56 protein-coding genes and 3 tRNA genes (2 of these 59 cut by a window edge) are annotated in these 57671 nt (G+C 43.7%); 18 read left to right on the top strand and 41 right to left on the bottom strand.

Going from position 1 to position 57671, the window contains the following annotated elements:
* The 21 genes from ACZ5V1_RS07385 to ACZ5V1_RS07285 form a co-directional block, all read right to left on the bottom strand.
* Positions 1-54: the 5' portion of a hypothetical protein gene (locus ACZ5V1_RS07385; protein ID WP_160711107.1), read on the bottom strand. Its footprint begins 132 nt before the window's first position; the window shows 54 of its 186 coding nt (coding positions 1-54); its start codon is at positions 52-54; its stop codon lies off the left edge, out of view.
* A gap of 429 nt (positions 55-483) precedes the next feature.
* Positions 484-1089 (bottom strand): DUF1641 domain-containing protein, encoded by a 606-nt coding sequence (locus ACZ5V1_RS07380; protein WP_464391307.1) that lies wholly within the window; start codon positions 1087-1089, stop codon positions 484-486.
* Positions 1090-1100: 11 nt separating this feature from the next.
* Positions 1101-2339 (bottom strand): type III sulfide quinone reductase, selenoprotein subtype, encoded by a 1239-nt coding sequence (sqr, locus tag ACZ5V1_RS07375; protein ID WP_464386506.1) that lies wholly within the window; start codon positions 2337-2339, stop codon positions 1101-1103.
* 238 nt (positions 2340-2577) lie between these two features.
* Positions 2578-2988: an RrF2 family transcriptional regulator gene (locus ACZ5V1_RS07370; protein ID WP_464391306.1), complete on the bottom strand. Its 411-nt coding sequence runs from the start codon at positions 2986-2988 to the stop codon at positions 2578-2580.
* A gap of 344 nt (positions 2989-3332) precedes the next feature.
* Entirely contained in the window at positions 3333-3758 is a 426-nt protein-coding gene (locus ACZ5V1_RS07365; RefSeq protein WP_160711115.1) for an RrF2 family transcriptional regulator, read from the bottom strand.
* Between the two features lie 430 nt (positions 3759-4188).
* Positions 4189-4264 (bottom strand) — tRNA-Ile (locus ACZ5V1_RS07360).
* Positions 4265-4456: 192 nt separating this feature from the next.
* Positions 4457-5182, bottom strand: a complete 726-nt coding sequence (locus tag ACZ5V1_RS07355) for a protein phosphatase CheZ (RefSeq protein ID WP_160711211.1) — start codon at positions 5180-5182, stop codon at positions 4457-4459.
* A gap of 263 nt (positions 5183-5445) precedes the next feature.
* The gene (locus tag ACZ5V1_RS07350; RefSeq protein WP_464391305.1) at positions 5446-5955 is read right to left on the bottom strand and encodes a hypothetical protein; all 510 of its coding nucleotides are present in this window, start codon (positions 5953-5955) and stop codon (positions 5446-5448) included.
* 14 nt (positions 5956-5969) lie between these two features.
* The gene (locus tag ACZ5V1_RS07345) at positions 5970-6401 is read right to left on the bottom strand and encodes an NIL domain-containing protein (RefSeq protein WP_160711215.1); all 432 of its coding nucleotides are present in this window, start codon (positions 6399-6401) and stop codon (positions 5970-5972) included.
* A 20-nt stretch (positions 6402-6421) separates the two neighbouring features.
* Positions 6422-7333, bottom strand: coding sequence for a tol-pal system protein YbgF (ybgF, locus tag ACZ5V1_RS07340; RefSeq protein WP_464391304.1), 912 nt, complete (start codon positions 7331-7333; stop codon positions 6422-6424).
* 3 nt (positions 7334-7336) lie between these two features.
* Positions 7337-7609: a PLD nuclease N-terminal domain-containing protein gene (locus tag ACZ5V1_RS07335; protein ID WP_464391303.1), complete on the bottom strand. Its 273-nt coding sequence runs from the start codon at positions 7607-7609 to the stop codon at positions 7337-7339.
* 9 nt (positions 7610-7618) lie between these two features.
* Positions 7619-8089, bottom strand: coding sequence for a signal peptidase II (gene lspA, locus ACZ5V1_RS07330; RefSeq protein WP_464391302.1), 471 nt, complete (start codon positions 8087-8089; stop codon positions 7619-7621).
* Positions 8090-8400: 311 nt separating this feature from the next.
* Positions 8401-11214 carry an isoleucine--tRNA ligase gene (gene ileS / locus ACZ5V1_RS07325; protein WP_464391301.1) on the bottom strand — a complete coding sequence of 938 codons (2814 nt, stop codon included), beginning with the start codon at positions 11212-11214 and terminating at the stop codon, positions 8401-8403.
* 173 nt (positions 11215-11387) lie between these two features.
* Positions 11388-11639 carry a HypC/HybG/HupF family hydrogenase formation chaperone gene (locus tag ACZ5V1_RS07320; RefSeq protein ID WP_160711223.1) on the bottom strand — a complete coding sequence of 84 codons (252 nt, stop codon included), beginning with the start codon at positions 11637-11639 and terminating at the stop codon, positions 11388-11390.
* Between the two features lie 67 nt (positions 11640-11706).
* Positions 11707-12195 (bottom strand): HyaD/HybD family hydrogenase maturation endopeptidase, encoded by a 489-nt coding sequence (locus tag ACZ5V1_RS07315; RefSeq protein ID WP_464391300.1) that lies wholly within the window; start codon positions 12193-12195, stop codon positions 11707-11709.
* Between the two features lie 287 nt (positions 12196-12482).
* Positions 12483-14171, bottom strand: a complete 1689-nt coding sequence (locus ACZ5V1_RS07310) for a nickel-dependent hydrogenase large subunit (RefSeq protein WP_464391299.1) — start codon at positions 14169-14171, stop codon at positions 12483-12485.
* Positions 14172-14208: 37 nt separating this feature from the next.
* Positions 14209-15162: a hydrogenase small subunit gene (locus ACZ5V1_RS07305; RefSeq protein ID WP_160711229.1), complete on the bottom strand. Its 954-nt coding sequence runs from the start codon at positions 15160-15162 to the stop codon at positions 14209-14211.
* 273 nt (positions 15163-15435) lie between these two features.
* A complete protein-coding gene (hysD, locus tag ACZ5V1_RS07300; protein ID WP_464391298.1) occupies positions 15436-15909 on the bottom strand; it encodes a NiFeSe hydrogenase maturation protease in 474 nt (157 codons plus the stop codon).
* Between the two features lie 245 nt (positions 15910-16154).
* The gene (gene hysA, locus ACZ5V1_RS07295) at positions 16155-17633 is read right to left on the bottom strand and encodes a NiFeSe hydrogenase large subunit HysA (protein ID WP_162859816.1); all 1479 of its coding nucleotides are present in this window, start codon (positions 17631-17633) and stop codon (positions 16155-16157) included.
* 40 nt (positions 17634-17673) lie between these two features.
* Positions 17674-18630: a NiFeSe hydrogenase small subunit gene (hysB, locus tag ACZ5V1_RS07290; RefSeq protein ID WP_464391297.1), complete on the bottom strand. Its 957-nt coding sequence runs from the start codon at positions 18628-18630 to the stop codon at positions 17674-17676.
* Between the two features lie 671 nt (positions 18631-19301).
* Entirely contained in the window at positions 19302-19472 is a 171-nt protein-coding gene (locus tag ACZ5V1_RS07285; protein WP_464391296.1) for a hypothetical protein, read from the bottom strand.
* 291 nt (positions 19473-19763) lie between these two features.
* Here ACZ5V1_RS07285 and gluQRS point away from each other — a divergent pair, with 291 nt between their 5' ends.
* Together gluQRS and ACZ5V1_RS07275 are read left to right on the top strand one after the other, a co-directional pair.
* Positions 19764-20810 carry a tRNA glutamyl-Q(34) synthetase GluQRS gene (gluQRS, locus tag ACZ5V1_RS07280; RefSeq protein WP_464391295.1) on the top strand — a complete coding sequence of 349 codons (1047 nt, stop codon included), beginning with the start codon at positions 19764-19766 and terminating at the stop codon, positions 20808-20810.
* A gap of 114 nt (positions 20811-20924) precedes the next feature.
* Positions 20925-21302: a pancreas/duodenum homeobox protein 1 gene (locus ACZ5V1_RS07275; RefSeq protein WP_464391294.1), complete on the top strand. Its 378-nt coding sequence runs from the start codon at positions 20925-20927 to the stop codon at positions 21300-21302.
* A gap of 117 nt (positions 21303-21419) precedes the next feature.
* Here the strand turns inward: ACZ5V1_RS07275 and ACZ5V1_RS07270 are convergent, their stop codons facing one another.
* Together ACZ5V1_RS07270 and ACZ5V1_RS07265 are read right to left on the bottom strand one after the other, a co-directional pair.
* Entirely contained in the window at positions 21420-21998 is a 579-nt protein-coding gene (locus ACZ5V1_RS07270) for a TetR/AcrR family transcriptional regulator (RefSeq protein ID WP_160711243.1), read from the bottom strand.
* A gap of 372 nt (positions 21999-22370) precedes the next feature.
* A complete protein-coding gene (locus tag ACZ5V1_RS07265; protein WP_464391293.1) occupies positions 22371-23153 on the bottom strand; it encodes a lysophospholipid acyltransferase family protein in 783 nt (260 codons plus the stop codon).
* A 311-nt stretch (positions 23154-23464) separates the two neighbouring features.
* On the opposite strand from ACZ5V1_RS07265, the gene ettA reads away from it, so the two are divergent.
* The 4 genes from ettA (at position 23465) to ACZ5V1_RS07245 (ending at position 31533) form a co-directional block, all read left to right on the top strand.
* Positions 23465-25150 (top strand): energy-dependent translational throttle protein EttA, encoded by a 1686-nt coding sequence (gene ettA, locus ACZ5V1_RS07260; protein ID WP_464391292.1) that lies wholly within the window; start codon positions 23465-23467, stop codon positions 25148-25150.
* 205 nt (positions 25151-25355) lie between these two features.
* The gene (locus ACZ5V1_RS07255; protein WP_464391291.1) at positions 25356-28778 is read left to right on the top strand and encodes a metallophosphoesterase; all 3423 of its coding nucleotides are present in this window, start codon (positions 25356-25358) and stop codon (positions 28776-28778) included.
* 55 nt (positions 28779-28833) lie between these two features.
* A complete protein-coding gene (locus tag ACZ5V1_RS07250) occupies positions 28834-29973 on the top strand; it encodes a pentapeptide repeat-containing protein (RefSeq protein ID WP_464391290.1) in 1140 nt (379 codons plus the stop codon).
* Positions 29974-30216: 243 nt separating this feature from the next.
* A complete protein-coding gene (locus tag ACZ5V1_RS07245; protein WP_464391289.1) occupies positions 30217-31533 on the top strand; it encodes a pentapeptide repeat-containing protein in 1317 nt (438 codons plus the stop codon).
* A gap of 116 nt (positions 31534-31649) precedes the next feature.
* On the opposite strand, the gene ACZ5V1_RS07240 is transcribed toward ACZ5V1_RS07245, so the two are convergent.
* The 5 genes from ACZ5V1_RS07240 to ACZ5V1_RS07220 all read right to left on the bottom strand — a co-directional run bounded on the left by ACZ5V1_RS07240 (position 31650) and on the right by ACZ5V1_RS07220 (position 37152).
* The gene (locus ACZ5V1_RS07240; RefSeq protein ID WP_464391288.1) at positions 31650-32198 is read right to left on the bottom strand and encodes a BON domain-containing protein; all 549 of its coding nucleotides are present in this window, start codon (positions 32196-32198) and stop codon (positions 31650-31652) included.
* A gap of 26 nt (positions 32199-32224) precedes the next feature.
* Complete coding sequence (locus ACZ5V1_RS07235) at positions 32225-33439, bottom strand: replication-associated recombination protein A (RefSeq protein ID WP_464391287.1); 1215 nt, start codon at positions 33437-33439, stop codon at positions 32225-32227.
* A 13-nt stretch (positions 33440-33452) separates the two neighbouring features.
* Complete coding sequence (locus tag ACZ5V1_RS07230; RefSeq protein ID WP_464391286.1) at positions 33453-34184, bottom strand: 16S rRNA (uracil(1498)-N(3))-methyltransferase; 732 nt, start codon at positions 34182-34184, stop codon at positions 33453-33455.
* Positions 34185-34277: 93 nt separating this feature from the next.
* On the bottom strand, positions 34278-35366 hold the full coding sequence (gene gcvT / locus ACZ5V1_RS07225) for a glycine cleavage system aminomethyltransferase GcvT (protein ID WP_464391285.1): 1089 nt from the start codon (positions 35364-35366) through the stop codon (positions 34278-34280).
* A 52-nt stretch (positions 35367-35418) separates the two neighbouring features.
* The gene (locus tag ACZ5V1_RS07220; protein WP_464391284.1) at positions 35419-37152 is read right to left on the bottom strand and encodes a hypothetical protein; all 1734 of its coding nucleotides are present in this window, start codon (positions 37150-37152) and stop codon (positions 35419-35421) included.
* A gap of 328 nt (positions 37153-37480) precedes the next feature.
* Between ACZ5V1_RS07220 and ACZ5V1_RS07215 the strand changes: the two genes are divergently transcribed.
* The 3 genes from ACZ5V1_RS07215 to ACZ5V1_RS07205 are packed head-to-tail and all read left to right on the top strand — an operon-like array spanning position 37481 to position 40379.
* Positions 37481-38536 (top strand): GAF domain-containing protein, encoded by a 1056-nt coding sequence (locus tag ACZ5V1_RS07215; RefSeq protein ID WP_464391283.1) that lies wholly within the window; start codon positions 37481-37483, stop codon positions 38534-38536.
* Positions 38537-39559 carry a rod shape-determining protein MreB gene (mreB, locus tag ACZ5V1_RS07210; RefSeq protein ID WP_464386477.1) on the top strand — a complete coding sequence of 341 codons (1023 nt, stop codon included), beginning with the start codon at positions 38537-38539 and terminating at the stop codon, positions 39557-39559. It abuts the gene before it with no gap.
* Positions 39560-39605: 46 nt separating this feature from the next.
* Positions 39606-40379: an inositol monophosphatase family protein gene (locus ACZ5V1_RS07205; protein WP_464391282.1), complete on the top strand. Its 774-nt coding sequence runs from the start codon at positions 39606-39608 to the stop codon at positions 40377-40379.
* Positions 40380-40402: 23 nt separating this feature from the next.
* On the opposite strand, the gene ACZ5V1_RS07200 is transcribed toward ACZ5V1_RS07205, so the two are convergent.
* Complete coding sequence (locus ACZ5V1_RS07200; protein WP_464391281.1) at positions 40403-40960, bottom strand: NUDIX domain-containing protein; 558 nt, start codon at positions 40958-40960, stop codon at positions 40403-40405.
* Between ACZ5V1_RS07200 and rimI the strand changes: the two genes are divergently transcribed.
* The 4 genes from rimI to ACZ5V1_RS07180 all read left to right on the top strand — a co-directional run bounded on the left by rimI (position 40950) and on the right by ACZ5V1_RS07180 (position 42702).
* Complete coding sequence (gene rimI / locus ACZ5V1_RS07195) at positions 40950-41453, top strand: ribosomal protein S18-alanine N-acetyltransferase (protein ID WP_464391280.1); 504 nt, start codon at positions 40950-40952, stop codon at positions 41451-41453. The genes ACZ5V1_RS07200 and rimI overlap by 11 nt on opposite strands.
* Positions 41454-41470: 17 nt before the next feature.
* The gene (gene tpiA, locus ACZ5V1_RS07190) at positions 41471-42220 is read left to right on the top strand and encodes a triose-phosphate isomerase (protein WP_464391279.1); all 750 of its coding nucleotides are present in this window, start codon (positions 41471-41473) and stop codon (positions 42218-42220) included.
* Between the two features lie 40 nt (positions 42221-42260).
* Positions 42261-42563, top strand: a complete 303-nt coding sequence (gene secG / locus ACZ5V1_RS07185; RefSeq protein WP_160711279.1) for a preprotein translocase subunit SecG — start codon at positions 42261-42263, stop codon at positions 42561-42563.
* A 53-nt stretch (positions 42564-42616) separates the two neighbouring features.
* A tRNA-Leu gene (locus ACZ5V1_RS07180) sits at positions 42617-42702 on the top strand.
* Between the two features lie 89 nt (positions 42703-42791).
* Here the strand turns inward: ACZ5V1_RS07180 and ACZ5V1_RS07175 are convergent.
* Positions 42792-44099 (bottom strand): phenylacetate--CoA ligase family protein, encoded by a 1308-nt coding sequence (locus ACZ5V1_RS07175; protein WP_464391278.1) that lies wholly within the window; start codon positions 44097-44099, stop codon positions 42792-42794.
* Positions 44100-44536: 437 nt separating this feature from the next.
* Here ACZ5V1_RS07175 and rsfS point away from each other — a divergent pair, with 437 nt between their 5' ends.
* From rsfS to ACZ5V1_RS07160, 3 genes are read left to right on the top strand one after another with little or no spacing between them, the layout of a single operon-like run.
* Complete coding sequence (gene rsfS, locus ACZ5V1_RS07170; RefSeq protein ID WP_464391277.1) at positions 44537-44920, top strand: ribosome silencing factor; 384 nt, start codon at positions 44537-44539, stop codon at positions 44918-44920.
* A gap of 11 nt (positions 44921-44931) precedes the next feature.
* Positions 44932-46464 carry a 2,3-bisphosphoglycerate-independent phosphoglycerate mutase gene (gene gpmI, locus ACZ5V1_RS07165; RefSeq protein ID WP_464391276.1) on the top strand — a complete coding sequence of 511 codons (1533 nt, stop codon included), beginning with the start codon at positions 44932-44934 and terminating at the stop codon, positions 46462-46464.
* 2 nt (positions 46465-46466) lie between these two features.
* Entirely contained in the window at positions 46467-46709 is a 243-nt protein-coding gene (locus tag ACZ5V1_RS07160; RefSeq protein ID WP_464386469.1) for a hypothetical protein, read from the top strand.
* An 85-nt stretch (positions 46710-46794) separates the two neighbouring features.
* Here ACZ5V1_RS07160 and ACZ5V1_RS07155 read toward each other — a convergent pair whose 3' ends face one another.
* Positions 46795-47220: a hypothetical protein gene (locus ACZ5V1_RS07155; RefSeq protein WP_464391275.1), complete on the bottom strand. Its 426-nt coding sequence runs from the start codon at positions 47218-47220 to the stop codon at positions 46795-46797.
* 508 nt (positions 47221-47728) lie between these two features.
* Between ACZ5V1_RS07155 and ACZ5V1_RS07150 the strand changes: the two genes are divergently transcribed.
* Positions 47729-49213, top strand: coding sequence for a sodium-dependent transporter (locus tag ACZ5V1_RS07150; protein ID WP_464391274.1), 1485 nt, complete (start codon positions 47729-47731; stop codon positions 49211-49213).
* A gap of 22 nt (positions 49214-49235) precedes the next feature.
* Entirely contained in the window at positions 49236-49337 is a 102-nt protein-coding gene (locus ACZ5V1_RS07145) for a MetS family NSS transporter small subunit (protein ID WP_464391273.1), read from the top strand.
* A gap of 488 nt (positions 49338-49825) precedes the next feature.
* Here ACZ5V1_RS07145 and rho read toward each other — a convergent pair whose 3' ends face one another.
* The 10 genes from rho to cysS form a co-directional block, all read right to left on the bottom strand.
* Entirely contained in the window at positions 49826-51034 is a 1209-nt protein-coding gene (gene rho / locus ACZ5V1_RS07140) for a transcription termination factor Rho (RefSeq protein ID WP_464391610.1), read from the bottom strand.
* 441 nt (positions 51035-51475) lie between these two features.
* A complete protein-coding gene (locus tag ACZ5V1_RS07135; protein WP_464391272.1) occupies positions 51476-51985 on the bottom strand; it encodes a CarD family transcriptional regulator in 510 nt (169 codons plus the stop codon).
* 96 nt (positions 51986-52081) lie between these two features.
* Positions 52082-52687 carry an aminoacyl-tRNA hydrolase gene (gene pth / locus ACZ5V1_RS07130; RefSeq protein WP_464391271.1) on the bottom strand — a complete coding sequence of 202 codons (606 nt, stop codon included), beginning with the start codon at positions 52685-52687 and terminating at the stop codon, positions 52082-52084.
* An 81-nt stretch (positions 52688-52768) separates the two neighbouring features.
* The gene (locus ACZ5V1_RS07125) at positions 52769-53359 is read right to left on the bottom strand and encodes a 50S ribosomal protein L25 (protein ID WP_464391270.1); all 591 of its coding nucleotides are present in this window, start codon (positions 53357-53359) and stop codon (positions 52769-52771) included.
* A 57-nt stretch (positions 53360-53416) separates the two neighbouring features.
* The gene (locus ACZ5V1_RS07120) at positions 53417-54364 is read right to left on the bottom strand and encodes a ribose-phosphate diphosphokinase (protein ID WP_160711303.1); all 948 of its coding nucleotides are present in this window, start codon (positions 54362-54364) and stop codon (positions 53417-53419) included.
* A gap of 38 nt (positions 54365-54402) precedes the next feature.
* Positions 54403-54478, bottom strand: a tRNA-Gln gene (locus ACZ5V1_RS07115).
* A 3-nt stretch (positions 54479-54481) separates the two neighbouring features.
* The gene (gene ispE / locus ACZ5V1_RS07110) at positions 54482-55369 is read right to left on the bottom strand and encodes a 4-(cytidine 5'-diphospho)-2-C-methyl-D-erythritol kinase (RefSeq protein ID WP_464391269.1); all 888 of its coding nucleotides are present in this window, start codon (positions 55367-55369) and stop codon (positions 54482-54484) included.
* A gap of 1 nt (position 55370) precedes the next feature.
* Positions 55371-55910, bottom strand: a complete 540-nt coding sequence (hslV, locus tag ACZ5V1_RS07105) for an ATP-dependent protease subunit HslV (protein ID WP_464391268.1) — start codon at positions 55908-55910, stop codon at positions 55371-55373.
* Between the two features lie 97 nt (positions 55911-56007).
* Positions 56008-57471, bottom strand: coding sequence for a beta-barrel assembly-enhancing protease (locus ACZ5V1_RS07100; protein WP_464391267.1), 1464 nt, complete (start codon positions 57469-57471; stop codon positions 56008-56010).
* A gap of 2 nt (positions 57472-57473) precedes the next feature.
* Positions 57474-57671 carry the 3' portion of a cysteine--tRNA ligase gene (gene cysS, locus ACZ5V1_RS07095; RefSeq protein WP_464391266.1) on the bottom strand. The gene runs 1260 nt beyond the window's last position, so the window shows 198 of its 1458 coding nt (coding positions 1261-1458); the start codon falls outside the window, past its right edge; the stop codon is at positions 57474-57476.

Here is a 57671-nt window from a genome sequence, read left to right as displayed (position 1 = left end):
CTCCCAAAGGTCATTCCAATCTTTAGGGGCGTTTGCAGTTTTAGGTTGTACCATTTCCCTTTCCTCCTGGTTGAGCGTGCCCATGAACAGATTTTTGATAATCTGATAAATGAACGTTGTACAAAATGGACAGTCGCCACTGCCTGTATTTGTACAATGAGATTATACCCTAAATCATACTAGCAAGGTATGATTTGAACACAAAAAAATATCAACACGCACATCATTCAGGCTTCTAAATGATGTCAAATGGAACAATATGATAAAATGTATAGTTATCACTGTTCCCAATGTGAGTACCAAAAACTCACTGTATGGAAATAACGCTACAACATAGAAAAGCTTGCTTCAACCTTTTTCCTACTAAATTTGTAGGAATTTAAAAAAAGAGAGTAAGGCGCTCATTGTGTGACAGTGTTTATGCTCAATAAAAAAAGCCCTCTACGTAAAGTAGAGGGCTTTTTAACATTGGGGTATTGTTTGTTATGCTTTTTCTTTACCGAGTGTGGAAAGAAGTTCCATAACGAGGCCAAGTGCCTGCTTGGATTCTTTGGAATGGAGTTTTCCAACCATACCAAGCGGGCTGACAGGCTGTGCATTTTTAAGGTCTGCATCGCCCATTTTTTCAAGAAGTCCGGCAAGTACTACCAGACCATCGCCCATACGGCCGATTTCTTCCGGAGAGTATTGCTCAGTGATTTTGCCCATGGATTCAGTAAGTGCACCAATAGACTTGAATACACCTTTTTCGTCCAGTTCCTGAAATTTTTCGATTCCAGCAAGGAAAGTAGGCTTTATCATAGGCTCAGTAAGCGACCAGATGTCTACGAGATCGTCAAGACGCTCAAGTGCCCATGTGATGTTGCGAACGCTCATTACAAAGCGTTTCAACAGGGCAGTGATGTCATTGAGCTCGCAACGGTGCTGAAGAGAATCAAGCTCTCCGAGCATTACGTTGTGGAGCGTGTCCCGCATAATCGGGGTAACTGTAGCCCCCAAATCGGCCATGGTCTCAGCGCGACTGTGCATCATGCTGATTTTTTCTTCCATGACCTCGAGGCGGGCTAAGATGAGTTCTTCGTTGGTCATTATTAGCTCCGCTATTTTTTGTTACGAACGTCGATTTTGCCAGCCATGTACATGTTTGGCTCAAATGGAAGTTCGTGACCTTTCAGCATGAGGTTGTAGTAAACCCAACGGAACATCTGTTTACCGTAGTAGTTCATACGTGTGTCGCCGAGAAGATCGAATGGTCCAACACCTGGAAGCGGGAACTTACCTGGAAGTGGCTCAGTTTCGTAGTTAAAGTCGATAAGGGAAGCTTTCTCGAGGCTGGTAACAATAAAGCAGTTTGAGTGACCATCAAATTTGTGGTGCGGTGCGTTACCGTTGATTTCAGCAGTGAGGTTTTCGCAGATGATGTCGCATTCGAAGTGGGCAACGGAACCAGCTTTAGAGGTTGGAACGTTGGTTGCGTCACCGATAACGTACATGTTCTCGTGCTCTTCAGCTTTGAGAGTGTGGTTGTCGGTAGGTACGAAGCACATTGCATCACCGATGCCGGAATCTTCGAGAACCTGCTGACCGAAGTTAGGTGGAATAGATACGAGCAAGTCGTAGTTTCTTTCTTCACCCATTACGTCAACAAGAGCTTTGTTTTTAGCGTCAACGCTGTCCAAAACAAAGTTAGGTACGATGTTAATGCCTTTTTCTTTACAGAGGCCGCCAAGAATTCGGTTAGCTACAGACTTGGTGAATGCACCAGTAAGCGGGGTAACGAGTTCGATTTCAATGTTGTCACGAACGCCGCGCTTTTTGAAAAAGTCGTCAGCCATGTAGAGGAATTCAAGTGGAGCAACTGGACATTTGTACGGTGTCTCAGCAATGTTAAGAATAAGCTTACCCTTGGTGAATTCGTGCATTTTAGGCATAAGAGCCGCTGCACCATCAGGGGTGTAGAAATCGTGAATGTCGCCACGCCAGTCATCCATCATGCCTTCAACTTCTTCCGGCACAACGCGACAGCCAGTACCAACTACGATCCAATCGTAATCGTACTTGCTTTCTTTAGTGGTAACAACTTTGTTCTTAGGATCAATATTGGTAATGGTATCCAGTACGAAGTTAACACCTTTAGGGATAAATTCAGCCTTTGGCTTCACGCAATCACCTGGAGTGTACACACCGAAAGGCACGAACAGCCAGCCTGGCTGGTAGTGGTGCATCGGGTCACGGTCGATGATGGTGATATCCCATTCTTTCTCAGCAAGCTGCTTACGCATTTTTGCGGCAATCATTGTGCCGCCACAGCCTGAACCGAGAATAAGTAGTTTCTTCATGCCTGATCTCCTCTTACATATCAGTGAAGTAGTCTTACTTGCGGGGTAATTTCCCACCAGTAAGCGGTTACGTCATTTTTAGACGATTTTTAAAGCAACATTATCTTCACGGAAAAAACGGGGACATGCGGCAACGCAAACGTTTTTTCCTGAATCTATTTACAATGGTGGGTAACATCGGAAGGGGGATGGAGTGTGTCGCATCTCGTGCTCCCTGCATGTCACCAAAAACAAAAAATTATTGGCTGTAGCTTGAGGCGTGACTCTGCATCAGATCAGCAAGAGTAATTTTCTCAAGTGTGTCTTCTAATGCTTGCGCTACACTATCCCATGAACCAACAACCTGAGTCGGAATAACGGCATCATCAGCTTGCAGAGTAGGGGCAATTACTCCGCCTTCGATTACTCGTAAAACCTGTGCAAGGGTCACGTCTTCAGGGCGTCTGCAGAGGATGTGGCCTCCGGCAACGCCGCGTACGCTTCTCACCATTCCGGCAGATTTTAATGAACGAATAATTTTTTCGATGAATTTAACAGAGATGCCTGTTTTATTAGACAAAGTTGCAGCTGGAACTGGTTTATTGCCATCCTGTAGAGCAAGATGTGCTAGCAGTAACGATGCATTATGTGCAGTTGTAGATATACGCATGACTTGCTCCTTGGGGCTGGTGTGTAGTCGCTGTTTAATTCCTACCTTTGTAATCCAGATTAATTTAATCCGGATTAGATAGGTCGGAAATAGCTGAATCAGAGGGGGGTGTCAACAAGGATTCTAAAAAATAGTGGTGCGTATTATAGGGGGTTAGGGAGAAGGAAATATCAAGGAAAGGCAACTATAGGTAAGCAGTGAAGGCGGTTACAGTAATATATAGAAGAAGTGGTGATAATAAAAAACAACAACGCCCTGCTATAAGAAATAGCAGGGCGTTGTTGTTTATGCCGTATCCATAGCATGTTGCAATGCAAAAAATACGAAAGCAAAAGTGTTAAAGACTATTCAATAGGATGAACTTTCCCATCTATAATGTCTTGTAGAGATATTGAGTTAAGCTCGTTCTCTAAAACTTGAGAAGCTTTCATCCAAACGCTACGAGTTGTACAGAACTCTTTGCGTGGACAGTCGTCGGCAAGTTTTTTGTCGCAACAAGCGGTAAGTCCTACATGTCCTTCCATTATGCGAATCACGTCACCTACAGAAATAGTATCAGGCGTTTTAGCAAGCATATGTCCGCCGGCAGCGCCGCGCATGCTTGTAATGAGCCCAGCTTTTTTGAGAGGACGCAGGATTTGTTCAATGAACTGAACGGAAACTCCGGAAGATTCGGATAGAGAAGTGGTTTTCAATGGAGAATCAGTGCCATGCCTTCCCAATTTTACTAAAATTCGGACAGCATAGCGAGTACGCGCAGAAAGCTTCATTAATTATGCCCCTTAAATTACGAAGTCTATTAATTGCGTGTCGATATTTGATGAGAGTACTACGTTAGTAAGTGCTTCTCGTCAAGGCAGGCTGCGGGTTTAACCCGATTCAACCTGTAATGAATATTGCTTAACAGTGTATACAGCTTTTACATCTGAGATCAATATTACACATAAGTTGTAATAGGAATTTTTTAGTATGTAGTGGGTGTGCCGTGTAAATGCAATGTTTGGTGACTTCCGTATGGTATGGCATAAAGATCTTACAGGCGACGTAGGGAAAGCTGTGATTGATCCGCCGTAGAAATAGTCTTTTGAGTTTTTCCGAAGGATCATATGCAGGATTGTTGAGGGGAAGGTTTTGCTTTGAGTTTTTGGTCATAGAATACCAAAAAAACGCTTGCGGAAATTTCCGCAAGCGTTTGAATGCTGGTGGGCCTAGCAGGATTTGAACCTGCGACCTGCCGGTTATGAGCCGGAGGCTCTGCCAACTGAGCTATAGGCCCTCTATGTGCTGAGGAAGAGTAGCTAACACCTTGGTAACTCACTGTCAATTGCAAATCGTCAAAAAGTTACTATAGATGCACGTCTCAGCGCTTTTTCTTGTACAGTCTGTGGCTATTTATAAGCCCTTATGAATTGATGCAGAAGGTAACATACAAGAAATACAGAAAAAAGTAATCCCCATCCTGTAAAATCTAAAGTCCAAGGGAAGCGAGTAAATTATCTACGTCAGATTGTGATGAAACTTCGCTAGGCCCCTTGAGTTCTGAATTTTCAACTTTATCTGTAAGATCAGTCTGCTTAGACTGTGAATCTTTTTCGGCTTTTTTAACTGCAATGAAATCGCTGGTTGAGTAGAGATCAAATACTGTAGTTTTTAGGTTCTGTAATGCACCGATGATGCGAAGGATGCGTTGTCCTGCGAGATCCTGAAAGCTAAGCGCAGTCATAATTTCATTCATATTCTGGCTTAGTTTGTCTTCAAGAGAAGTCAGTGCGGCTAAGTCCTTGTTATCCGGCAGAGCGCGTTGTGCGCTTTGGAGGTGAGCAAGGGCAAGTTCGCGCATTTGAATCTGTTGCTCAACAATGGTCATAATGTCATCGGTGGCATTTTCGAGAGTTTTATATACAGCATCTAACTGTTCAGAAGCTTCTCCGAAAAGCTGTGTAGCTTTTTTTTCTTCAGAGGCATTTTGTTCTTGTTCATCCGGAGCAGTAATTTCTGAGTAAATAGACTGAAGACCCTCGTGCATTTCAACACTGAGTTTTTTGTAGAATTCACCTTCCAGCAATGACTGGGTCAGATGCTCACTTAGGGTATTTTCTACACTGTTGGTAATGGTCTGGGTAATACTGTTCGCGAGCTGATTGGAAACGCGATTGAGAATTTCATCCATTACAGAAGTGTCTGAAGTATTCATAGAAAAAGTCCCCCTGAGGCGTCGTTGATGTGCAAAATAAGGAAATACCCTTAGAAACGGTGTAACTATGAATAATTATTGTCTGAAAAGCAACGGCTTATGCGTTGTTTTCCTGTTGCAGGCGGTGCATGCAGGGGGTTAGGGCATATAGTGATATCGTGGGATGCATACGGAACATAGAAAAAGCCCTCATGTTGAAATCAACACGAGGGCTTATTTATTACGATAACCAGTGCGTCTTTGTGTGGCTGTGTGTACAGCCGTTACGTAAGTCGCTGGGTTCGGATTTGTCTTCGTTCTTCAACAAAAACGTGATGAACGATTTTTTCTCTGTCTTCTGCGCTGATTCTGTCAAATTCAACAATAGCAGTTGCATTGTCTGCCTTGCTGATACGCCCGCAAGCGCCTGCAACACTCAGTGGGAAGTCACTTAAGAAAACAAGCAGCTCAATGTGCGTGCCTTCAGCTAATCCATGTGTGTTCTTGATGGTAAGATCAGCTCCGCTGAGTTCGATAACTTCAATTGGACTTGGAAAGTCTATTTCAAGTTGATCGTGCTTCAGATGAGAGAGAATAGCATCAAGTTTTGTATTCATGTTGAGCAGAAACGAAACCATGGCTTCCGGCGTATGCGAGTTCGTGAGTTCTTCAGCATCCGCTGCGGAATCAGAAAGACCGAAACCGGAAAAACGGGACGGCTCATCTTTATCTTTGAGAAGGCGTAAACGGCCTTTGAGGTACAATGAGATGGATGCAAATTCTCGTTTTTCCATAGACAACTCCGGTGTTAGATCATTCCGTTTTCAGCATCAATATGCATAGCGTTAACAGGGCAGACTTTTACGCACATGCCACAAGCGGTACAGTGATCAATATCAAACACGATAACGCGCTTTTCACGATCAACATAAAGAGAACCATTAGGACAGATTGCCGTGCACATACCACAGTGCATGCAGGAATCTTCATCACGGGAGATTCGCTGAGTAACAGGCGTTACAACAATGCGGTTTTTTTCCAGATACTCGATACCTTTTAGGTAACTTTCTTTGGTTCCGATAATTTCAACGGTCATATGCCCTTCTTTACGAGGGGTGATCTGTGCTTTGAGAATGTTAAAAGATAGATCAAACATTCGGGTAAGGTCACAGATAACAGGTGAACCGGAAATGGTCGGCGGAAATGTCAGGTGAACGTTTTTACGGTACTCTTTTGTCATGATGTTAACCAATATTGCACTTACTGTTTAGCAAGTTCCTGCTTTGCGCGTTTAGCCTCAATTGATTTCGGGAATTTTTCTGTGAGCTGATTGAGGCGGAACTTACCGGCATTCTTTTTGCCTTGTTTAAGAAAACTGAGACCCTGTTTTAATAAGGCCTGTGGATACTTATTGCTTTTAGGATATTTTTTAATAACATCCTCATAAGCCAGAGTTGCGCGCGGGTAGTTTTTCATTTGAAAATATGCTTCACCCTGCCAAAACTTAGCGTTCGCAGCTAGTTTTGATTTTGGGTACGTTTTTTCATATTCACTCCACATGCGCTGTGCGTCTTCATAGCGGCGTTCATTGAATGCCTGTAACGCACTTTTGTATAATGCTTCTGCAAGGTCTTCAGGTGCTACTTTTTTGGGAGGAGTAGCTGGAACAACTGGTGCAGGTACCACTGGTGAGGTGCCCTGAACTACCTGTCCATTCTGAGTCGGAAGCATGGTTCCGGAGCCTGTAGGCTGCTGATTAACTGCCCTTGGCTGTCCAGCTGTTGATGAAACAGGAAGGTGGTTTTCAATACCTAACTGTGAAGACATCATACGTATTGCACCTTCCAGCTGCGCAATACGCTGCTTGATGCTTGCTACATCCGCTTCAAGAGTAGGCACTGTGCCTGTTTCGGTTTGCACATCTTCAAGCTGTCCTTCCATCGTTGCCAAGGACACTTTCATGCCTTTTAATTCAGACCAGATATCAGCCTGTTCTGGACGAACGGTATCAAGCGCCTGTGAAGTTGAACCGAGTGAGTTGTTGAGTGCTAGAATTTGCTGCTCTTGTTGAGACAGCTTTCGTTCTAAGAGATTAACCTGTTCCTGTTTAACGCAAGCGAGTAGGAAGAGGGTACTGATACATACAAGAGTTACACGAATAGCAATTCGCATGGATTATCCTCTCTGTTGAGGTGGTTTCGCCCATGAGGCAAGTCCGGTGGTACGTCGAAAGCCGAATAAAAGGTAGAGTGTTCCACCAAGCACTGGCAGCATTACGCCAGCCAGCATCCAGCCGTATTTTTCCATAGGTGAAGAAAATTCATGTTTATAGGAATGCCAAATAGACCATAAATTGGGCAAAATGGGAAGAGTGAGAGCCAAGGCTAACAGCGCAGGATGCATATCAGACGCTGAAAATACGTTAAATATTGGTAGCAAATCAGTCACGGATCCTCCCTAGGTAATATCCTTAAAGGTCAAAAGCATTAAGCCTGCTCCAACACAGATGCAAATGTCTGCCACATTGAATGCTGGCCAGTGGTAGTTTTTATAGTAAAAATCGAGAAAGTCTATAACCGCACCGATTCTAATACGGTCGATAAGGTTGCCCACAGCCCCGCCGAGAATAAACCCGAGAGCGGTAAAAAGAATTTTGTTGGGCTTTGCTGAACGCGCCATGAGGTGGACAGCAATACAGGCAGCAATTGCCGCACCACTAAAGAGCCATATTTGCCAACTGGTTTCTGTGTTGTTCAAAAATCCGAATGCCGCACCGCGGTTGAGTACGTGCACGAGGTTAAAGAAATCAGGAATAACAGGGAAGCCACTCCAGAGAGGAATGTGTTGAACAGTAAGCCATTTGGTGAACTGGTCTGCAATAATGGAAATAAGACCAATTCCGTAGACGATGAGATATCGAGTGCGCATGGAACCTCCAGGTACGGAAGCATATATAAAAAGAGCCTGCCGACGCAAGTCCGGCAGGCTCTTAAATTTATGACAAAATCAGTTGCCTCCGGTAATTGAGGGAAACTTAATAACTATTCTTGCTCATAACTCTTGTAAATAGAGAAAGAGGAAGGTTGTTGCAGTAAGTTTTCCCCAGACTTTTTCCAACATTTTTTACTTTGTAGAGCAAGAGATGTGTGGAAAATAGTCATCGTAATAACTGCATGCGAGAAATAAATTCTCGCGAGGGCTAAGGCAAAGCCTCAGCCCTCGGAGGCAAATGTATTTGATTACTCAGTTGTCTGAAGTACGTTAGTACAACGTGGACAAATAGTAGGGTGTTCGCTGTTGCTGCCAAGCTCATTGCTGTAGATCCAGCAACGTTCGCATTTTTCGCCTTCTGCTTTTGCAACTGTAATCTTAAGACCTTCAACGACATCAGATACAAAAGCATCTGCCGGAGCGTCTTCAAGAGCAGCTGTAGAAAGCTGAGAAACGATAAAGTTAGAACGCAAGTCAGTTTTCAGCGCTTCAAGTTTTTCAGCAATAGGTGCTGCCATGTACAAAGTAATGTGCGTATCCAGTGGATGGCCGACAATACCTTCTTTACGTACAGGCTCAATTGCTTTGGTCATTTCAGAGCGAACCTGAAGCATGGTTTCCCAGTTTGCACGTTCTTCATCACTGATGGAGAACAGCAGCAGATCTTTGGAAGAAAGAGCAAATACTGTTTCCACTTCCGGCTTGAGACCTTCAGGGATGTATTTGAATACTTCCTCAGCGGTGAAGCTGAGAACTGGAGCCATGTTGCGAACAAGCAAAGTAACAATGTGCAGCATTGCAGTCTGTGCAGAGCGACGCTCTTTGCTGTTTTCAGCAGAAGAGTAAAGGCGATCTTTCAGGATATCTAAGTAGAAAGAAGAAAGATCGGTTGTGCACAGGTTATGCAAGGTATGGTACACCTTGTGGAATTCGTATTCGGTGTATGCTGCCTGAATTCTTTCATGTGCGCGGCATACAAGGTCAACCGCGTAGCGATCGAGTGGTTCCATTTCTTCAAACGGAACAAGCGCATCAGCAGTAAGGTCGCTGATGTTGCCAAGCAGGTAACGGCTTGTGTTACGAATGCGACGGTATGCGTCAACAAGGCGGCTCAGAATTTCTTCTGAGATACGGATGTCTTCGCGATATTCAACAGAAGAAGCCCACATACGGAGAATTTCTGCACCGTATTTTTTGATAACTTCTTCCGGTTCAATACCGTTGCCCACAGATTTGGACATTTTCTTACCGTTACCGTCTACAACATAGCCGTGAGTAAGAACTTCTTTGTACGGAGGACATCCGCGTGTACCCATGGAAGCCAGCAAGGAGCTGTGGAACCAACCACGGTGCTGGTCAGAGCCTTCAAGGTACATATCAGCAGGGAAGCTGAGTTCTGGACGCTGTTCTACAACTGCGGCAAAACTTGTGCCGGAGTCGAACCATACGTCGAGAATGTCTTTGCTGCGTTTCCAATGATGTCCGCCACACTTAGGACAAGCAAGACCTTCTGGTACGAGATCAGCAATATCTGTCTCAAACCAGTAGTCACAACCTGTTTTATGTGCTGCAAATTTCTCTACGATGCTTTTTACCCAGTCGGTATCGTACCATGCTTCGTCACAGCTTTTACAAAGCAGTGCGATGATAGGTACGCCCCACATACGCTGACGGGAGATACACCAGTCAGGGCGGTTTTCAACCATATTGTAGATACGTTCTTCACCCCATGTCGGAATCCATTTCACATCGTTACGGATTGCTTCAAGGGAGCGTTTGCGAAGATCGTTAGCTTCCATAGTGATGAACCACTGAGTGGTAGCACGGAAGATAACTGGTTTTTTACATCTCCAGCAGTGTGGGTAAGAGTGTTTTACCTTGGACTGCTGAAGAAGGTTGCCAACTTCTTCAAGTTTCTCAATTACCTTAGGGTTAGCTTCGGTAATAGTGAGACCTGCGAAGAACTCAACGGAGTCGAGGAAGCGAGCTTCGTCGTCCATTGGGGAGTAAATTTCAAGACCGTACTTCTGACCAACTTCAAAGTCTTCGCGACCATGACCCGGAGCTGTGTGAACACAACCGGTACCGGATTCGGTAGTAACATGATCACCAAGGCAGATTGGAGCTTCGCGGTCATAAATAGGGTGCTTAGCAATAATGCCTTCGAGCTGGTCACCAGTGGTGGTGCCAACTACAGAGTAGCCTTCCCATCCAAAGGTTTTAGCATTTTCTTCAACCAGTGCAGAAGCAAGCAGGTAGAAGTCACCATTTACATCAACAAGGCTGTATTCAAGCTCTGGGTGAAGAGCAATTGCCATGTTGTCCGGAATTGTCCACGGAGTGGTTGTCCAGATGATTGCAAATGTTTTTGCTGGATCAGCTTTAGGGAATACTTCCTTCACTCGTGCGTCGTTCATAGGGAAACGTACGTAGATGGAAGGAGATACGTGATCGTCGTATTCCACTTCTGCTTCTGCAAGAGCAGTTTTACAGGAAGCACACCAGTAAATAGGCTTTTTGCTACGAGCAACAGAACCTTTTTCCATAAAACGACCAAGCTCACGAGCAGTAGCTGCTTCGTAAGATGGGTGCATGGTGAGGTAAGGTTTTTCCCACTCACCGAGTACGCCAAGCCGCTTGAATTCTTTACGCTGGATACCAACGAATTTTTCTGCGTATTCGCGACAAATTTTACGGAAAACATGCTCAGGGATAGTTTTTTTCTTATCGCCGAGCTGCTGTTCTACTTTAAGTTCAATTGGGAGACCATGACAGTCCCAACCCGGAATATACGGGGCTCTTTTGCCCTGCATGTTCTGAGATTTAATAATAATATCTTTAAGAACCTTGTTCAGTGCGTGACCAAGGTGGAGGTGACCGTTAGCATATGGAGGGCCGTCGTGCAGGACGTACTCACCATTCTCGCCGCTTGCGGCGAGCATTGCATCATAGGCTTTTTTGCTTTCCCATTCTTTGAGCATTTCTGGCTCTTTCTGGGAGAGGTTAGCCTTCATTGGAAATTTTGTTTTTGGGAGATGCAGCGTCTTTTTGTAGTCGCTCATGGGAATCTCTTCCTCCGGAAGTAACATTGCTGAAATAAGTCAGCTAGATTGATTTAAATGCCTGCTAAAGTCAAGAACACAGCTGTGATGAAGAAAAATAACTTATTTGTCAAAAGAAAAAAGTCCCCTGCAGTTATTCTGCAGGAGACCTTAGATCGCTATGTATTGATAAACTAAAAAGCGCCAGGTGTGTTTTCATTAATTCCTGCCATTTGTCTGAGCAAACGCAATGTCTCCTGAGCTTCATCAAAGTCCAGCTTTCGAAGAGCGAATCCTGCGTGAACAATCACGAAGTCGCCTATTTCTGCGGGGCTTTCTAAAAGCATGGTAGAGGTCTCAATGTACGTTTCACTTTGACCTACACGACACTTTGCCATGGTATCAGACTGAATTTCTACAACTTCAGCAGGAATTGCAAGACACATAAGCACTCCTAGGAACAGCATAATGCTGATAATTCATCAAAATATACTTTGAATAGATTCCGACTGGCTACTTTACGAAAAACTTGCCGCCGGATTCGGTAATTTCCTGAAGCACAATGTCACACATTGAATCGAGTTTGCAAGCTACTTCTGATGAGAGATTTAGATTCATTGTTGCATAGTCACTAGGTTCCATCCCGATTACAACAGTATCAGGACGATTTCCTATTAATTCACAAAAAATGAGTGTGTCCACTAAGTCAGTTTGATGCATTGAGTTATTAAACCCAAGGCTCTTGCGCAGGTCTTCACCTACAAGACGATATATCGAACCGGCCTCATCTCCACACAATACCGCATCAACAACAATAAGTTTGTCGTACTTAACAATGTGATCCATTAGCTTCATGCCAAGGGTGCCACCATCAAATACAGCAACGTTTTCTGAAAAATTATAGGAAGAAGACAACTGTTCTACAGCGCGAACTCCAAGACCTTCATCAGTATACAGAGTGTTTCCTACGCCTAGAACTAGAATTTCAGGAGGATTATTCATGGGTATTTTCCTTGGCCGTCGGCGACTCTCCGAGGGGCAAGGGCTCTGCCCTGCACCCGCAAGGGGGACGCCCCCTTGACCGCGATTAGGGGTAATTTATTGTAACGGGAGTACTAAGTCTGTTGGACCTATAATTTTCCGTTATCTTTATTAACCTAATAAAAGTTTTAGAAAGGCCTTTGACCGTTAACGAGTCATCGAATTTTACGGACGAAGAGAGTGTAACGGACCTGAGGGAAACCCTTAATCAAAGGGTTTCCCTCAACCGTCGAAGGCAATAGTCTTACTTATCTGATCTTGAACTTATGAACTTGGTTTGTATCGCCGTCGATAACGTGCACGCCACAGGCGATACATGGATCGAAGGAGTGTACAGTTCTGAGTATTTCAACAGGCCGTGAAGCATCTGCCACAGGAGTGCCAACGAGTGCTTCTTCTACTGGTGACAGCAGATCGTTTGCACAGCGAGGACCGAGGTTCCATGTGGAAGGTACAACAAGCTGGAAGTTGTCGATTTTTTTGTCGCCAACTTTGAGCCAGTGTGAAAGGCCGCCACGAGGAGCGTTAACAAAACCAACGCCTTCAGCTTTATCCACCATCTCGATATCTTCGATGATCTGGTTTTTGCCTGCTGCGAGGTTACCTTCAAGCTGATCCAGCATATCTACACAATGCTCGGCAACAACTGCTGTTTCAATACCGCGAGCTGCGATACGGCCGAGTGTTGAGTAGAGGTTCTCAACTTTAATACCAAGTGTATTAATCACGTGGTCAACAAGAGGCTTAACTTTTGGATGACCTTTAGCGTAGGCAACGAGTACCTGTGCGAGAGGGCCTGTTTCCATTGCTTTATCTTCGTAGCGAGGGGCTTTCATCCAGGAGTATCGATCTTCACCGAACATATCGGTGTATTTAGGATCGGTTTCACCTTGATAAGGATGTAATGCTTTATCGCCTTTGTACCAACTGTAGCGTACGTGCTCAGCAATTTTACCCGGGTCGAAGTCTTTAACGTCACTGAACTTACGACCCATAACAATGCCGGCTGGGAAGTAGCGTGTATCCAGCTCCTGACCTTTTGTCGGGAATTCGCCGAAGGTGAGGAAGTTTTGGCAACCGCCGTATTGTGTCCAGTCTTTATACTGTCCTGCAATAGCGATGAGGTCTGGGATGTAGACTTGATCAATGAAGTTCTTTGTCTGCATGAGCAGGTCGCGGAACTGTTTGATTTTTTCTTTTTCCAAAGATTTGTAACAAGTAACGCCGCCAACCTGCATGAACTGTGGATGCGGGTTCTTACCACCGAAGATAGCCATAGCACGGGCAGGAAGGAGCTGCATTTTCAGCGCTTCCAAGTAGTGTGCTGTGCCGATAAGGTTGAGCTCTGGGCTCAGGTAGTACCCTTCGTGACCATTTAAGAAGTAAGCGTTTGTGAATGGGCCAAGCTGACCGCTATCTACAAACTTCTTAAGTGTGGCTTGAACAGCCTTGAGGTCTTCAGCTTTAGTTTTGCGTGGTGAGATTGAGTTGGCGATGGCAGCAGCTTTTTTAGGGTCTGCTTTAAGTGCACCGGCTACGTCGATCCAATCCAATCCGCAGAGATGATAGAAATGCACAAGATGATCGTGCATGTACTGGCAACCCATAACAAGGTTACGAATAAGGGTAGCGTTTTCCGGAATAGTTACTTTGCAGGCATCTTCAGCTGCGCGGGTAGATGCAAGGCCATGTACGTATGTACATACGCCGCATGAGCGCTGGGTAAAGTGCTGTGCATCTTCCGGTTTACGACCTTTAAGGATTATTTCAAGCCCACGGAATAGAGTAGAAGAACTCCATGCGTTGGCAATTTTACCATCTTTTAGTTCTACCTCGATACGAAGATGACCTTCGATACGCGAGACAGGGTCAACAACAACTCTGCCGCTCTTGTTGCCCTGTGGGGTAATAGGGAATCCAGAGGAATTGCTTTTCATGTATCTTGCTCCTTGGGAAGACTATCGGTTCAAGCTGCTAGTTTTCATAGAACGGGGTCATTTCGTCCCAGAAGTCAGGTTCAGAGCAGCCAATGCAAGGATGTCCAGCCTCAACTGGCCAGTTGACCTGATTGAATTTGATAGTAGGACAGTTGTTATAGGTATCTGGTCCCTTACATCCTAATTCGTACAGGCACCAACCCTTGCGAGCTTCCTCGGAATTGAAGGAAGGAGCAAATTCACCGGCATCAAAATGCGGCAAACGTGGGCACTGATCGTGAACGGTTGCCCCGAAGAACGGGACAGGTCTTTGCAGATCATCAAGTTCTGGTGCTTTGTGTTCTGTGAGATAGTATAAAATGGTGTGTACAAAGTTGTACGGGTTAGGAGGACAACCCGGAACATTGATGCCCACGATCTTTTGATCTTTAAGAACTTCGTTAACGCCTTTTGCGCCTGTTGGGTTAGGAGCAGCAGCCTGAATACCACCGTAGCAAGCACATGTGCCGTGGTTGATAAGAGCTTTAGCTTTAGGAGCAATTTTCGTTACAATGTCCAGCATGGTGTGTCCGGCTACTTTGCCGTACACGCCGCCGTCTTTAGTTGGGATACCGCCTTCAACGGCGAGGATGAATCCATTAGGGTTGGCTACAGCCTGGTCGAGTGCTTTTTCGGCAGCTTCGCCCGCAGCGGCCATAATAGTTTCATCATAATCTAGTGAAATTGTGTCAAAGAGAATTTCTTGAATGTACGGTTCATGCGCACGAAGCAGGGCTTCGGTACAGCCTGTGCATTCTGCGCAATGCAAATACACAACGGAAGGACGGAGTTTAGAGGTGAGAGCTTCGGCAATTTGGACACCGAACGCTGGAGCCATTCCAAGGGATACCGCAGCAGCAGTACAGTACTTGATGAACTGACGGCGGGAGACCCCTTTTTTTTCTAGTCGTTCGACGACATCTTCTTTGCCGAGACCTACAGAAATTTTCATACAACCTCCTTATAGGAAGGAAACGGTTTGCACCGTGGTGCTACACCAGACGTATAAACAGTGTTGGCTTCGTCCGTAACATATCAAAAAAATAAAGAAGCCAACTGATATAATAAGCATCACCATAGCATAATTGATTTTTTTTTCATAATAGAAAAAAAGAATATCATTAGGTGATTAGTATAAGATTTTTCGAAAGGTGCAGAAAATTGCGTAGGGTACAAAAAAAGCCCCTGTTCAGGGGCTTTTTCTTACTGGCAGTAAAATTAGATGCTAGTTCATTTCAGCAATAATCTCGTTAATGCGTTTTCGTGCATGAGCTACGAAGTTATCAAATTTAGGCTTGCAAGCATCGGAGAGACCAATGTTCCAAGTTGTGATGTCGTAGGGCTGCATGCCGATAATTTCCATTTTAGGGCGAGAGCCGCAGCGCATTTCGCACATGCGTAATGAATCAAGCATATCAATATCGTGGATTGAAACACGTTGTTTTTCGTTAGAACGAATATCGTCTTCAGTTAGTTCATAAATGGTACCGGGTTCATGTTCTGCATGGATAACATCAAGAACAAGCAGTCGGTCGTAGCCTTCAAAAAAAGCATAAATATCTTGAGTAAAGGTTCCCGCTTCCATAACAGTAACGTTTTCCGGCCATTCTTCTTTCCAAAGAATTTCAGCAGCATGAACGCCAACGCCGTCGTCTGTTAAAAGTGTGTTGCCAATACCTAAAACTAAAAGTTTTTTCATGATCAGTCCTTTAAGCAGCAATGTGAAACTGTAAAAATGAATTACTCTATCAATAAAATAAACAGTGATACATGAGCAAGGCTTTTGTCTTAGCTGTCCGCTGGCTGAGACAACAAAGGGGGAGAAAAAAAGAGGAACCAGAAGGTTCCTCTTTTATTAGGCAATTTCAGGAGCGAGTCTTATTCGAACTCAACTACGGAAACTTTACCGGTCTCTGCGTTCATCACGTGAACGGCACAGCCCAGTCATGGATCAAAGGCACGAATGAGACGCGCCACGTTTACTGGATTGTCAATGTCCGGCACAGGAATGCCGATGAGAGCTTCTTCAACAGGGCCACGTACACCCTTGTCATCGCGAGGGTTACAGTTCCAGAGAGTTGCAGAAACAATCTGGTAGTTGTCGATTTTGCTGTCTTTAACATTGAGGTAATGGAGCAGAGCGCCGCGAGGTGCTTCTGTAAAGCCAGTACCTTCTCCAGTTTCAGGGATTTCGAAGGCTGTGAAGGTTTCTTCGTCAGGTTTAACTTCTTTGAGCCAAGAGTCAATGAAGTCAAGCATGTACCAAGTTTCTTCAGCACGCGCTACGTGACGACCCATAAGGGAGAATGCTGCATCTTCACCGAGGTCACGGAAGCGTTTTGCGTCCATGCCGAATTTTTCTTTCAGCATTTTCTGACCAACAGGTGAAAGTGGAGGGTTCTCAACCCACATACGTGCGAGAGGACCAACTTCACAAGCAACACCGTCGTAACGAGGAGCTTTAATAAAACTGTATGCGCCATCTTTATGAGGAGCAGGAACAGTTTCGCCTTCAGAGTAGTGCAGACCAGTAGTGGAGTCTTCAAACCATGAGTATTTTACATCTTCATGAATTTTGGAAGCATCAAACTTATGATCTTTACCATCATAGTATACGCCGGATTTCATCATGAACTTGGAGTAAGCATTATCAAGCGGGAATACACCGTATGCGATACATGCTTTATGTCCCTGTCCAACTTTGAACATATCAGGGTATACAGAACCAACAGTGTAAACAGTTGGAAGGTATTTGTTGTTAACAAAGTCACGAACTTTCTTGAAACGTACAGCGTATTCAAGAATGCGATCTTTGGTAGGCATTTCAGTTGCGCCACCAGCTACGAGACCTTGAACGTGAGGCATTTTACCGCCCCAGATAGCAACCATTTCGTGACAGACTGCACGTACGTCGAGTGCTTCGATGTACTGATCAACAGCAGCTGCGTTAACAGCTTTGAGATCTTTGTTGCGGTCTTCGAGCAGGTCGGATTTCTGGTAACGAGGTACAAACGGTGCGCTATCAGGACCTTGAACAAAGTCCTGTGCTGCTAAGTGGTAGAAATGCAGAATATGAGACTGCAGATAGTTAGCACCGAGTACGAGGTTACGGGTAACGCGAGCATTGTTTGTGACTTTTACGCCAAATGCTGCGTCCTGAGCCATAATAGAAGCAGTTGCGTGTGCTGTAGGACATACACCACAGATACGCTGAACGATCTGAGAAGAATCGCGAGGGTCGCGACCACGAAGGATCTGTTCAAATCCGCGGTACATACCGCCGGAAAGCTTTGCGTCCACAACTTTGCCGTTTTCAACGGTAACGTCAGCTTTCAAATGGCCTTCGATTCGGGTTACCGGATCGATTGCGATGTGAGCTGTTTTACCGCTGGCTGCTGCTCCATTTCTTTTGCAACCAGACATGTTAATTCCTCCTTAGGAATGTATAAGGGCGCACAAGCCGTTAAGCAGGCTCGTAGAACGGTGACTTTCCGTCAGGGAAGTCTGGTTCAACGCAACCGATACATACAGCGTTCTGTACACACCAGTTGATACCGTTGTTCCACTTACGTTTGTAACAGTCAGAGTTGGTATCTGGACCTTTACAGCCGAGTTCCATGCGACAACCTTTTACGTCAGTAAACTTAGTTGCCATAATGTCTTCATCAAAATCATCAAGGTATGGACAGTTATCGTGAATGTTTTCACCGAAGAATGGAACTGGACGTCCGTCATCATCGAGGATTTTAACTACTTCACCAAGACCATCAGCGAGACCATGCTTTTTGATAGCGTCAAGAGCAACTGTTACTGTTCCAACGATCCAGTCAGGATGCGGAGGACAACCAGGAATGTTCACAACAGGAGTTGCGATTTCTTCAGTTTCGAAGAATTCGCGCACGCCTTTAGCACCGGTCTGGCTACCCGCTGCTGCTGGAATGCCGCCGTATGCAGAACAAGTACCTACTGCAAGCACTGCTGCTGCCTTAGGACCAAGTTCTTTCATTGCATCGACCATGGTAATTTCTCTGTGATCAGCTTCGCCGATAACACAGTACTTACCATCTGCTTCTGTGGGAATGCTTCCTTCGACAACAAGGAAGAATTTACCGTCATACTTGTCTGCAATTTTGTACATGTGTTCCATTGCAGGCTCGCCTTCCCATGCCATCACTGTCGGATGGTATTCGAGGCTGATAACTTTGAGCAGTACATCTTTAATGTGTGGGTTAACAGAGTTCAGCAGAGATACGGAACAGCCCGTACAACCTGCGCCCTGTAACCATAAAACTGGAGGGCGTTCGCCGTTTAGTGAACCGGAAATCGCTTCACATACAGCTGGGTTGAACATCTGGGAAACCCCGAGTCCAGCCACAGTCCCTGTGCACAGTTTAACAAAATCACGCCTATTGAGACTCATCCCTGCCTCCTTGCATTTGGGCGTTTGTAAACCATAAGTATCAAACGAATCTATAACGTTGAAGAACAACAAAAGTCGTACATCCTGCTTGCAAAATGTGTCAATAAAATGCCGATAATTTATCCTATAATTCATAGAAAAAGTTGATAGTACGCAGTATGTGTAATGACTGTTTGTTCAATCGCGATTGTTCGTGTTATAAAATATAAATAGGTGGCACGACTGGTTGAGTAACTAGTTTGGTGGGTAGCAAGATTTAAAAATGGGTATAGAAAAAGCTGCTGCTAAGTATTGAAAAAACGGATGGGTTTTTGGGCAAAAATGAGATTGGATGTAAAAGAGATTGGATATAAAAAAAGCACCAAGACGGATGTCTTGGTGCTTCATATTTGAGTTACGTTGAAAATTGATTAGTTTCCTAATTCAGATGCTGGCGAATTTCTTTGCTTCTCTTCGCCGGTAAGAGGCATGGTGGAGCTTCCAGGTGGACACCTCCCTAAAACTTCGAATTCTATCAGTTAGGTTTCAAGGTGAACTAATAAACTTCAGCTTTAATGCTTATCTTGAGTTAACTATACCCCGAACTAATTTCTAGAGCAACAGTTTTTAATTTTAAATTAAAAACTTTATTTTCAGGGTAGTAATGACGTGTTTTAGGGAGTGGGTTGTTGTTATTTTTTTGAACCGGTGCCGCAAAGTAAAATTTCAAATTGCTTTAGTTCTGCCGGGGTGATTTCTCTGTTTTCCATGACAAAGTAATCAGACTGTGTTGCACCTGAAGAGATGCGATCTGACTCAGGGGTAGTTGTCGTGTTTTTTTGTCTACGATGTTTTTCTGGCATAGCTACTCCTTTTTTGTGGTGACTATACCATAGCTTTCATCTCGGAAGAACATTTTGGAAGGGATGTATACGTTGTATATTGCCATAAATGTTTAATTATCAATAAAAACAAGCAGGTAGGAATGTGCACTTCCTAAAGAAATCATGCACGCCCGGGGTGCCTCTAACCCCTAGGAAGGATTAAAAATGTCTACTTCAGAAGTCTTGTATTTCAATTAAAAAGCAATGATGAAGAAATTTACGCAGGCAATGGTGGTTGACTTATCATGCACAGCATGATTTCAACTGTGCATGAGTTCTACAAGTAACCTTGCGAAAATCGCTGAAGAAATATGCCCAACTGGCTTGGCGGCGCACAGTACTGTTAAGGGGCGCTTTGCTCCATCACCAACAGGATACATGCATCTTGGCAATGCTTGGTCTTTTCTTGTGTGCTGGCTTGCTGCCCGAAAAGAGAACGGCAAGCTTATTCTTCGTATAGAAGATATTGATCCAGATCGATCAAAGCCTGAATTCGTGAATGGCTTAATTGAGGATCTGCATTGGCTAGGCTTGGATTGGGATGAAGGGGCAGATATTGGTGGAGAAAACGCACCATATACACAAAGTGAATCGACGTCATTATATGAGCGCGTTATTGATGCCCTTCAGAAGGACGGGCTTGTCTATCCATGTTTCTGCACACGCAAAGAATTGCGGTCACTAGCGTCTGCACCACATAAGGGTGACTATGGGAGTGCCTATCCCGAGCTTTGCCTGCATCTTTCTGATGATGATCGAAGGGAGCGAGAGGCTACAGGTCGTAAAAGCTCCATGCGCTTGCATTGCGGAAAAGATGAGATACATTTCACAGATGTTTTGCATGGCAATTGCTGTATGAGCTGGTGTGAATGTGGCGGAGACTTTCCACTTAGGCGATCCGACGGTGTTTTTGCTTACCAGCTTGCTGTTGTCGTTGATGACGTCAGGCAGGGCGTTACGCAGGTGGTGCGTGGGGAAGATATTTTACACTGCACACCGCGTCAGGTTTACCTGTATGAACTATTCGGGTGTACGCCTCCAGAGTATATTCATTTGCCACTTGTGGTAGATCATAACGGGGAGCGGTTAGCCAAACGCCACGGACATTTTGAATTACGAAAAATGCGAGAGGTTGGAATTTCTGCAGAAGCAGTGATTGGTTATATCGCGTACCTTGGTGGAATTATTCCGACATGTAGATGCATTTCAGCTCGTGAGCTACTGCAAAGCTTTTCTATAGATATGATTAATAGCAAAGAGCTGAAGCTTGGAGAAGAAGTAATAGCGCGGCTTAAAGAGCTTTCTGATGCTTGCTGAGTTGGTCTAAAATCTATACGGTGCGTATACGAGCAATTTTGAGCATTGTTATGCAATAAATTTGCTGTTGAAAACCAAGTTGGCACAATTCACAGAAAAGGTTGGGAGTTAGTTATGCAGTTGGATACCGTATTTTCTAAAGAAAAGCTGGAAGAATTGTTTCCGGCATCTAAAACTGATGAATTCTTCGATGCGTTATACGGAGAAGCAGAAAGTGGTGCTTACGATATTGAGCTTGCCTTTGTGAAAGCAACAGACTCAATGCTTGAATTCGCTTTTAATTTAAATCAGCGCAATGGTGCGTGTCTTGCCTGTAATTTGACCTATGGTCTTCCTCAGGTATTTATGCGCCACCCTATTATTAATGTTAAGGGGCTAGTGGACAAGATAGCATCTATTGCTGGAAAAAATGAAGTGACTTTTGAGATTGGCAGAACTCAAGAAGAATCTAACGCGCGTCACATTATTCCGTTAGTGATAACCGCTGCATAGTAGATGTAGAAAAAATTTTCTTAGATACAACATAGCACAACGTTGGATCTAAGCTAAAGCGCATAAAAAAAGGAAGAGAAAAATCTCTTCCTTTTTTTTATGGATTAGCAAAAATTGCTAGTCGCCCTGAATACTGCGTGAAATAAATTTGAGAACTTCATCGTAAAGGTTGGCTGGCGCATATGGTGTCAAAAGTCTAGTTCGAATTGCACCAACCAAGTTACAGGTGAGGACTGAAGTGGTTTCGTGAGCAGGTAAGTCTCTGATGGAGCCATCCTCAATGCCTCTTCGTACATGATACTCCAGTTCGCGTGGTACTTGATTAAATTTCTCGTACATAATGTCGCGATCTGTCTGAGTTTTCATGTCTGAGTATGGAGAGCAGCGTACGAGAACAAGGAAGTGCGATTCCGGCATTACAGAGTAATCGAGATAGGTACGACAAAAATTCATAACAGAATCGTAACCGGTATCACCTTGCGCGCATGCTTCTCTCAGCTTGATAATGAAGTCATCCAGAACATCCAGTCCAGCTGCAAGAAACAATTTTTCTTTGTTTCCATAGTGGTGTGTAAGTAGTCCAAGAGCCACTCCGGCACGTTCAGAAATCTTTTTAAACGTAGTCTCGGCGTAACCATACTCACCAAAGAGCTCTTTTGCAGCCAGTAGCAGAGCCTCTTTTTTTGTCATTGTCATAGCTTGACCCAGTAGTTTTAGGGTTAATCCAGTAGGGGGTCGCGGCAACTCGAAACCCTACCTTATAAACTGTTTGAGCACGCAATAACGCTTATCGTACAATTTTTTTTGCGTCAATGCATGAGAAAAAAATTCTGTATTACCATACAAAAATATACGCGTCAGTTGGTTATTAATAAAATGTAAAAAATGTAATATTCTTCGCTAGTTCCCAGAAACATAAGAGTCTTTATCTATTTGGGAAAAGTGAATTGCGGTTATTCGAAAAAATAATGCCTGCTCCAAGTGCATATAAAAAAAGTATACGTAGCTGGAGCAGGCTTTAATTTTCATTTTTAGAAAATCAGGAAAATTGTTTTAGCACTCAATGTCTTATTTCTTCCATTTTTCCAAAGAACTTTCGATAAAGTTACAAACGGATGCGTGTGCTTCTTTGCCATTGCCTTCAGCCATAAGTGGCTTGCCGAATGCAAAGTGAACTTTTTTTGAAATATCAATTGGCCCAAATTCCTTACCTAGCTTGCTGTGCCCCCAGCTATCAGTCTTCAGCGCTAATGGTACAATTGGTACTCCAGCTTTTTTAGCGAGTTTTACACCAATTGAATTGAATTTAGCGTGGTCGAACTCTGTGCTTCGCGTGGACTGAGGAAAGACGATAACCGATTTTCCTTGTGCAAGCTTCTCACACCCTTCGGTAAGCACTTTTTTTAAGTCTTCACGAGGATTCGTCCTATCAACCGCAATAGGGTTTCTAGAAGCCATAAGATCTCCGAAGAACGGGTATTTCAGGAGCGAACTTTTTACAACAAAAGTTACAGGCTTATGCGGTTGAATAATCGCCGGAAGTGCGAACGTTTCGAGTGTGCTCATGTGGTTGCCAATGAAGACACAAGGAGTGTTAAGTTCAGTAAATGCTGAGAGGTTCTCAAAAGAAAGAGATACTCCGACTTTTTCTAGTGCTTTGATAATATATAGACTGGCTTTAACCCATGCCTGATCGGACGATTTCCCTAATTTTGCTTCTCTATTGGCGCAGAACGCTATTTTGGCCATGGAAGGGTAAAAGAAAAGAGAAGGCAGGCGGCTGGAAAGAAAGCCTTTTGTATCGCTCGGGGTAGTGTATGTGTTGCTGTACATTACAGGGTAGTTTTTCATGTAGTCTCCGGACAGTGGAAATATATTGGTCAATTCGTGTTCTAGTTAGCATAGAACCAATTAGTATTACAATGTGTTAGATTGTGTATAAAAACTAATTCTTGGTAGGCTAAAGGAAGTTACGTCATTGGAAAGATGTGATTTCCTTTTCTGGACAATTCGCTGCAAATGCGCAAGAAGAGAAAAAAATATGTATCCATATTATATGAGTCTTGTTCTGTTTACTTCAGAACAGGGACACAAAATGGGGCATAATGGCAATGAAAACGAGTAGCAAACCTACAGTTTACTAATAGATTCAAGGTGGTAATATGAGTCAGAACGAGCCGGATAAGATTATTTATTCAATGGTTCGCGTGACAAAGCGTCACGGCCAGAAAGAGGTTCTTAAGAACATTTCTCTTTCATATTTTTATGGTGCTAAAATTGGTGTGCTGGGTCTTAACGGCTCCGGTAAATCTTCTCTTCTTAAAGTTCTTGCTGGTGTAGATACTACATTTGAAGGTGAAACTCACGTTTCTCCTGGTTATACTGTAGGCTACCTTGAGCAGGAACCTCTTGTAGACGAAACACGTACTGTACGTGAAGTAGTAGAAGAGGGTGTTGGCGACGTTATGACTATTATTAACGAGTTCAACGACATCAACGCTAAGTTTGCAGAACCGATGGAACCTGACGAAATGGACGCTCTCATTGAGAGACAGGCTCAGGTTCAGGAGCAGATGGACGCAAAAGGCGCTTGGGATATCGATTCCCGTTTGCAGATGGCAATGGACGCTTTGCGTTGTCCACCTGCTGATACTCCAGTGAATGTAATCTCCGGTGGTGAAAAACGTCGTGTAGCATTGTGTCGTCTGTTGTTACAGAGCCCTGACATTTTGCTTCTTGACGAACCGACTAACCACCTTGATGCAGAATCTGTTGCATGGCTTGAACGTTTCCTGCAGAACTTCCCTGGCACTGTTATCGCGGTAACGCATGACCGTTACTTCCTCGATAATGTTGCAGGTTGGATTCTTGAACTTGATCGTGGTCGCGGTATCCCTTGGAAGGGTAACTACTCAAGCTGGCTTGACCAGAAGCAGAACCGCCTCGGTCAGGAAGAGAAGAAAGAATCTGAACGCCGTAAAACTCTGCAGCGAGAACTTGAATGGATTCGCATGTCTCCAAAGGGTCGTCATTCCAAATCAAAAGCTCGTATCAGTGCTTATGAATCTCTTGTTTCTCATGAGTCTGAAGCTCATGGTAAAGATCTTGAGATATACATTCCACCGGGACCACGTCTTGGCAAACAGGTTATCGAGATGAAAGACGTTACTAAGTCTCTCGGTGACAAGTTGCTTGTAGATGGAATGAATTGCATTATTCCAGCTGGTGCTATTGTTGGTATTATCGGCCCTAACGGTGCTGGTAAATCAACCACCTTCAAAATGCTTCTTGGTGAAGAAAAACCAGATGCAGGTGAAGTTGTAATCGGTGAAACTGTTCAGTTTGCTCATGTAGATCAGGGTCGTGACTCTCTTGAAGCTGGTAAAACAGTGTATGAAGTCATTTCTGGTGGCTACGAGACTGTAAAGCTTGGGACACAGGATGTTAACGCGAGAGCATACTGCTCTCGTTTTGGCATTACCGGTTCTGATCAGCAGAAGAATGTTGATGTTCTTTCTGGTGGTGAACGAAACCGTGTACACCTTGCACAGATTCTTAAATCTGGTGCAAACGTAATCCTGCTTGATGAACCTACTAACGATCTTGACGTAAACACCATGCGTGCGCTTGAAGAAGCTCTTGAGAACTTCGCTGGCTCCGTATTGGTTATCTCGCACGATCGTTGGTTCCTTGATCGTCTTGCAACTCATATCCTTGCTTTTGAAGGTGACTCTCAGGTTGTCTTCTTTGACGGTAACTACTCTGAATACGAAGCTGACCGTAAGAAACGTCTCGGCAAAGAGGCTGATCAGCCTCATCGTATTAAGTACCGTAAGCTTACTCGATAGTATTAAACGATCTTGTACATGGCGTACAAATAGTTGATTAGAAAAAATGAAGCGGACTCGTAAGAGTCCGCTTTTTTTTATGCTGTTGTTATACAACGACTTGTTTATTTTTGAGTATATCTATATAGCTTTTTCTTTACCACAGAGGTTTTACTGTACTATCTTTTTTTAAAATCGCATAAAACCATTGAAATACGAGTATGTAATGAAAACGTTAAATAAATATTCTGTCGAGGATTGTACAAAGCTTGTTGAGGCTGATCTTTTTCGTATTGAATCTGCAATAGATGATCTGTCTAATGCAGTACTGGTTAACCTTGCACGCAGTGGTGAAAGCGTAACGTCACTGAAGCGATCTTTGCAAGAAGGTGACAACGTTTTATTGAGTGATTTTCCAGAGATTCCTTTTGTAGTAAAAAAAGGCGAGGTGTTGACCCGTAATCCGCAAGCTACATCAGGGAGTGCAGATGGTATTTGGAATAACCTTACATTACGTTTTCCTTGTTTGACTAAAGAAGTCTCTAGAACTGGTAGTACAAATGTTTCAGAGTCAGATACGGAAGAGATTGTTTCTCCCCCTCATAAGCCAGAGCCACCAAAGAAAGACCCAAAGAACGTAAGGCGAAAGATAACTCTCGAAGATGCTCGAAGTAGCTATTTGAAAAATTATTTCAACGTCTACAATAAATTTCCCATGAGTGTAACTTCACCTGATGGAAAAATAAACGATGAATATAAAATTTCATGTCGTAGCTCTACGATACGGGATCTTTGCGAAGATTTTGAATTGTTATGCCACATAAATCCTGATGAGAGAGAAAACTCAGAGATCTCACACCAGCCGTTTGGTACGGAGAATAGCGTTATTTGGCAGGCTTCCAAGGTAAAACTTGATTCAAGTAATACTAAAGCTAGTCCTGACGATAGTTGTGTCTTGGAAATTAGGCTTGCGAAGGAGCATTTTGCAGGCGCAATAATTATTCCCTCATTAACGTGTCCTGTATTGGTGAAGCAGGCTCAAGAAGCTCCCATACGCTTGCTGTTAGCGTTGCCCGAAGACTTTAAGAAGGTACTAGACGTTGACCCTGCTAAAACAGAGGAAGATGGGGTAATTCTTGGAGGGAAGCATACTACAGCAGCTATTCTTCAACATTTGGCAGTGTTCGATATGGTCGAACAAGCCACACCTAATGATACCAAACCATTGTTTGCTTCCTACGTTGACGGATTTGAATATATACAGGTTCGGTTGTTAGCTGAGTTGTCTGGTGATTCGTGGTTTAGCGATCGTCAGTTGGTATATAATGGTGATGGTGAGCCCTGGTGCGTGATTCGGGATTCAAGCTCTAAAGTCTTACAAGAGGCAAAGCTAATTTATCTAGTAGAGGTTTCCATTTCAGCAAAGGGCTTGTCGAAGTCTAATCTTCCTAAGAAGGGGTTATATGATATTGCGTGGCAGAGCCTCACCAAAGAAGGGGAAGATCACTATAAGGATCATGACATTAAGACTCGGAACGTCAGCACACTAGATGTTGACCCGTTTTTTAATGAGCCGCAGGATGCACTTCAGAAGGTTTGGCTTGATGCGATTAAGAACGGGAAAAAAGGGCGATACCAGCTTGATGATATAAAGAATCTTTCCCGCGAGCGTCTTCGTTATCCCGACAAGGAAGGAGCTGGTTTTGCCAGTACGAATGAAAATCCAATAATCCAACGTCATCCCATCTATATTAACTCAAAGAAATACCTTAATCCTGGGCAAGTTTCAGATGTTCATGTGTCTTCGCGTCAGAATGTTTTTTTACGAAGTAAGGCGCAGGTTATTCCGGGCGCAAGTCTAGAGGACTCACCTTACATCGGTGATATGGTGAATAATAACTTTTTGGCATTAAAAGATCTTATGGATCAGATGGGGCGGAATTCTAAGATTGATTTGGTGGTGATTACCGGAGATTTGATTGATCACTGCGTTAACCTCGATCCGGAAAAGTCAAAAGCAAAAAACACTGGTGGTATTTGGAAGGACATTCATTCGGATAATTTTAAAAACCCTGAATTGTATCCCAAATATATTGATGACACTGCTGTTTACGGCTTATTTGAATATTTTATGATTGAGTACAAGAAACCGATCATACTTGTATCCGGTAATCATGAGGCTTACGGGGTGCCATATGGCATTTCTCCAAGAAAACCAGTCATTGGAAAGGTTAATGCTGGCATTCCCGCAGACCATAATCTTACTATTTATGAGGCGTGCCTCATGTATGGTGAAGATTATGGCGTTGTGGTGAAAAATTTTAATTTTGATGATGATAATTTTTCATGGTTTTATCAGGTCTTTTCTCCTGTAAGCGACATGCTCATTCCGTATGATAAACAACAATTTTTGGGACTGGAATGGGGCGACGCTGAGGCATTTGTTGAACCCACGCTTAATGATGGAGGCTCTCTTCCTCGCTCTACAGAGTCATGTAATGACGAACAGTTAAAGTTAATTCGTCAGGGTGCAGAAAATAAAGACGGAATTAATATTTTACTTAGTCATTTTACCTTTGTGAACTACGCAACTGATGTCCCTGTGAAAAAACCAATGGTTCTGGATATTGATGATGTGAGACGTAACGACCCTATTCCAATTGGTGGCGATGAAAGGGAAGCTCTCAAAAGAAAAAAACAAAGAGAGCGACCAGATCAAAATCATTCTGATGAAGGCTCCTTCTATAGAAATCGTCAAGAAGTGTATTCCAAGCATATTTTAACTGGTGATTATAAATATTGCTTGGCAGGACACTCACATAGAGCTGGGTTCTATTACATTAAAAACGCCAGCAAGAGAGATAAATGGGATGTTGTTGGCGTAGTGCCGGGCGATGTGCAACCACAGAAACTTGCACAACAGGATTCAGGGTTTGATCCAAACGGGGCACGTCTTGTTGTGTCAGGCAGTAGTGGCCCTGTCTCTAAACAAAACTTTGATGGCGAATTGGCAGGACAAGGCATGTCTCCACCACAAGGTATTTGGGTCGATGTTGTTAATGATAAAATCCATCTCGTTAAATGCTCGTTAAAAGAAAGCAAGCCACGACTAGCAGTGGCTGCGGAATATATGAAGCGTATAAAAAAGAAAGAAATTTTTAGAAATTTTTTTGTTGTAAAGGGAAATCCTCCAACGAACATTATACGTGAAGGTGCTGAAATTGTTGTGCTGCATAAGAAATCGTCTGTTGTCTTTGGAAAGGAATTCCCTAAGGAAGCCGTAAAAGAGATAAAGCTGCATAAAGTGCACAAGAAGACGTTAAAATATCTTGGAAGTTGTTCAGTCAAGATAGCGGATGGGGCTGTAGCGTCTAGTGATTCAGCAGGTAAGTTTTTAGCTAAAGCAAAGCGTGAAATTTATAAGGAAGAAATAATATTTTATGCGTCATTGCACTTTACTGATAATGCCTTGGATAATAAAATATATAATGATTATGCTTTTAATGTTCCATTGTGCCTTCCTATAAAAATGGTACAACGTCTATTAAAGGGGTATGCAATGTGGGAATTTACTATTGGGGATGAGAATCCCGATAGTAAAAAGTTTCGTGAGTATAAAAAAGGTTGTCCAAATGAATATATTGACTAAATATTTGATAAGGATGGTTCTTATTGTGACGTTGCTGTGTAGTTTACAGGGTTGTATGAGTGAAGAGTTAAAGACAGCTTTGAGTAATGAAGATGCACAAGTGGTATCACAATTAGTACAGATGAATCCTAACGATCTTTCTGGTGCTTCATTAAAAGACTATAAGTTGCATGGATTAAAATTGCATGATCTCACGATAAAAAATGTGAATATGTATAATCTCGATTTACAAAGTGCAAAGTTGTCTAATGTTATATTTGAAGATTGTACATTGACTGGAGTTGATTTTAGTAACAGTGAGTTTCACAATGTCCGGTTTATGGATACTACGCTCCAACCAATTGGCACCACTCCTTATGATGAAAAGGTAACAACTTTTAAATCGGCTCTGTTCGATAAAGTTGGCTTTGGTGAAGGAAGTAAACTACTTGATGTTGAAATGCACTCATTGAAAAAAGGGTCCAGTATCGCAATTGTCGATTGCACTATAGATGATGTGGTTAAGGGAAACTCCTTCGTTTTTGATGAATCTAATCTAGAGAATTTACTTATAGATAGAACACATGTTGGGGAAGGCGTGACATTGTCTTTTGCAATATTTGGCGGAGAGAATGTCGTTATCAAGAATAGTTCATTAACAAACGTCGATTTCTATGGGGTTGAAGCTAAAAATTTACTTATCAAGAACAATCAAGATACTCTTTTGCGTGTTGGTGGTGAGTTCGAAAATGTGAAAGTCGTTGGAAATAGCGATTCATTGATAGTGGTTGATGGTGCAATAACAACAGCATATGCAAGTGATAATGGAGGAAAAAATAGTGATGTGTCTTTTGGGGGGGATATTAGCGAAGTGTTAGTGAAAGATGGTGATGGGCTTAGCGTATGCCTTTCTCAAGGCAAGATTAAATCAGCAGTGGTGTCTAACTGTAATAATATGATTTACTTAGAATTGAAGTCTGTGGTTATTGATGAATTGAAGTTGATCTCACTTGATGCAGAAGAAATAAATTCCACTGAAACATTAATAAAAAAATTATCTATAGAAAATGTTGTACTGAAAGAGCGAAGCTGGGTGGAAGATACTACAATTGAAGATTTGTCCGTCAAGAACTTATCTATTTCTCCAGCTGTGCGTTATGATGAATTGTTTGAAGAAACAGAAGGCTTTTGGAATGACTTAATTTCAAAGCAGTAACTTTTTCTGTTTTCGTATGCCCGTGCTAATTTTCCAATATTTTTTGGTTGAATTTTATAGGCTGTATAAGGAGATAGAAATAAAAAAGGCAAACTCAGTTGAGTCTGCCTTTTTTATTATTGAACCTGAATATACGTAGTGATCGATCAAACGTTAGGAACTGCGCTCGCGTGTTGCATATTTTTTTGTTTCTACTAAAAAAATGCTGGTGACTAAACATTCGATGGGCTTCTGTGTTTTCCAGTGAATATTGGAAAGTACTTTGTAGAAGAATCTGTAGTGTGGAAATTTGCTATTGGCGATGATTGCCTCGATAGTATGTCGTTTCTTGCGCTTAAAAAGGTATTCCAAATGAATCTGCGGTATAGGTTTTTAATAGGGTTGGTTGTAATATTGGCGCTGGTTGGCATGGACGGCTGCATGAGCCAAGAGCTAAAGACAGCTTTGAGCACTGAAGATGCACAGGTAGTCTCACAGTTAGTACAGAATAATCCTAATGATATTTCTGGTGCTTCATTAAAAGATTATAAGTTGCGTGGATTAGAACTGTACGATCTAACAATAAAAAATGTGGATATGTACAATCTTGACTTACAAGGTGCAAAGTTAACCAATATAACATTTGAAGATTGTACATTGACTGGTGTTGATTTCAGCAACAGTGAGTTTCATAATGTCAGGTTTATGGATACTACGCTCGAACCGATTGGCACCACAAGATATGATGTGAAAGAAACGATATTTAAAAATTCGTTGCTAGATAAGGTTGGATTTGGAGACGGAAGTAAATTGCTGGATGTGTTACTGCATTCATTGGCTAAAGGGTCTAGTCTTGCAATTATTGATTGTACAATAGAGGTTGTGGTTGAGGGGCATTCCTATGTTTTTTATGACTCTTATCTAGAGAATTTACTGATAGACAGAACTGATGTGGAAGAAGGCGTTGCACTGTCTTTAGCAATATTTGGTGGAGAGAATGTCGTAATCAAGAATAGTTCATTAACAGACGTTGATTTCTATGGAGTTGAGGCTAAAAATTTAATTATCGAGAATAATAGAGATTCACTTTTGCGTGTTGGTGGCGAATTTGAGAATGTGAAAGTCGTGGGGAACAGCGATTCTTTGATAGTGGTTGATGGTGCAATAACAACAGCATATGCAAGCGATAATGGAGGGAGAAATAGTGATGTGTCTTTTGGAGGGGATATTGGCGAAGTGCTAGTGAAAGATGGTGATGGACTTAGTGTATGCCTTTCTCGAGGCAAGATTAAATCAGCAGTAGTGTCTAACTGCAATAATATGGTTTACTTAGAATTGAAATCTGTGATCATTGATGAATTGAAGTTGAGTACACTTGATGCAGAAGAAATAAATTCGGCTGAAACATTAATAAAAGAATTATCCATAGAAGATGTTGTCTTGAAAGAAAGAAGCTGGGTGAGAGATACCACGGTTGTGGATGTGTCTGTCGAAAATTTAACTATTTCTCCAGATGTGCGTTACGATGAGTCATATAAAGAGACAGAAGGTTTTTGGAATGGCTTGCTTTCAAAGCAGTAAGTTTTTTATTTTCGGATGCCTATGCTAATTTTTCAACAGTTTTTGAGTCAAAGATTATAAGCTGTATCAGAAGATAGAAATAAAAAAGGCAGACTCAGTTGAGTCTGCCTTTTTTATTATTGAACCTGAATATACGAAGTGACTGATCGAACTTTAGGGACTGCGTTTGCGTGTTGAATAATTTTTTCTTTCTCTTTGTCAGAGGCGACAATACCTGTGAGAACAATGTTGCATTGTACAACATCAACAGAAACGTTGGTGGACCAAATTTCTTTGTCACCAATTAAGGTTTTTGTGAGTCCTGCGCTCATAGACATGTTGTCTGTAGTCCCGCAGAAGTCTTGCTGGTTTTTGAGAAGCAGATACGGCACAACACTATTGACACCTTTTACTTCGCGTGCCGTAGATATAACAAGGTTACGCTGTGCAAGGGAATCTACTTCACCGATAAGATATGCTTTCCCATTGTAGGTGTTGACGGAGATATCAAGGGAATTGATCCCTTTGCTTTCAACCATTTTGGAAAGGATAGTGGCCGTGATGACCGTGTCTGAATATTGTTTGCTTATGTTTCGCTCGTCTACTGCAGCATTGTACACGGCACACCCTGACAGGGCGTAGCAAAGTGTAAGTATTACGGTAATACAAAATAGCTTCTTTAGCATGTGTGTGTCTCCTAATGCTATGGGAATTAACGGAAGCTTTTTCTGGCACGAGCAAGCCACGCAGTTAGACGTGGTTCTACTCCTTGCTCTCGCTGCTGATAAAATCTGCGACCTGCGAGATCGTCAGGAAGGTATTGCTGGGGAACATACCCTTCTGGATAGTTGTGCGGATAAAGGTATCCCTTACCGTACCCCCACTCCTTTTGGAGTTTGGTGGAAGGGTTTCGCAAGTGCAGTGGAACAGGTTTGCTTCCATGTGCCCGTATCTCTTTTGCAGCGGCCAAGTAAGCTGCATAGGTCGAATTACTCTTAGGTGCAAGCGCCAAATACGTTACAGTTTCGGCCAGTGGAATGAAGCCTTCTGGCATTCCAACAAACTCGGTAGCTTGCTGACATGCCACTGCTAGAGGTAGTGCATTAGGATCTGCAAGACCAACATCTTCCGAAGCGGAGAGTATTAATCTTCGGCATATGAATCTTGGATCTTCTCCACCTTCAAGCAGGCATGCTAAGTAATAGAGGGCTGCATCTACGTCACTACCACGGATCGATTTGATCATCGCGGAGGCAAGTTCGTAATGGCTGTCTCCATTTTTGTCATGACGTGCGAGTACATCAGGAAGAACGGCTTTAAGTTGATCCGGTTCCCGTGATTCAGGTGGAAGTTGTGCAATATATTCTACAAGGTTCAGCATGGTGCGGGCATCGCCATGAGCAATTCCTGCAACCATTTCGTAAACAGTGTCGTCCAATTCAACACCACACGCTTCAGCACCTTTTTGTGCGAGTACTTGAAGTGAGGTGTTGGGCAGTGGTTTTAATTTGAGCGTGTGGAGTCGGGATAACAGCTGACGTGTGACACTGAAAGATGGATTCTCAGTAGTTGTTGCAATGAGCGTAATTTCGCCTGATTCTAAGATAGGAAGAAAAAAGTCCTGCTGAGCTTTGGAGAATCGATGCAATTCATCTAGCACGAGCACTTCAATATCTTTTAGGGACTTACGAAGCTGTGTAAGTCCAGCTTCCGGCGCACTTACTCGGAGCCATTTTAAGCCTGTGTGTTTGGCAAGTAAGAGTGCAAGAGTCGATTTGCCGCATCCCGGAGGGCCGAACATAAGCAAGCTAGGAAGCCGGTTTGCCTTTGTCAGCGCAGTGATGCGTGCAGAAAGATGCTCCTGTCCTGAGAATTCCTCAAAAGAATTAGGGCGAATTTTGTCTGCAAGAGGTTGTTTTGCCTCCATAGACATCTCCTTGCTAACGCGCAGCATTGTTTACTTCACCTTTCCACCAAGCAAGTCCGAGACACAGCAGGGCTGCTGTTTCCCAGCGTAAAATTCTTTTCCCAAGACTTACTGGCTTGGCGTCTTGATTTTTGAAATATTCAGCTTCAGCGTCGGAAAATCCGCCTTCTGGGCCGATAATGAAGAGTGTTTTTCCTGAAAGGTCAAGCTGCTCGAAAGATAGTATGTCAGATGGTGACTGGCCTTCCCAGAGCATGAAAATATTATCAAACTCTTCAGCGCGGTTCATAACACCTTTTGAACCAGTAGGAAATGTTGCGAGTTCTGGAATCCAAGGATTGTCACATTGTTTAGCTCCAGCCAGCATTTGGCCTTCCCAGCCTTCTTTAACTTCTGAGGGCACTTTGGATTGGGAACGGTCTGCCTGCCAGAACCAGAGTCCTGCGGCTCCGAATTCAACAGCTTTTTCAAAAATCCAGCCACGTCGTACGGATTTTCCCCAACCTATTGCAACATAATGCTCTGACTTTGGTTTAGGGTGCTGAATGATTTCTTGCTGTTCAATAGATACTGTATGCTTATCCATTTCGGTAATGGTAAAGGTGCCTTCTCGCCCTTTACCGTCTAACAGACGAATAGTATCGCCTGTTCGCATGCGTAGTACTTTAATCGCATGTTTAGCTTCTTGACCTTCAAGCACACAGTGCTCGCCCCATTTATCTGTTTCAAGAAAAAATGTTTTCATGAATTTCTATCTCATTATTGTATGTAGTGCCGATGGCAATAAAAAAAGGGAAGCCATACGGCCTCCCTTTTAATTTATTCATTTGGATGCAGCTTAGTCAACAAGCTTCATGCGTGCTGTGCCATCTTTGTAGAATGGCAGTTCTGCTTTTGTGGCTTCAAGGGAAGTACGAGCGCCTTTAACGAGGAATTTCTCATTATCAGCAGCTTCAATTTTTACGTAAGCTAATGCAACGGAATGTCCAACACTCGGGCAGTAAGAACCACTGGTAACATGGCCAACTTCTGTGCCGTCTTCAAGTGTAACAACGTCATCGTGACGTGCGGAACGTCGACCAGGAATTGAAAGAGCGATAAGGAGTTCGGTTCCTTCCCGGTCTTTACCTTTACCGACGTAATCTGCTTCAGAGCGAAGCATCCAGCCCATACCGGCTGCGGTAGGGGAGTGGGTTGTGTCGAGATCCTGACCGTAAAGTGGAAGGCCTACTTCAAGGCGAAGGGTGTCACGTGCACCAAGGCCAGCCGGTTCAACTTCTTCCTGAGCCATCAGGGCTTCCCAAAGTGCTTTTGCATTTTCGGAAGGAAGGTAGAATTCGTAACCTAATTCACCAGTGTAGCCAGTACGGCTGATGATGAGCGGCTGTCCGTTAAAGTCAACAGTGCGGAAGTTAAAATATTTTAGGTCTCGCAGGGAACTGTCGAATATTTTTTCAAGCACGTCGTAAGATTTAGGGCCCTGAAGATCAATTTTTGCAGTCTGGTCAGACATATCTTCGAGAGTTACGTACTCAGGAAGACGTTCTTTTATCCAGTTAAAATCGCTTTTAATACAGGCAGCGTTGACGACGAGCATGTATTCGTCTTCTTCGAGGCAGTACACGATAAGGTCGTCAAGAATACCGCCTTCTTTGTTCAACAGAAAACCGTAACCGCACTTACCTGGAGCAAGTTTTTCCAGATTATGTGTTACGATTTTAGAAAGGGCATCGCGAGCGCCTGCACCTACGAGAGCAAATTCGCCCATGTGACAGATATCGTAAATAGAAGCTTGTTCACGGCAATGAGTGTGCTCAGCGATAATGCCTGTATACTGGATAGGCATTTCCCATCCGGCAAATGGAGCCATTTTGGCACCAGCAGCTTTGTGCCACGCGGTAAGCGGGGTATGTAAAGTTTTAGACACAGCATGTCCTCCCGAATCTGGTTAAAGTGTTGTTGTTTTGTGGTTGTGTTTATTAAAGGTCGAAACCTTCAATAGATTTGTTTCGAGATTTACGAATTGCTTTAATGTCGTCAAGCAGCGAGACCAGTTTGCCGTATTCTTTTTTTATGCCTAATCCGTACCCCGAAAGATCGTCATCACGCTTGGTGATATAGTTACGGCATAAGTAACGGTCATTTAGTATAGTCTCAGTAATGCTGATCATAGAAGCAACTAGTTCGTCGAAATATGTTGCAATGTCGAATTTTAATTCTTGTAAAATGCGAACGGCTTGATGAAGCATCTCTGCGTATGGGATTTTTTCACCCTTAATTTTACGCTTTTTCAATCGTTCAAGAATCATAACTTTTCGAGCTTGCTGGATATAGTTGTAGCGAAGCTGAACGTCTTTATAGAGGTTTTTGTGCCCGTCGAAAGACTCTTCATTGTCTGGATCGAACAGGTAGCCATCCAGAATTTTTACGACATTTGCGTAAAATTCGTCTGAGTAGCTTATGATGCGACGTTGGTGCTTCGATAGCCAAGAATATAAAAATTTAAGGCGTTTTTCTTCGGTGTCAGTGTTTTCAACAAGCTCAACTCGCTTGTATGTAATGTGCCCGACATATTCACCGCGTACGATATCGTTTAAACGCAGGATCATGTTTGTAGTATCTTTAATGATATTAAGATCATCAATGGCACGGCCGGTAATCGGGTGGATAACTTCCTGTTTTGCTACAGAAAGGGCACGTTCCTGCCGAACGTTTTCCGGGTTGAATTTATGCTGCGTGTATGTAACGCGCAATATAACAACGTGCCGTTTTCTATTAACAAAGAACCCACCTTCTTCTAAGCGACGAATTACTTCAGTCTGATCTTCATCAACCTGTACAAGCGCAATTTTCTCTACAGTAGGATAGCGCCGTTTTTTGGTGGCAGAGGAGATCGTCGTGATGACTCGGTCTGTTTGTCCAAGTACACGAACCATGAATTTTTCACCAGTCTTATGTAATCGGCGAGAGAATAAGGCGCTTGAAGTTCGGCGCTCGGAGCAAATAGTAAAGCCGTAAAGCTCCATAAGGTACTGATATACAAATGCTCTGTTGTTTTCGTATTTCTTGTGATTTCCAACTTCGAATTTTTTAGCCCGAAGTCCAAAACGTTTTATTTCTGGATCAAGGTCAGAAGGGAAGGAACCGTATACGCCTGCAAGATGAAAGAAGCCAGATGAATCTAATGCCAGAACATGCGCTCTATCCATTTCAAGAATGTAAGGGAGCAACTGGGGGTAGTAATCCAATACGGAGGTGTCTACCTTGCCGAATTCATGCTTGAAATTATCGTGCATTTTCCGTGGAATACGGTTTTGAATTGTTTCAATATTTTTTTCAATTGTGCAGTTTTCTAAAGGGCAGGCATAGCCGTCTGCCTTAAATGTCACATCCATTAATGAATGTAGGATATCAAATTGAAAAATTTCAGAAAAATATTGAAGTTCACGCTCAAAAGCTACTAACGAAAAGCCGGGCAAATCTTTGTATTCGAAAAAATCGCTTTCAAATGAAGGTAGCAGTTCCCCGCGCTCTACAAGTGGATAGTCGTTGTTTTCAAAAAAAGGACGCAACAGACATTGCGTGATCTGGACGGCATCAAGAAAGTCCTTAAGTTCAGAAAGAGTCGTGATGCTGATAGGTTCGCTAAATGAAAAAGAGTCTTTCCATGGTAAACCGCATTCGCGGAAGGCGTCTTTCCAGTGTTTTGGCATTGGCAATTTGGCTGGCTGTCGTTAAAAAAAGTAAAATCTCTATTTACGCTAATAGTTCAATGTGCTTGCTAATCTTTGCATACTATTTTTTTTTCTAAAAAAACTCTAGCATTTCATAGAAAAAAACCTGTACTCTCATTGCTTGGCGTCTTATTAAAAAAATGATAATAAATTCTGAGGGCTTTATCTATATACAGAGCCGCAATGGTTAGCCGCTAAAAGGGTGGTTGGCCTATGTTCTATACGTGAAGAACGTTATAGGATGTTGCGCTGCAAAGTTATTATTTACATCTGCGCAAACCATAATATTTTGACTGGGTTATATTGGATGAATACAACCGCTTGTTATGAAAGAATTTTAGGCATTATCTGCAGTGTCTTTGATGCATATTCTGCTGTATTAATTATGCCGGATCGCTCCGGTAGTCACTTCTCTGTGGCCAGTAGTTTTAGCCTTGGTGACATGGTAAATAAGGACGAGACTTTTTCTGCCGGAACAGGAAAAGGGCTGGTAGGGTGGATCATTAGTAATGAAGAGCCCATGCTGGTTAATGACTTTGATACCAGACAGTATAATCTTGGGTATTATGCGCAGAATGAAGAAACTAAGATTAAGGCATTCATGGGAGTACCACTTAAAAATGGTGCCGGTGTGTTGTGTTTAGACAGCAAGAGACAATATTCATTTTCCAGTAAAGATCAAAAGATTCTACAACTGTTCGGGGAGCTTGTGTACGAGGTACATTCCCGTTCTTTTGTTGTTGAAGAGCAGGTTAACTTATCGCAGCAATACCATTGTTTGCAGGTGATATATTCATTACGGAAGCATCTGAAGAAGTGGGACTCTTTTTTATCTAAGTTTTTAGTCCTTCTTTCAGATACCTCTCATTTTGAATATTGCAGTTTGGCAACAAGGGATGAAGGCGGTCAAAATTACCATATTGAGGGTGAAAACTATCAACTGCTACGGGGTGAAATGGGAGAAATTCCATATGGTAGCGGCTTGGTAGGCTGGGTGTTTAAAAATAGTACGCCTTTCTTTGTGGAAGGCGGCAAGGCTGCAAGTCAAACATCTCCACTGTACGGAAAGAAAAAAGGTGTGCCACAGTTTGTCAGCGTAATTTGTATTCCGTTGGAAATTGGTGGGATGACGCGAGGTGTGTTAACGCTTGCCAGTGAAACTTCCAAAGTTATTCCTGAAGAGCTTAAGACATTTTGTCAGATGGCATCTGAACATCTTTCTTTGTTTTTGGAGAATTTGTACCTGCGCAGCAAACTGTACGAGGCGCATCGACAGGTTGATGACCTGCAGCGCGCGGCAGCTTACGAACATGAAAATGAATCTCTATTTTCATTTTCATCTAAGACCCAAGAGAGCGAATAAATGCTAGGAAAACTCTTGAGCATGTTCGGAAAAGATCTGGCTATGGATCTTGGAACTGCTAATACGCTTCTATATACTAAAAAAGACGGCATCGTGCTTAACGAACCGTCAGTTGTTGCAATTGATGTCGAACGCAACAGCGTGCTCGCAGTCGGGCGTGAGGCGAAAGAATTTCTTGGTCGTACTCCTCGTCGAATCCGTGCAATCCGTCCGATGAAAGACGGTGTTATTGCGGACTTTGAGGTTACCAAGCAAATGATTTCGTACTTCATTAAAAAAGTTATTACTGGCTTTAGTCTTGTAAAGCCGAACATTGTAATTTGTGTACCTACTGGTATTACTCAGGTTGAAAAACGTGCGGTAATCGAATCTGCTCAACAGGCAGGCGCTCGTGATGTAAAGCTCGTTGAGGAGCCAATGGCTGCAGCCATCGGCGCAGCACGTCCTATTCATCAGCCTGTGGGAACTATGGTTGTAGATATCGGTGGCGGTACAACAGAAGTTGCTATTATCTCTTTATCTGCTGTTGCTTATGCAGAATCAGTCCGAGTGGCTGGGGACGCATTAAACAGCGCCGTACAAAGATATTTTCAGGAAGAGTTCCAACTTCTTGTGGGTGAAAACCAGGCTGAAAAAGTTAAAATGACTATCGGCTCTGCTTTTCCTTTGCCAGAACCTCTGGTAATGACTGTACCGGGAAAGGATATTGTATCAGGAACTCCAACCTCTGTTGAAGTGACTGACGAAGATATCCGGATTGCACTTTCTGAATCAGTAAAAGCGATTGTTTTTGCCGTTCGTAAAGCGCTTGAAAAAACCCCGCCTGAGCTTGCAAGCGATATTGCGGAACACGGCCTGCTTTTGGCAGGTGGTGGCGCATTGCTTAAGGGACTTAATGAGCTTATTATGCAAGAGACTGGATTGCAGGTTATTATTGATGATGACCCGCTTACCACGGTTGTTCGAGGTACCGGCAAGACGCTGGATGATCGAACAAAGTTCTCGGATGTGTACATAAACTAAATTACTAAGGCGACCCCAAGGTCGCCTTTTTATCTTGGAAGACACAATGGATTTACAAAAGTTGTTACCGCAAGTTCGTGCTGCCGTTATTGAATCTGGTGCGCTTATTCAGGAAGCATGGGATAAGCCGCGTAAGGTCCGTTACAAAGGGCGTATCGACCTTGTAACGGAAACTGATGTTGCGGTAGAACATGATGTGAAAGCTAGGCTCGCTAAAATTCTTCCTGAAGCAAGCTTTCTTGCTGAAGAAAGCGCAGCTGATGCTCCGCTGAATGATCTGACATGGGTAATCGACCCGATTGATGGAACAACAAACTTTACCCATCAGGTTCCGTTTGTTTGTACCTCTGTTGGGTTGTGGCATAAAGGCAGGGTTGTGCTGGGTGTTATCAACGCTCCAATTATGAATGAATGCTTTTATGCTGCGGTTGGTAGCGGTGCTTGGTGTAATGACAAGCAGATTTTTGTTACAAAAAACGATAATCTCGAACAATCGCTGATAGCAACTGGCTTTCCGTACACAATTGCAGAAGATGCTGACGAGATTACAGATCGTTTACGTCGTGTACTGCAAGGTGCACAAGGCATTCGTCGTTTAGGCGCTGCGGCGCTTGATTTAGCATACCTCGCAGCTGGACGTTTCGATGCGTTTTATGAAAAGGGCTTGAAGCCTTGGGATACCGCTGCGGGCTGGTTGCTTGTAAACGAAGCTGGTGGCTGGGTAACAGAATATAATGCTTCGAATGACTTCTCTTTGTACTCACCAAATATTTTGGCAAGCAATACGCTTTTGCATGCAGAAATGACAAAGCTTATGTAGCTCAACCTGAATTGTGGGTGATACTAGGCAGATATTGTGAAAATGATGTTTGCACGAATTGCCCACAAAAGAACAGGGGTAAGCATGCTTGGAAAATGCTCGTAGAGTGATTGCAGTTCTTCTGCATCCACATATAGTCCATCTTGCACTTCGTCTGGATTGGGCGAGAGCATTTTTGTGCCTATATTCGCAGAGTAGAGTGATATCCATAGCGTTGAGTCGTCTATGCGTTCTTGCTGAGATTTTTGGTAATGCAGAGAGACTGTTGGAATGTTGAGCTCTTTACGGAGTACTCTTTCGGCTGCGGCTTCTAATGCTTCATCTGCACCAACATGAGTCGCTGCTGAAATATCCCACATGCCCGGTGACAATGCTTTATTATCCGACCGTCGTTGCAGAAAAAATTTTCCTTGTTTATTATAGATAAGAACAAAGACAGACTTTATTGCAAGACGCTGCTCATGCGCGGTTGCAGAGGGCATGACCAATAGAGGTTTGCCGCTGCTGTCTACCACTTCAATATGACTCCCACGAGAAGCCGCATTGTCGGTGGACGTGTTTGGATATGTAATGTCTGACATATTTGCTAAGATAGGGCCGCTGGAAGCTGATGGATATGTTTTTTTTCGTTTAGAAAAAAAAGACAGTGCAGAAGTGGCGGCGCTTGAGAAAAAATGTTTTTCAACACCATGGACTGAAAAAGAGTTCAGCCTGTCTTTTGACCAAAAGATTTTTAAGGTCTTCGGGTTGAAGAAAAATGATACATTAGTGGCCTATATAGCCATGTACCATACAGTAGATGAGTTGGAAATATTAAACATAGCTACGGACCCGAAACAGAGAAGAAATGGTGCAGGAAAACGGTTACTTGCTCTTATGCTTTGCATTGGGCAAAAATTAGGTATACAACAGGCGTTTCTAGAAGTGCGCAGAACCAATATACCTGCCATCAATCTTTATGAACAGATGTGCTTCTCTCAAATTGGGGTGCGAAAAAAATATTATAGTGACACCGGTGAGGACGCATTACTGTATAAGTGTACCCTTGCGGACCTTCCCGATAGTCTTTGCTAAGTAAGGAGTAATGACCCATGAAAAAGCTTATGGCTGCAAACTGGAAAATGTTTAAGACTGCTCAAGAAGCTAAAGATACTGCAGCTGAGCTTGTTAAGCTCGTTGGCGAACTCTCTGAAGATAGAGAAGTTGTTGTATTCCCTCCATTTACCGCTCTGCACGCTGCAGGCGAAGTTTTCTCCAAGCATGAAGGCTACTCTTTTGGTGGCCAGACTGTATGTGCAGCTTCTGAAGGTGCATTTACTGGCGAAATTTCACCTGTTATGCTTAAAGATGCAGGTTGTACTTGGGTTCTTACTGGCCATTCTGAACGCCGTGCTCTTTTCGGAGAAACTAGCGAACAGGTTGGTGAAAAAACAACCTTCGCTCTGAACAACGGCCTTAATGTTTGTCTTTGTATTGGTGAAACTCTTGAAGAACGCGAAGCCGGTGAGCTTGAGTCAGTAATTGCTGAACAGCTTGAGAAAGGTTTGGCGACTATTCCGGACACAGGACCAGCACGTCTTGCTGTTGCGTACGAGCCGGTTTGGGCTATCGGAACCGGTAAAGTGGCAGGTCCTGAAGAAATTGTAGAAGCTCATGCAATTGTTCGTGCTAAACTTCTTGATATTTTGGGCGGAAAAGCTAATACTACCCGCGTTCTTTATGGCGGAAGTGTAAAGCCAGAAAATGCTACTCAGATCATTACACTTGACAATGTTGACGGTGTATTGGTAGGAGGCGCTTCCTTGAAGGCTGAAAGCTTCAGCAAAATTGTTACTGCTTAGCAACCGATTCGGATTGATATAGCTCTTAGGAGGACGTTTCGTGGAAACCTTGATTCTGACCCTGCACGTTGTGGTCTGTCTTGCACTCATTTTGCTTGTTCTTTTACAGGCTGGTAAAGAGGGCATGGGTGTTATCTTTGGCGGCGGCAACCAGTCTGCGTTTGGCGGCGCTGGTGCAGGCGGTCTTCTAGTGAAGGTTACTGCAACTCTTGCAGCAATTTTCTTCATTACTTCTTTGAGCTACAACTACATTGCTAGTGATCGTACTTCTGATGAATCAACCATCATGAATATTCAGATCGAGCAGAAAGCTCAGCCTAGTCCTGACCAGACAACTAAATAAGTCGATAATGCGCGCTTAGCGCATCCTCAGTAACGCTTGCGTTACATATATGTGCCCAGGTGGTGGAATTGGTAGACACGCTATCTTGAGGGGGTAGTGGGCCACGCCCGTGGGAGTTCGAGTCTCCCCCTGGGCACCATGTACGTAAAGGGATCGCAGAATATATTCTGCGATCCCTTTTTTCGTTCTTATAGATAATAAAAAAGCCCGCATATGCGGGCTTCTTTATTATTCGGATTCATTTCGTAAGTCGAAAACGCGTTTTGCTTTGCCTTGTGATCGTTCAATGGATCTTGGCTCGACTAAACGCACTTTCGTTGAAACACCGAGGAATTCTTTGATTGTTTTTTGGATGCGCATTTCAATCTGCTGGAGATTTTTAATAGCATCAGAGAAGAGTGATCCGTCAATTTCAACCTGAACTTCAACAGTATCAAGGTTGCCCTGACGTTTAACAATGATCTGGTAATGCGGTGATGCTCCCTCTGTTTCCAGAATGATAGATTCAATCTGTGAAGGGAACACGTTAACGCCACGGATGATGAGCATGTCATCACTGCGTCCTGTAATACGGTTCATACGAACGTGAGTACGACCACATTTACATGGAGTGTAGTTTAAGGACGTAATGTCGCGTGTTCTGTAACGGATAAGCGGAATGCCTTCTTTTGTCAGAGTGGTGATAACCAGTTCGCCGGTTTCACCTTCTGGAAGCTGTTCGCCCGTTACTGGGTCAATAATTTCCGGCAGGAAGTGGTCTTCGAATATATGCATTCCGTCTTTTGCAACTGCACATTCGATAGAAACCCCAGGTCCCATAATTTCGGAAAGACCGTAAATATTTACAGCATCGATGCCCATTTTTTCTTGTAAATCATTACGCATTTCGTCTGTCCATGGTTCGGCGCCGAAAATGCCGACACGAAGTGGAAGATCGCGCAAGTTGACACCTGCCTGCTGTGCTGCTTCATGCAGTACAAGGCCGTAAGACGGGGTGCTGCAGATTACGGTTGCTCCAAAGTCTTCCATTAGTGAGACTTGGCGCTTAGTTCCGCCGCCGGAAATCGGGATAACAGTCGCACCGAGGCGTTCTGCACCGTAATGTACGCCAAGGCCGCCTGTGAATAATCCATATCCATATGAGTTGTGGATAAAGTCGCTGCGGGTTGCACCGGCTGCCATAAATGAACGTGCCATAAGCTCAGCCCAGTTGTTCACATCACGTTGTGTGTATCCTACAACTGTTGCCTTGCCGGTGGTGCCGCTGGAAGCATGGAGGCGGACAATATTCTCTTTTGGAACAGCAAAAAGTCCAAACGGGTAGTTGTCACGTAGATCCTGCTTCTCAGTAAACGGGAGTTTAGCCAAGTCGCTGAGGCTTTTGATATCGGCAGGAGTAACTCCCGCCTTAATAAACTGTTCGCGGTAGTGAGGAACATTTGCGTACACCCGTTCACAGAGATTCTGTAAACGGCGTAACTGAATTGCTTCTAACTCTTCGCGAGGCAGTGTTTCTTGCTCAACATTAAAAATCATACATGACTCCTGATACAAAAAGAATAAAATAACTACACGGTTCAAGGAAAGTAGTTACCAGAGTGCTGGCTCTATCGTTCCTTGAATCTTATGGACCTAGCCAGCGCACTGGCTATATATATGTGCAAACATAGGAAATGCACCATAAGCGGGAGGCGGGTCAAGTCTGTTTCTCAAAATTGTCATTTTTAATGAAAATTCTCTTCCTGTTGTTAATTGCTTATAGGCAGTAAATAACGTAGGAAGGGGCAGGAATTTAAGGCTGGCAAAGTCGGAGACGTGTTTCTACTGACATTGCTGGAAGAGAATTTATCATCCTTTTGCAGCTGCACAGGTACTGTAAGGGGATTAAAATTATAAGCATTGCATGTGTTGCGTGTAGTAGCCTAAGATTTAGCCTGCATTATAAAAGCGCAGCCCTAACGAGTGGATAAAAAATGATTGGAAAGATTGAAAAAAAATACAGTACTGTTTCTTCACAGGAAAAAGTAGCAAAGATTATTGAATGGCTTGAAGCTAAAAAAGCTAGTGATGTTGTAGTTCTTGACCTTGAAGGTGTGAACTCCTTCACTGATGCTGTGGTTATTGCCACAGTAAAATCTGTTCGCCAGTCAAGAGCGTTAGCAGATGAGATTTCTAAGCTTGCAAAGGGTGAAAACTACGAGCACCTGCGCGTTGAAGGTAAAGACAGTAACCAGTGGGTTCTGATTGACCTTAACGACGTTCTTGTGAATATTTTCCAGGAAGACGCTCGTGGTTCTTTTAATCTTGAAAGCCTCTGGGCTGACGCTAAAGTTTTATATAAATCTGAAGCTGAATAGGAATACTCACTATGACACCAACCCTTTTGCTGATTCTTGATGGTTGGGGCATTGCTCCCGCTGGTGAAGGAAACGCAATTTCTCTTGCGAACACACCAACTCTTGATCGTTTAGTTGCTGATTATCCGATGTCCCGTCTAGCTTGTTCCGGCCGTGCTGTTGGCCTTCCGGAAGGGTTTATGGGCAACTCGGAAGTTGGGCACATGAATATCGGTGCTGGGCGGGTTGTGTACCAGGATATGACACTTATTGATGTTGCACTTGAAGAAAACAAGTTCCAGAAGAACCTTGTTCTTAATAATGTTATGACATCGGCGAAAGTGAAGGGCGGAACAGTTCATTTAATGGGACTGGTTTCGGATGGTGGTGTTCATAGTCATTTCAATCACCTCGTTGCTTTGCTTGAAATGGCAAAAGCAATTGAGGTTGATGTATGCGTGCATGTGTTCCTTGATGGTCGCGATACTTCTCCTACAAGCGGACTTGGTTTTGTAAAGCAGCTTCTTGAAGCTATAGAGCGCATTGGTGCAGGTCGAATTGCATCTATTTCCGGTCGCTACTATGCGATGGATCGTGACAAGCGTTGGGATCGCAACCAGCTTGCGTGGGATTGCTTTGTGCATGGCAAAGGCAGAACCACATCAGATCCATTAAAAGCTATTCAGGACTCTTACGACGAAGGGGTCACGGATGAATTTTTCATTCCAACATCTATTGTAGCAGAAGGCGGCGAACCGATTGCAATGAAAGATGGTGATTCTGTTTTTATGTTCAACTTTAGAGCAGACCGTATGCGCCAAATTGCTCAGGCAATGTGTGTTGACAGTTTTGTTGATTTTGAACGTGGAGATTTCCCTAAGCTTTCTGCACTTGCCTCTATGACTTGTTATGAAAAATCTTTTGGGTTGCCTGTAGCATTCGCAAAAGATGATTGCCCTGATCCATTAGGAGAAGTGGTAGCTAAACAAGGCGTGAAGCAGCTTCGTCTTGCGGAGACAGAAAAGTATGCTCATGTAACATACTTTTTTAACTGTGGTCGTGAAGAGCCTTTTGCAAATGAAGATCGAGAGCTGGTCAGCTCCCCTCGTGATGTAGCCACATATGATCTGAAGCCTCAGATGAGTGTTGAAGAAGTTACAGAGAAGCTTGTAGCGGCGATTACTTCTAAGGAATATTCATTTATTGTGTGCAACTTTGCCAATCTTGATATGGTTGGGCACACCGGAATTATTGATGCTGCAATCAAGGCGTGTGAAGCTGTTGATGCATGTGTTGCTAAAGTGCTGGATGCCGTCCATACAAGTGGTTGGAGAGCTCTTGTCACTGCTGACCATGGTAATGCAGAGGAGCTGCGCAATGCTGCTGGTAACACACACACCGCGCATACAACGAACCCAGTTCCGGTAGTACTTATTGATGGAAGTACTTCATGGAAACTTCGTGAAGATGGAATTTTAGGCGATATCGCGCCAACAATTCTTGATATGTGGAATATTGAGCAGCCTGCTTCAATGAACGGAAAAAGTCTTATCTGTAAGGACTAAGCATGAGCAATTCACAGAAACCGATTTCTCCTGTTAAGCCTGTCGGGATGGAAGTTATCTTCTTTTACCCTTGTCCACATTGTGGCCGTAAAGTGCCAATTATAGGTGCCGTACAACCATCAATGGAACGCTGTGATGCTTGTCAGAACATTTTTCCGATTGTTCCAGTTGACCGACGCACTCTTCAATATTTGAAGATATCGTTAGCAGACGGCGGGGCAGCAATTGATCCCGACTTTATGTAGAATCAGTTCTTCATTTAAGAATAAAAAAAGCGGAACCTAGATATATCTAGGTTCCGCTTTTTTTATGCACAGTGTGCTTGTAAATTTACTTTTTCGCGTTGTTGTATGCGTCAGTAATTCTGTCCTTAATATAGGCGCGCATTGCAGCATCGTCTTCATCAAGGTTAAAGCAGCATGCATCTTCACCCATCAGTCCGCCAGGTACCCAGTCGCCAAGTTCATCCGCGTCATTGATCATATCTGCATAGAAGCAAACAGAAAGCCAGCGATCTTCTGGATCATCATCTACTACGTCTACAAGTACAAAAAGTTCACGCTCAGTCTGTTTATCGTGTTTTGCACGCAAGGAGAAGCTTACACCGGGTCTGCCTTTGAAGGATAGACTTGTACCTTCAAAAGAAAGCAGAAGGTCTTTGTAGTTTGCAAATGCCGCTTTTGTCTTAGCTTCAGATTCAGTCCAACCTTCAAGAAGGGCATCAAGCTCTTTACTATGGGAATTGTCAGTGAACATACATTTCTCCTGAATAGAGTGTGTAAAATTAATTACTAAAAGCACTAAAATTTCTCACGAGAGGGGCAGTGTGTCAATACTGATTCATCATTCAGTTGAAGATCAAATTATGTATAATGTACGCACTTTAGTGATAATCCGATAATGAGAAAATGAACATTTTGGTTAAACAACTAGTCAGCTATAACAACTTTCTTACTATAGCAAGAATTATTGATATAGATAACAATACAGACTATTAGCGATTGTTTTTTCAATTTTGCCAATTCGTGTTGAACAATTCTGTAAGAAATGTGTAGACATTTTTGTGATCTAAACGTAGTTCGGACGTAACGAATGGGAAGTGAAAGCCTTGATGCAGGCTACTGTTTTACAAATTTGAGATTTAGCACCCCGACGATTCTGCTAATAATATCGTCTGCTGCTTTTGTATTCTTCAAATTGTAATGGTAAATTTGCTGAAAGAAGCATTCACTATTTGAGTGTCAAATTTAGTCGAGGTGTTGCTATGGAAAATCGTGAACAGTGGGGATCCCGTGCGGGATTCATTCTTGCTGCTGTAGGCTCTGCTATTGGTTTGGGTAATATCTGGCGTTTCCCGTACATGGCGTACGAAAACGGCGGTGGTGCATTCTTTATTCCTTATATTTTTGCACTGCTGACTGCAGGTATTCCATTTATGATCATGGAATTTGGTCTTGGTCATAAATATAAAGGTTCTGCTCCAAAAGTTCTTGCCGCCGTTAATTCAAAATATGAATGGCTTGGTTGGGTACAGATTGTTATCGCAGCAATTATTGCAGTATACTATGCTGCTGTAATCGGCTGGACAATTAACTACCTTGGCTTCTCTTTTGATGGTGCATGGGGTGCTGACACTAAAGGTTTCTTCTTTGGTGAGTACCTTGGTCTTACTTCTTCTCCAACAGAGCTCGGCGGAATTCGCTGGCCTATTTTTGGTGCCTGTGCACTTACTTGGGGTTTAACTTGGCTTGCTTGTACTTCCGGTATCCGCGGTGGTATTGAGCGTGCTTGTAAGATTCTTATCCCGCTTCTTTTCGCACTCGTACTCGTGTTCATCGGTCGTGTAATTACACTGCCTGGTGCAACCGTGGGTCTTGATTTTCTCTTCACTCCAGATTTTTCTAAGCTTACAGACTTTGGTGTTTGGGCTGCTGCATATGGTCAGATCTTCTTCTCGCTGTCCATCGGCTTTGGTATCATGATCGCATACTCAAGCTACCTGCCTAAAAACGCTGATATTTGTAACAACGCAGCGATGACTGTATTTATTAACTGTGGCTTCTCTATGCTTGCTGGTATTATGATTTTCTCAGTACTTGGTAGCATGGCTCATTCCACAGGTCAGGCAGTGTCTGATGTTGCTGGTGCTGGTGTAGGTCTTGCCTTCATCACTATTCCGGCTGCTATCAACACCATGCCTGCGCCACTGTTCTTTGGTTCTGTGTTCTTCCTGTGCCTCACAATGGCTGGTGTTAGTTCTCATATCTCTATTGTTGAAGCTGTTACCTCTGCCTTGATCGATAAGCTTGGCTCTTCTCGTAGAACAGTCGTGACCGCAATCTGTATTATTGGTTTTGCTCTGACTGCAGTATTTACCACTGGTGCAGGCCTGTTGATCCTCGATATCGTTGACCACTTTATCAACAACATCTGCTTGCTCTTCGCAGCTCTTGTAGAGATTGTTCTTATGAGTTGGATCATCGGTCTTGATGGAGTACGTGATGATGTTAATAAACATTCCGACTTCTCTGTAGGCAAACTCTGGGCATTCAGCCTGCGTATCATCACAGTACTTGTTCTTGGCTACACCTTCCTTTCTAGCCTCTACAATAAAGTGACTGTACCGTACGGTGGGTACCCAATGACTGATCTTGTGATGTTCGGCTGGTCTATCTTGCCTCTCGCAATTTTGGTTGCAATCTTCCTTCAGAAGAAACAATCACATAAACAGTTCCAGCATTACTCTTAATAGCTTTTAAGGAGAAAACCAAATGACTACATCTGCAATCATTATGATGGTAATTGGTCTTGGCGTAACTTGGGGCGGAGCAGCATTCTGCATCTCTCTCGCCATCCGAAATCGCGAAATTTAGATCGTAAGATTATATAGAAAATGAAAAGCCGCTGTCCTAGGACAGCGGCTTTTTTTTGTTCGTGGAACAAGTGGGCTTTTACCATTACTAAGGTCACAAAGGGAAGTAGGGCTAATGTCATCGTTTACGAAGTACTCCTGTCCCTTTGAAACAAATTGTATATAGGGATCCCTTCGGCTTTTTCAGAGGGCTGATTCTAGACTTTTGATAAATAATCGTTGGACATTTCTATGGGCTTTTGTGCACACCTTCATAGAAGTGAGAACATAGAAGTGAGAACATAGAAGAAAAGAAGAGTACTTTTATGGATGGTTGTTCTTCCTTCTAAGAAAGAGAGAAGAATCCTCCACAAGGATTGTAAGAAGTGGGGAAGCAATAGCTTAAAATGTGAGGAAGAAGGAAGAGTTGAGCCAATGCTTGCGGAAAGTAGAATTCAGGCATAAAAAAACCCCGCCGAAGCGAGGTTTTAAGATATCTCTAAGTCGTTCTTACTTATTCATAGAAAGAAAGAACTCGTTATTGCTTTTGGTCTTGCGCATTTTGTTAAGTAAGAAGTCCATGCTGTCAATGGTAGACATTGGAGCAAGGATTTTGCGAAGAATCCAAATTTTGTTAAGCATTTCTGTACCAAGAAGGAGATCTTCCTTACGAGTACCTGTACGGTTGATATCAATTGCCGGGAACACGCGTTTTTCAGCGAGATGACGGTCAAGGTAGATATCAAGGTTACCAGTGCCTTTAAACTCTTCAAAGATGACTTCGTCCATGCGGGAACCAGTATCGATGAGAGCGGTGGCGATGATAGTTAAGCTACCACCTTCTTCGAGGTTACGTGCTGCGCCAAAGAAACGCTTTGGGCGTTGCAGTGCGTTAGCATCGAGACCACCGGAAAGAACACGGCCGGAAGATGGGGTAACTGCGTTGTATGCACGTCCAAGACGAGTAATGGAATCGAGCAAGATAACAACGTCTTTACCGCGTTCTACAAGGCGCTTTGCTTTTTCTTGAACCATTTCTGCAACCTGAACGTGGCGCTGTGGTGGTTCGTCAAAAGTAGAGCTGATAACCTCAGCGTTCTTAACTGTACGCTCCATATCAGTAACTTCTTCAGGGCGTTCATCAATAAGCAGGATGATAAGATAAACATCCGGATTATTAGCATTGATGGAGTTAGCCAATGATTGAAGAAGGATAGTTTTACCAGTTCGTGGAGGGGCAACAATCAGACCACGTTGTCCACAGCCAATTGGGGCCATGAGGTCAATGACTCTGCCGGAAAGGTTTTCTTTTCCGTTTTCCATTACGAGCTGGCGCTCTGGATAGATAGGAGTGAGGTTATCGAAGAGAACGAGGTTGCGAGATTTTTCAGGTGGTTCAAAGCCAATTTCATTGACTCTGAGCAGGGCAAAGTAGCGTTCGCCTTCTTTAGGCGGTCTAATTTGACCTGAAACTACATCACCTTTTCGCAGACCGAAGCGTCTGATCTGAGAAGGGGAAACATAAATGTCATCCGGTCCAGGCATGTAGCTGTACATTGGTGAGCGTAAGAAACCAAACCCATCAGGAAGGATTTCGAGAACGCCCTCACCAAAGATGGCTCCATTTTGTGCAGCACATTTTTGCAGCAAAGCAAAAATAAGCTCCTGCTTGCGCATATTGCTCGGGTTCTCAATTTCATACTCTTTGGCAAGCTCCATCAGCTCCGCTGCTGGTTTGCGCTTAAGTTCTGAAAGGTTGAGACCTTCGCTTGGATCTGCATTTGGATCGGGAGTAAATTGAGGCGCTGGGGCTCTCCGTGATCTATCGCCACGGGGAGCAGCAGGAGGAGTTCTGCGTTTGCGAGCTGTAGGTCGGTCTGATGTTGACGTAGCTCTACGAGGTCTTTCCTGCTTCGCTTCTTCGACGTCTTTTCTTGTTGCCATATAGACTCAAAGGAATGGTTTAATTTGAATAGAAATGTACAAGCGTACATAGAGGAGCTATGAGACATAGCCGATGACATAGTTTGGGAAGTTTTGTGCGTCCCCCGACGGAAGGACAAAGACGTTGAGCAGTGTCAAATGGGGGGGACTGAAGAAAACGTGTAACGTATATAGAAGAAAGTAGCTTATCAGGAAAAAAATGACAAGAAAGTGTGACTATTTTTTTTCCTGTGCAGCAATTACGTCTGCAAACATTTCTTCAATTTGTTTTTGAACAGCATCTTGGGTGGTGTCTGTAGCGTGAGCAATTTCAAGGGTAATGAGACCCATTGCCTGTTCTAATAAGCGACGTTCACCGAATGAAAGTTCTTTATCCTTACCGATAAGCAGAAGTTCTTTAAGGACGTATGCTACGTCTTCAAGAGCACCACTTTTCAGTTTGTCGGAATACTCACGGTAACGGCGGTTCCAGTTCTGACCAGTGTAGCCAGTGAACCCTGAGCGGTCATCGAGAGATTTGAGAAGATCAAGAGCCTCTTCATGTGTACACAGTGGGCGCAACACATTGGTTGCGGTTGTAACTGGCACCATAAGAGTCACATTGTTGCTCAGTATCCGGATGAAGTAGAATTCAGCCTCGGTACCGCCAACAGTCTGAGTCTCGATTCTTTCTACTTTGCCTACACCCTGAGCTGGGTATACTACTAATTGATCCTGAGCGAACACAGCGAATCTCCTTGCAATATCTGCGTTACATCGTGAAACGCGAATCACACTCTAACGCAATAAGCACTAAGAGTCTATGGTTATCTAATCGAAGAATTAGGGAAGCTTAAAGGCGTTGGTTATTTTCACCGCTTCGTCAAAACCTGATGAAACAAACGCTTCAAGACCTTTGCGGGCACCTTCAAGGACCATTTCTACGTCTTCGCTTTCAGCTTTAGTGAAGCGGTTAAGAACGTAGTTAGAAACGGATCCATGTTCCGGTTTACCTATACCAAGGCGCATGCGATTAAAATTGCGACTTCCAAGGTGCTGTTCAATGGAGCGTAATCCATTATGTCCAGCGTGGCCGCCACCGATTTTAAATTTCATTCGTCCTAGTGGTAGGTCTAGTTCGTCATGCAGTACAATAACCTGTTCAGGTTCAATGTCGAAGTAATTACACGCATGGCCAACAGCTTCACCGGAAAGGTTCATGTAGGTCATTGGCTTTATGATAAGCCAGAAGTTGCGGGATGTGCCTATTCTGCATTTCCATGCATCATATTTTTTCTTTCCGATGGAAAGAGGAGAGCATGCATCTGGCGAAAAACGCTGTGCATCTTCCAAAAGGTGGTCTGCAACCATAAATCCGAGGTTGTGCCGGGTATTGTCGTATTCTTTACCCGGATTACCCAATCCAACGATTACTCCGGAAATATTCATAGCTATCCTGTTAAGCAATCCAATAAAAAGGAAATGGCCTCATGCCGAAGCATGAGGCCAACGATTTCACAAGGAATTCGCTTAAGCTTCTTCTGCTTCTTCGCCAGTTGCTGCAGAACCACGACCAGGTACTACTGCGAGTACTTTGTAGTCGGTGTCGTAGTAAGCAGTAACGTTTTCTGGAAGTTCGATATCGCTAACGTTGAGGAATGTGTGGATGCTGTAATCAGTAACATCAACAACAATTTCGTTAGGGATGTCAGCAGGCTTAGCTGAAACAGTGATAACCTGACGGTATTCTTCAAGACGGCCGCCGAGTTTAACACCTTTGGATTCGCCAATTGTGCGAACAGCAACTTTGATGCGAATTTCTTTGTCAGCATCTACGCCGTAGAAGTCAACATGCTGGAGACGGTTTTTGAACGGGTGACGCTCAAGTTTCCAGATGAGACATTCTTTAGTTTCGCCTTCGATATCAAGTTCGATAACGTTGGTAAGACCAGCTTTTTCGTAAAGCTTGATCAATGCCATTTCGTCCATCTGAACTGGAACGTTGTCACCGGAAGTGCTGTAAAAGATACCAGGAACGTTGCCAGCTAAACGAAGCTGACGGTTAGCACCTTTACCAAGACCTTCACGTTTTGCAACGGAAAAAGTAATTTTTTCTGACATGTAATAGCTCCTTTGAGGTTCCACCACGAGATGTTTCACTCGCTGCAGACACGTTCTTTATACGAAAAGAACGCTAACGGAGGATTCCGTATGGATATTATGAATTGCTTTAGCAAGAAGGCCTGCAATAGAGAGGACTTCAAGTTTATCGCAATGGTCGAGTTTGTCGCCGAGCTCAATAGTATCGGTAACAAAAACTTTTTTGAAAGCTGAATTACAAAGACGGTCAATGGCTGGACCGGAGAGAACCGGGTGTGTAGTACACGCCATAACTTCTTTGGCACCGTTGCTCATAAGAACGTCAGCTGCAGCACACATGGTGCCAGCAGTATCGATCATATCGTCGACAACGATGGCTATTTTATCTTTTACATCACCGATAACGTGCATTGCCTGAGCCTGGTTAGGCTTGTCACGACGTTTGTCGATGATTGCGAGGCCAGCGTTAAGACGTTTTGCGTAAGCACGCGCACGTTCAACACCACCAGCATCAGGAGAAACCAAGACGATCTCGCCTTTTTCACTCTGAATGCCACGAAGACGGTCAAGCATAACTGGCGCAGCGTAGAGGTTGTCTACAGGAGCATCAAAGAAGCCCTGAATCTGGCCTGCATGGAGGTCTACGGTTACAAGGCGGTCCATGCCTGCAGTAGTCAGGAAGTCCGCAACAACTTTTGCACTGATAGGCGCACGAGGAGCAACTTTGCGATCCTGACGTGCGTATCCGTAGTAGGGAACAACTGCAGTCACGCGGCCAACACTAGCACGCTTGAGGGCGTCGAGCATAAGACAAAGCTGCATGAGGTTATCGTTAACAGGCGCAGAAGTAGAGAGAACAACAAATACGTCGTCGCCTCGTACGTTTGCACCGATCTCGATGCGGCATTCGCCATCGCTGAAAGTTTCACAAAGGGTTGGAGTAAGCTCGCAGCCTAAGTGGCTACAGATAGCTTCTGCCAACGCAGGATTGGAAGAGCCGGTGAGGATTTTTAGATCGCCGTTCATGATACCATACTGGGGTTATAGTTAGTTATCTGTAAAAATGGTTGGGACGGCAGGACTTGAACCCGCGGATGTCGGGACCAAAACCCGATGCCTTACCAACTTGGCTACGTCCCAGTATTACAGATGGTGGAGATATGTGGCAACGCCATCAGCCTCTAAGGCCGTTGCAGCACTAGCAGCCTGTTCCATCTCTCGATACAAAGCAAAGATGCTTGAACCGCTTCCACTCATAACAGCGCCTTCAGCGCCAAATGCCATGAGTTTGTCTTTGTACGCCCGCAGCTTCGGAAAGGCCGAGTATACCACCACTTCAAAACTATTAAAAAGCCACAAGGCACGAGAGGAGTGCTTTCTATCTTCTGACGTTGTAGTTGTCAAGATTTCTTTCTTATTATTGGTCACACTATTTGCTAGCATAGCCTTGTCCCAAGCCGCAAAAGCCCACGGTGTGGAGATGCTGACGTCAGGACAAATAAGTACAAGAAAATATCCGGAAAGAGAGACATCAGACGGTTCGAGACGGTCACCGATGCCTGTTGCGTGTGCCGGAATATTGTTCAAGAAAAATGGTACATCTGCTCCAATCGTCGCAGCAAGAGAGTTGAGAGATTCTGGAGAAAGTGCATTTTTCGGACAATATTTATTGAGATAATTGAGCATGACGGCAGCATCAGAACTTCCGCCTCCAAGACCCGCGCCATCTGGAATACCTTTTTCAACAGAGATTTCAAGATCAGGCATCCAGTCTGTTGCAGCACAATATTTCTCCCAGCATTTATACATAATGTTTTTTTCAGGAGGAATAGAGAGCCCAGGGCAATCAAGAAGAAGCCCACTCCCAGCAGTGCCTTTAGAAATTGTTATTATGTCAAATGGCTTTGGAAGGGGAAAAAAGAGCGTATCAAGTTCATGATATCCGTCTTCACGAACGCCAGTAATTTCTAAATGCAGGTTGATTTTGCATCCAGCGCGCAATGTTACCAAGTCTGGTTGGGTAAGAGGCATGTTATGCGCTAATGGTTTCGATCGTGAGGTTCTCGTTGGTGAATACGCATATTTCTGAAGCAATCGCCATTGAGTGGCGGCAGATCTCTTCGGGAGCCATTTCGGTGTTACGCTGCAATGCGCGTGCTGCGGAAAGGGCATATGCGCCACCGCTACCAATTGCTGCAATGTTGTCATCGGGTTCGATAACATCACCGTTACCACTGATGATGAAGATGTACTCAGCGTCTGCAACGATCAGCATTGCTTCAAGTTTTCGTAAATATTTATCAGAGCGCCAATCTTTAGCCATTTCAACAGATGCGCGTAACAAGTTGCCGCCAAACTCTTCAAGTTTAGCTTCGCAACGTTCAAACAAGGTAAATGCATCTGCTGTTGCACCAGCAAAACCTGCGATGACTTTTTCACGGTAGATGCGGCGCACCTTGCGTGCCTGATGCTTCATAACAATAGACTGGCCCAATGTTACCTGACCGTCACCTGCCACTGCAACACCGTTAGCATTTTTTACCGCTAGAATAGTTGTTCCACGAAGTTCCATGACTAATCCTTATATTGTACTTGTCGAATATGAATCGAAGTTATTTAGATTGAGAGAGAATATGCTCTTTTGCCAAAAGTAAGAGGCAAAATAAAAATTATTTCCAGTAGGCAGCTCGTTCATCTCGTTGCTTTTTAATTAATTCAAGAGCGGATGTCTGCTTTTGATTACTAGCAAGCGCTTCGGCTTTTTTGATATGATATGCTGTTTTCTTCGCATCATTGCGGAACAGCGCGCTGTATGCGAGATGTAGATGCCCATTAAATTGGTCACCGCTCTGTCCGAGCATTTTGCCGTAGAAAAAGTGTACTTCTGAATCTTCAGGTAGTGTGCGTAAAATTTTCTTGTAGTAGGTGGCCGCGGATTTGGCATCACCTTTGTCGTTCAACAGGCGGGCATAGAAGAACAGCGTCATTAAATCCTCAGGGTTCCGTACGGCGGCCTTTTGGAGCAGAAAAATTGCTTTCTTGGTATCACCTTTGGTGTAGTGGAATTTGCCTGCCTCGCGAAGGACTAAGTAGTCTTTTGGTGCGCCTTCCAATGCTTCATCAAAATATTTAGCGGCGTTTTTAACTTTATTAATTCTTGCCGAGGCAATACCTTGTCCCATGAGAACGAGCGGGGTCTGTTCCTGATTTGCAAAATAGGCGAGAGCCGTTGACGGATCAGTGAACTGTGAACGAATGAGAGTTTGCACTCGTTTAAACCGCACGTCATCTTCAGGGCGGTTTTGTAGTTCCATTGGCAAAGAAGCAACTCGGTCAGCGAGGTAGTTTTGACGTTCTTCTACGTCCGGGTGAGTTGACAAATAGGTCGGCATATTGGAGCCGGACTCCCATTTTCGTCTGCGGATTTTAGCAAAACTGTTGGAAAGCCCTTTGGGATTGTATCCTGCTTCAGTAAGATAGATAAGTCCCATTTGGTCAGCTTCCCGTTCGTCAGCGCGGCTATAATTAAGCAATGCTGCCTGACCTGCTGCCATAGAGCCGGTAATAAGACCACTAGCAACTTCACCCCCGTTGCCAGTGGTTGCACCGAGCACAGCACCAGCGAGCATCCCTACAAGGCTCATAATTTGCACTTTCTGCGATTTTTCAATGCGTTGTGCGATGTGTCGTTGTGTGATGTGCGCAAGTTCGTGAGCAAGAACACCTGCAAGTTCGGATTCGTGTTCCATTTCCAACAACATAGCTGTGTGGACAAACACGTAGCCCCCCGGCACAGCAAATGCGTTAAGGGTATCGTTTACGATAACATTAATTTCAAATGGGAATGGTTGGGGGGGGATGTTTTTTTGGAGCCTTTTCAATATGCCATCGGCATATGATACGATCTCTGGATCTTCAATAATTGGCATTCTGGATTTGATGAGAATGCTGAATTTTTTGCCAAGCTCAACTTCTTCTTTTACACCGAAGTCACCGAACGCATCAAGAATATTGGCTTTTGCTAGATGGACAGGCGGTAATAAGACAATAAGCACTGCAACAAAAGCGCACAAGAGGTTCTTCCAGAAAGGAGTATTGTTCGTTGTGTAATAATGCTGCAGTGCTTTTTTCATAGTTAGATTACATCCCATACAGGGCCGGTAGGTGTATCGCGTACATCCACGCCCAATTCGGTAAGTTTTCCACGGATAGTGTCAGCAGCTTCAAAGTCTTTGTTCTTGCGAGCTTCGAGGCGCTGTACCATTAGTTCTTCAAGAGCATCAATGGAGATGTTTTTACGTGTAGCGCGCTTCATCTTGAGATCCAGCAGGAA

The organism is Halodesulfovibrio oceani subsp. galateae (assembly GCF_055397225.1).
This window is presented reverse-complemented; position numbering and strand designations above follow the sequence as displayed.

Bases quoted from the DNA above. Each gene is read 5' to 3' on its own strand.
- ACZ5V1_RS07380 (WP_464391307.1), bottom strand. From the start codon at position 1,089: ATGACCAACGAAGAACTCATCTTAGCCCGCCTCGAGGTCATGGAAGAA.
- sqr (WP_464386506.1), bottom strand. From the start codon at position 2,339: ATGAAGAAACTACTTATTCTCGGTTCAGGCTGTGGCGGCACAATGATT.
- ACZ5V1_RS07370 (WP_464391306.1), bottom strand. From the start codon at position 2,988: ATGCGTATATCTACAACTGCACATAATGCATCGTTACTGCTAGCACAT.
- ACZ5V1_RS07365 (WP_160711115.1), bottom strand. From the start codon at position 3,758: ATGAAGCTTTCTGCGCGTACTCGCTATGCTGTCCGAATTTTAGTAAAA.
- ACZ5V1_RS07355 (WP_160711211.1), bottom strand. From the start codon at position 5,182: ATGAATACTTCAGACACTTCTGTAATGGATGAAATTCTCAATCGCGTT.
- ACZ5V1_RS07350 (WP_464391305.1), bottom strand. From the start codon at position 5,955: ATGGAAAAACGAGAATTTGCATCCATCTCATTGTACCTCAAAGGCCGT.
- ACZ5V1_RS07345 (WP_160711215.1), bottom strand. From the start codon at position 6,401: ATGACAAAAGAGTACCGTAAAAACGTTCACCTGACATTTCCGCCGACC.
- ybgF (WP_464391304.1), bottom strand. From the start codon at position 7,333: ATGCGAATTGCTATTCGTGTAACTCTTGTATGTATCAGTACCCTCTTC.
- lspA (WP_464391302.1), bottom strand. From the start codon at position 8,089: ATGCGCACTCGATATCTCATCGTCTACGGAATTGGTCTTATTTCCATT.
- ileS (WP_464391301.1), bottom strand. From the start codon at position 11,214: ATGAGCGACTACAAAAAGACGCTGCATCTCCCAAAAACAAAATTTCCA.
- ACZ5V1_RS07320 (WP_160711223.1), bottom strand. From the start codon at position 11,639: ATGTGTCTTGCAATTCCTGCTGAAGTTGTAGAAATTCAGTCTGATACC.
- ACZ5V1_RS07315 (WP_464391300.1), bottom strand. From the start codon at position 12,195: ATGAATAATCCTCCTGAAATTCTAGTTCTAGGCGTAGGAAACACTCTG.
- ACZ5V1_RS07310 (WP_464391299.1), bottom strand. From the start codon at position 14,171: ATGAAAAGCAATTCCTCTGGATTCCCTATTACCCCACAGGGCAACAAG.
- ACZ5V1_RS07305 (WP_160711229.1), bottom strand. From the start codon at position 15,162: ATGAAAATTTCTGTAGGTCTCGGCAAAGAAGATGTCGTCGAACGACTA.
- hysD (WP_464391298.1), bottom strand. From the start codon at position 15,909: ATGAAAAAACTTTTAGTTTTAGGTATTGGCAACACACTTTTAACAGAC.
- hysA (WP_162859816.1), bottom strand. From the start codon at position 17,633: ATGTCTGGTTGCAAAAGAAATGGAGCAGCAGCCAGCGGTAAAACAGCT.
- hysB (WP_464391297.1), bottom strand. From the start codon at position 18,630: ATGAGTCTCAATAGGCGTGATTTTGTTAAACTGTGCACAGGGACTGTG.
- ACZ5V1_RS07285 (WP_464391296.1), bottom strand. From the start codon at position 19,472: ATGCCAGAAAAACATCGTAGACAAAAAAACACGACAACTACCCCTGAG.
- gluQRS (WP_464391295.1), top strand. From the start codon at position 19,764: ATGAGTTCTACAAGTAACCTTGCGAAAATCGCTGAAGAAATATGCCCA.
- ACZ5V1_RS07275 (WP_464391294.1), top strand. From the start codon at position 20,925: ATGCAGTTGGATACCGTATTTTCTAAAGAAAAGCTGGAAGAATTGTTT.
- ACZ5V1_RS07270 (WP_160711243.1), bottom strand. From the start codon at position 21,998: ATGACAATGACAAAAAAAGAGGCTCTGCTACTGGCTGCAAAAGAGCTC.
- ACZ5V1_RS07265 (WP_464391293.1), bottom strand. From the start codon at position 23,153: ATGAAAAACTACCCTGTAATGTACAGCAACACATACACTACCCCGAGC.
- ettA (WP_464391292.1), top strand. From the start codon at position 23,465: ATGAGTCAGAACGAGCCGGATAAGATTATTTATTCAATGGTTCGCGTG.
- ACZ5V1_RS07255 (WP_464391291.1), top strand. From the start codon at position 25,356: ATGAAAACGTTAAATAAATATTCTGTCGAGGATTGTACAAAGCTTGTT.
- ACZ5V1_RS07250 (WP_464391290.1), top strand. From the start codon at position 28,834: ATGAGTGAAGAGTTAAAGACAGCTTTGAGTAATGAAGATGCACAAGTG.
- ACZ5V1_RS07240 (WP_464391288.1), bottom strand. From the start codon at position 32,198: ATGCTAAAGAAGCTATTTTGTATTACCGTAATACTTACACTTTGCTAC.
- ACZ5V1_RS07235 (WP_464391287.1), bottom strand. From the start codon at position 33,439: ATGGAGGCAAAACAACCTCTTGCAGACAAAATTCGCCCTAATTCTTTT.
- ACZ5V1_RS07230 (WP_464391286.1), bottom strand. From the start codon at position 34,184: ATGAAAACATTTTTTCTTGAAACAGATAAATGGGGCGAGCACTGTGTG.
- ACZ5V1_RS07220 (WP_464391284.1), bottom strand. From the start codon at position 37,152: ATGCCAAAACACTGGAAAGACGCCTTCCGCGAATGCGGTTTACCATGG.
- ACZ5V1_RS07215 (WP_464391283.1), top strand. From the start codon at position 37,481: ATGAATACAACCGCTTGTTATGAAAGAATTTTAGGCATTATCTGCAGT.
- mreB (WP_464386477.1), top strand. From the start codon at position 38,537: ATGCTAGGAAAACTCTTGAGCATGTTCGGAAAAGATCTGGCTATGGAT.
- ACZ5V1_RS07205 (WP_464391282.1), top strand. From the start codon at position 39,606: ATGGATTTACAAAAGTTGTTACCGCAAGTTCGTGCTGCCGTTATTGAA.
- rimI (WP_464391280.1), top strand. From the start codon at position 40,950: ATGTCTGACATATTTGCTAAGATAGGGCCGCTGGAAGCTGATGGATAT.
- ACZ5V1_RS07200 (WP_464391281.1), bottom strand. From the start codon at position 40,960: ATGTCAGACATTACATATCCAAACACGTCCACCGACAATGCGGCTTCT.
- tpiA (WP_464391279.1), top strand. From the start codon at position 41,471: ATGAAAAAGCTTATGGCTGCAAACTGGAAAATGTTTAAGACTGCTCAA.
- ACZ5V1_RS07175 (WP_464391278.1), bottom strand. From the start codon at position 44,099: ATGATTTTTAATGTTGAGCAAGAAACACTGCCTCGCGAAGAGTTAGAA.
- rsfS (WP_464391277.1), top strand. From the start codon at position 44,537: ATGATTGGAAAGATTGAAAAAAAATACAGTACTGTTTCTTCACAGGAA.
- gpmI (WP_464391276.1), top strand. From the start codon at position 44,932: ATGACACCAACCCTTTTGCTGATTCTTGATGGTTGGGGCATTGCTCCC.
- ACZ5V1_RS07160 (WP_464386469.1), top strand. From the start codon at position 46,467: ATGAGCAATTCACAGAAACCGATTTCTCCTGTTAAGCCTGTCGGGATG.
- ACZ5V1_RS07155 (WP_464391275.1), bottom strand. From the start codon at position 47,220: ATGTTCACTGACAATTCCCATAGTAAAGAGCTTGATGCCCTTCTTGAA.
- ACZ5V1_RS07150 (WP_464391274.1), top strand. From the start codon at position 47,729: ATGGAAAATCGTGAACAGTGGGGATCCCGTGCGGGATTCATTCTTGCT.
- ACZ5V1_RS07145 (WP_464391273.1), top strand. From the start codon at position 49,236: ATGACTACATCTGCAATCATTATGATGGTAATTGGTCTTGGCGTAACT.
- rho (WP_464391610.1), bottom strand. From the start codon at position 51,034: ATGGAGCTTGCCAAAGAGTATGAAATTGAGAACCCGAGCAATATGCGC.
- pth (WP_464391271.1), bottom strand. From the start codon at position 52,687: ATGAATATTTCCGGAGTAATCGTTGGATTGGGTAATCCGGGTAAAGAA.
- ACZ5V1_RS07125 (WP_464391270.1), bottom strand. From the start codon at position 53,359: ATGTCAGAAAAAATTACTTTTTCCGTTGCAAAACGTGAAGGTCTTGGT.
- ACZ5V1_RS07120 (WP_160711303.1), bottom strand. From the start codon at position 54,364: ATGAACGGCGATCTAAAAATCCTCACCGGCTCTTCCAATCCTGCGTTG.
- ispE (WP_464391269.1), bottom strand. From the start codon at position 55,369: ATGCCTCTTACCCAACCAGACTTGGTAACATTGCGCGCTGGATGCAAA.
- hslV (WP_464391268.1), bottom strand. From the start codon at position 55,910: ATGGAACTTCGTGGAACAACTATTCTAGCGGTAAAAAATGCTAACGGT.
- ACZ5V1_RS07100 (WP_464391267.1), bottom strand. From the start codon at position 57,471: ATGAAAAAAGCACTGCAGCATTATTACACAACGAACAATACTCCTTTC.